The sequence below is a fragment of the Planococcus koreensis genome (genome assembly GCF_004761975.1).
GTDB lineage: Bacteria > Bacillota > Bacilli > Bacillales_A > Planococcaceae > Planococcus > Planococcus koreensis.
Window position 1 is genome coordinate 1 of sequence record NZ_RQII01000050.1, and the last position, 45,402, is coordinate 45,402.

General features: G+C 47.1%; 36 protein-coding genes and 1 pseudogene. 12 read left to right on the forward strand and 25 right to left on the reverse strand.

Translation table 11 applies throughout. From position 1 onward, the window contains the following. Window positions 1-292 (forward strand): hypothetical protein (locus EGV91_RS17270; RefSeq protein WP_206662870.1); only part of this gene is annotated, 292 nt, incomplete at its 5' end. 257 nt (window positions 293-549) lie between these two features. On the opposite strand, the gene EGV91_RS11690 is transcribed toward EGV91_RS17270, so the two are convergent. Together EGV91_RS11690 and EGV91_RS11695 are read right to left on the reverse strand one after the other, a co-directional pair. Beyond that, window positions 550-1,245, reverse strand: a complete 696-nt coding sequence (locus EGV91_RS11690; RefSeq protein ID WP_135503948.1) for a response regulator transcription factor — start codon at window positions 1,243-1,245, stop codon at window positions 550-552. A 21-nt stretch (window positions 1,246-1,266) separates the two neighbouring features. Beyond that, complete coding sequence (locus EGV91_RS11695) at window positions 1,267-4,578, reverse strand: ATP-binding protein (protein WP_135503950.1); 3,312 nt, start codon at window positions 4,576-4,578, stop codon at window positions 1,267-1,269. A gap of 339 nt (window positions 4,579-4,917) precedes the next feature. On the opposite strand from EGV91_RS11695, the gene EGV91_RS11700 reads away from it, so the two are divergent. Beyond that, entirely contained in the window at window positions 4,918-5,844 is a 927-nt protein-coding gene (locus EGV91_RS11700) for an LCP family glycopolymer transferase (RefSeq protein WP_135503952.1), read from the forward strand. Between the two features lie 46 nt (window positions 5,845-5,890). Here the strand turns inward: EGV91_RS11700 and pdxA are convergent. From pdxA to EGV91_RS11715, 3 genes and pseudogenes are all read right to left on the reverse strand, one after another. Beyond that, window positions 5,891-6,888: pseudogene (gene pdxA, locus EGV91_RS11705) on the reverse strand (4-hydroxythreonine-4-phosphate dehydrogenase PdxA). Then, window positions 6,875-8,170 (reverse strand): four-carbon acid sugar kinase family protein, encoded by a 1,296-nt coding sequence (locus EGV91_RS11710; protein WP_135503954.1) that lies wholly within the window; start codon window positions 8,168-8,170, stop codon window positions 6,875-6,877. Before EGV91_RS11710 ends, pdxA begins: the two are co-directional and overlap by 14 nt. Before the next feature lie 142 nt (window positions 8,171-8,312). Then, window positions 8,313-10,022, reverse strand: coding sequence for a PrpR N-terminal domain-containing protein (locus tag EGV91_RS11715; RefSeq protein WP_135503956.1), 1,710 nt, complete (start codon window positions 10,020-10,022; stop codon window positions 8,313-8,315). 143 nt (window positions 10,023-10,165) lie between these two features. On the opposite strand from EGV91_RS11715, the gene EGV91_RS11720 reads away from it, so the two are divergent. Further along, the gene (locus EGV91_RS11720) at window positions 10,166-10,927 is read left to right on the forward strand and encodes an NRDE family protein (RefSeq protein ID WP_135503957.1); all 762 of its coding nucleotides are present in this window, start codon (window positions 10,166-10,168) and stop codon (window positions 10,925-10,927) included. Between the two features lie 532 nt (window positions 10,928-11,459). Here the strand turns inward: EGV91_RS11720 and EGV91_RS11725 are convergent. Beyond that, window positions 11,460-11,945 (reverse strand): SRPBCC family protein, encoded by a 486-nt coding sequence (locus EGV91_RS11725; RefSeq protein ID WP_158290608.1) that lies wholly within the window; start codon window positions 11,943-11,945, stop codon window positions 11,460-11,462. 112 nt (window positions 11,946-12,057) lie between these two features. On the opposite strand from EGV91_RS11725, the gene uvsE reads away from it, so the two are divergent. Continuing rightward, window positions 12,058-12,936, forward strand: a complete 879-nt coding sequence (gene uvsE / locus EGV91_RS11730; protein WP_135503961.1) for a UV DNA damage repair endonuclease UvsE — start codon at window positions 12,058-12,060, stop codon at window positions 12,934-12,936. 58 nt (window positions 12,937-12,994) lie between these two features. On the opposite strand, the gene EGV91_RS11735 is transcribed toward uvsE, so the two are convergent. Both EGV91_RS11735 and EGV91_RS11740 read right to left on the reverse strand, forming a co-directional pair. Next, the gene (locus EGV91_RS11735; RefSeq protein ID WP_221300774.1) at window positions 12,995-14,266 is read right to left on the reverse strand and encodes an ATP-binding protein; all 1,272 of its coding nucleotides are present in this window, start codon (window positions 14,264-14,266) and stop codon (window positions 12,995-12,997) included. Window positions 14,267-14,350: 84 nt separating this feature from the next. Beyond that, window positions 14,351-14,836 (reverse strand): sigma-70 family RNA polymerase sigma factor, encoded by a 486-nt coding sequence (locus EGV91_RS11740; protein WP_135503963.1) that lies wholly within the window; start codon window positions 14,834-14,836, stop codon window positions 14,351-14,353. A 237-nt stretch (window positions 14,837-15,073) separates the two neighbouring features. Between EGV91_RS11740 and EGV91_RS11745 the strand changes: the two genes are divergently transcribed. After that, complete coding sequence (locus EGV91_RS11745; RefSeq protein WP_135503965.1) at window positions 15,074-15,544, forward strand: competence protein ComK; 471 nt, start codon at window positions 15,074-15,076, stop codon at window positions 15,542-15,544. Between the two features lie 98 nt (window positions 15,545-15,642). On the opposite strand, the gene EGV91_RS11750 is transcribed toward EGV91_RS11745, so the two are convergent. Then, window positions 15,643-16,164, reverse strand: coding sequence for a GyrI-like domain-containing protein (locus tag EGV91_RS11750; RefSeq protein ID WP_135503967.1), 522 nt, complete (start codon window positions 16,162-16,164; stop codon window positions 15,643-15,645). Between the two features lie 257 nt (window positions 16,165-16,421). Here EGV91_RS11750 and EGV91_RS11755 point away from each other — a divergent pair, with 257 nt between their 5' ends. Continuing rightward, window positions 16,422-17,240, forward strand: coding sequence for a TetR/AcrR family transcriptional regulator (locus EGV91_RS11755; protein WP_135503969.1), 819 nt, complete (start codon window positions 16,422-16,424; stop codon window positions 17,238-17,240). Window positions 17,241-17,274: 34 nt separating this feature from the next. Next, the gene (locus EGV91_RS11760; protein ID WP_135503971.1) at window positions 17,275-20,406 is read left to right on the forward strand and encodes an efflux RND transporter permease subunit; all 3,132 of its coding nucleotides are present in this window, start codon (window positions 17,275-17,277) and stop codon (window positions 20,404-20,406) included. A 198-nt stretch (window positions 20,407-20,604) separates the two neighbouring features. Here EGV91_RS11760 and EGV91_RS11765 read toward each other — a convergent pair whose 3' ends face one another. Further along, window positions 20,605-21,477: a DUF1028 domain-containing protein gene (locus EGV91_RS11765; RefSeq protein ID WP_135503973.1), complete on the reverse strand. Its 873-nt coding sequence runs from the start codon at window positions 21,475-21,477 to the stop codon at window positions 20,605-20,607. Window positions 21,478-21,805: 328 nt separating this feature from the next. Here EGV91_RS11765 and EGV91_RS11770 point away from each other — a divergent pair, with 328 nt between their 5' ends. Further along, window positions 21,806-22,951: a LysM peptidoglycan-binding domain-containing protein gene (locus EGV91_RS11770; RefSeq protein WP_135504008.1), complete on the forward strand. Its 1,146-nt coding sequence runs from the start codon at window positions 21,806-21,808 to the stop codon at window positions 22,949-22,951. 187 nt (window positions 22,952-23,138) lie between these two features. Further along, the gene (locus tag EGV91_RS11775; protein WP_135503975.1) at window positions 23,139-23,351 is read left to right on the forward strand and encodes a hypothetical protein; all 213 of its coding nucleotides are present in this window, start codon (window positions 23,139-23,141) and stop codon (window positions 23,349-23,351) included. A 36-nt stretch (window positions 23,352-23,387) separates the two neighbouring features. Here the strand turns inward: EGV91_RS11775 and EGV91_RS11780 are convergent, their stop codons facing one another. Continuing rightward, window positions 23,388-24,026, reverse strand: a complete 639-nt coding sequence (locus EGV91_RS11780; RefSeq protein WP_241666178.1) for an HD domain-containing protein — start codon at window positions 24,024-24,026, stop codon at window positions 23,388-23,390. 190 nt (window positions 24,027-24,216) lie between these two features. Here EGV91_RS11780 and EGV91_RS11785 point away from each other — a divergent pair, with 190 nt between their 5' ends. Continuing rightward, window positions 24,217-27,411, forward strand: coding sequence for a hypothetical protein (locus EGV91_RS11785; protein WP_135503977.1), 3,195 nt, complete (start codon window positions 24,217-24,219; stop codon window positions 27,409-27,411). 517 nt (window positions 27,412-27,928) lie between these two features. Here EGV91_RS11785 and EGV91_RS11790 read toward each other — a convergent pair. The 14 genes from EGV91_RS11790 to EGV91_RS11850 form a co-directional block, all read right to left on the reverse strand. Then, window positions 27,929-29,356 (reverse strand): glycosyltransferase family 2 protein, encoded by a 1,428-nt coding sequence (locus tag EGV91_RS11790; protein WP_135503979.1) that lies wholly within the window; start codon window positions 29,354-29,356, stop codon window positions 27,929-27,931. Then, window positions 29,353-30,399 carry a HEAT repeat domain-containing protein gene (locus EGV91_RS11795; protein ID WP_135503981.1) on the reverse strand — a complete coding sequence of 349 codons (1,047 nt, stop codon included), beginning with the start codon at window positions 30,397-30,399 and terminating at the stop codon, window positions 29,353-29,355. The genes EGV91_RS11790 and EGV91_RS11795 overlap by 4 nt, the downstream gene beginning before the upstream one ends. A 145-nt stretch (window positions 30,400-30,544) precedes the next feature. Further along, the gene (locus EGV91_RS11800; protein WP_175580309.1) at window positions 30,545-31,258 is read right to left on the reverse strand and encodes a GDSL-type esterase/lipase family protein; all 714 of its coding nucleotides are present in this window, start codon (window positions 31,256-31,258) and stop codon (window positions 30,545-30,547) included. A gap of 190 nt (window positions 31,259-31,448) precedes the next feature. After that, window positions 31,449-31,718: a YciI family protein gene (locus EGV91_RS11805; RefSeq protein ID WP_135503984.1), complete on the reverse strand. Its 270-nt coding sequence runs from the start codon at window positions 31,716-31,718 to the stop codon at window positions 31,449-31,451. 92 nt (window positions 31,719-31,810) lie between these two features. After that, a complete protein-coding gene (locus EGV91_RS11810) occupies window positions 31,811-32,989 on the reverse strand; it encodes a glycosyltransferase family 4 protein (protein WP_135503986.1) in 1,179 nt (392 codons plus the stop codon). A gap of 39 nt (window positions 32,990-33,028) precedes the next feature. Beyond that, window positions 33,029-34,093 carry a hypothetical protein gene (locus tag EGV91_RS11815; protein ID WP_135503988.1) on the reverse strand — a complete coding sequence of 355 codons (1,065 nt, stop codon included), beginning with the start codon at window positions 34,091-34,093 and terminating at the stop codon, window positions 33,029-33,031. Window positions 34,094-34,130: 37 nt separating this feature from the next. Further along, window positions 34,131-35,309: a glycosyltransferase family 4 protein gene (locus EGV91_RS11820; protein ID WP_135503990.1), complete on the reverse strand. Its 1,179-nt coding sequence runs from the start codon at window positions 35,307-35,309 to the stop codon at window positions 34,131-34,133. Window positions 35,310-35,347: 38 nt separating this feature from the next. Next, window positions 35,348-36,016, reverse strand: a complete 669-nt coding sequence (locus EGV91_RS11825; protein ID WP_135503992.1) for a sugar transferase — start codon at window positions 36,014-36,016, stop codon at window positions 35,348-35,350. A gap of 12 nt (window positions 36,017-36,028) precedes the next feature. Further along, window positions 36,029-36,577 (reverse strand): UDP binding domain-containing protein, encoded by a 549-nt coding sequence (locus tag EGV91_RS17505; protein WP_338325049.1) that lies wholly within the window; start codon window positions 36,575-36,577, stop codon window positions 36,029-36,031. After that, entirely contained in the window at window positions 36,574-37,317 is a 744-nt protein-coding gene (locus EGV91_RS17510) for a nucleotide sugar dehydrogenase (RefSeq protein WP_338325050.1), read from the reverse strand. Before EGV91_RS17510 ends, EGV91_RS17505 begins: the two co-directional genes overlap by 4 nt. After that, a complete protein-coding gene (locus tag EGV91_RS11835) occupies window positions 37,314-38,594 on the reverse strand; it encodes a hypothetical protein (RefSeq protein WP_135503994.1) in 1,281 nt (426 codons plus the stop codon). The genes EGV91_RS17510 and EGV91_RS11835 overlap by 4 nt, the downstream gene beginning before the upstream one ends. Before the next feature lie 51 nt (window positions 38,595-38,645). Continuing rightward, window positions 38,646-40,160, reverse strand: coding sequence for a murein biosynthesis integral membrane protein MurJ (gene murJ, locus EGV91_RS11840; protein ID WP_158290609.1), 1,515 nt, complete (start codon window positions 40,158-40,160; stop codon window positions 38,646-38,648). 492 nt (window positions 40,161-40,652) lie between these two features. After that, window positions 40,653-41,660 carry a lipid II:glycine glycyltransferase FemX gene (locus EGV91_RS11845; protein ID WP_135503998.1) on the reverse strand — a complete coding sequence of 336 codons (1,008 nt, stop codon included), beginning with the start codon at window positions 41,658-41,660 and terminating at the stop codon, window positions 40,653-40,655. 307 nt (window positions 41,661-41,967) lie between these two features. After that, window positions 41,968-42,975, reverse strand: a complete 1,008-nt coding sequence (locus tag EGV91_RS11850; RefSeq protein ID WP_135504000.1) for a lipid II:glycine glycyltransferase FemX — start codon at window positions 42,973-42,975, stop codon at window positions 41,968-41,970. 305 nt (window positions 42,976-43,280) lie between these two features. On the opposite strand from EGV91_RS11850, the gene EGV91_RS11855 reads away from it, so the two are divergent. Together EGV91_RS11855 and EGV91_RS11860 are read left to right on the forward strand one after the other, a co-directional pair. After that, window positions 43,281-44,501 carry a processed acidic surface protein gene (locus tag EGV91_RS11855; RefSeq protein WP_135504002.1) on the forward strand — a complete coding sequence of 407 codons (1,221 nt, stop codon included), beginning with the start codon at window positions 43,281-43,283 and terminating at the stop codon, window positions 44,499-44,501. A 3-nt stretch (window positions 44,502-44,504) separates the two neighbouring features. Beyond that, window positions 44,505-45,161, forward strand: a complete 657-nt coding sequence (locus EGV91_RS11860; RefSeq protein WP_135504004.1) for a class D sortase — start codon at window positions 44,505-44,507, stop codon at window positions 45,159-45,161. Window positions 45,162-45,402 lie beyond the last annotated feature (241 nt).

Consider the following 45,402-nt stretch of genomic DNA (forward strand, 5'->3'; position numbering starts at 1 on the left):
AAAAGAGCTGCTCCTGCATCGCTGCGCTAGCTTCGTCGCAAACGAGGTTCTTCAAACCTCGCTTCCTGCGGGGCCTTCAGCTCAGGCTTTGCCCGCTGGAGTCGCCGCCTTCCGCTTCATTCAAAGATATTTCTTATTTGAGAGTTATTTCTTTTACAGAAGAACACCAAAGATACACTTTCTGCAGTTTCTTTTGGGTTCTCCAGATATGGAGCAAAACAGCGGAGAAAACCGTACTGCTCCTGCAGCGCTTTGCGCTTCGTCGCAAAGTCTTGCCTGCGGGGCAGCGTAGCGACGAGTCAGCCGAGACCCCGCAAGGAGCGAAGCGACTGAGGAGGCTTGGCGCTCGCCCGCGGCAAAAAACATGTGCTCCTGCAGCACTACGTGCTTCGTCGCAAAGGCATAGCCCCAATGCTTGGGTCCATGCCTTCGCAGCTGTTTTGCGGAATATCGTTTACCATATTAGCTCAAAAAGCAGAAATTTAATGAATAACTTCAGTTAAATTAAAAACAGCCCCGCCGGGATGGCGGGGCTGTCTCTGATTGACTTTATTCTGTTGTAAACTTGTAGCCGAAGCCTCTGACGGTCCGGATATGCACCGGATTGGCTGGATCTTTCTCCACTTTCCGCCGCAAGTTGCTGATATGGACTTTGACCGTTTGGATATCCCCTTCGGAATAATAGCCCCAGATGCGGTCGTATAATTGTTCTGCCGTCCACACGCGGTTTGGGTTTTGGGCCAGCAGGAGAAGCAATTGGAATTCCTTGTGGTAAAGCCGGACCTGCTTGTCGTTGACGTAAAGTTCCCGTGCATCGATATGGATTTTCATATCACCGAATTCCAGAATGGCCAATTTATCTTCGTCGCCGTTTTTCCAGCCGTTCCTCCGGAGGATGGCACGGATGCGGGCTTCAAGTTCATTGAAGTCGAAAGGTTTGGTTATATAATCATCCCCTCCCGCTTCAAGGCCATTGATCTTATAGGACAGCTCTTTGCGGTAGCTGACAAATAAAATCGGCATTTTCGTCTGCAGACGGATTTGTTCACAGACTTCCAGGCCATTCATCCCCGGCATTTCGATGTCGAGCAAAATGATGTCCGGGTTTTCCTTCGCTAATTTATCCATCGCTTCATAGCCATCTTCAGCGTCTATGACGCGGTAGCCTTTTTTAATCAGGAACAACCGCATGAGTTCGCGGATTCCTTCTTCGTCTTCGACGACCATTACAGTTGCTTCGCTCATGGCGCACACCTCCTATCGTTTTTAAAAACTCAGCGGCAAAGCGATATAGAACACGCTTCCCTTGCCCGGTTCACTTTCAGCCCAGATCTCCCCTTTATGGGAAAGAATGATTTCTTTTGCGATGGCGAGGCCCAAGCCGCTTCCTTTGTAATGTTCCGATTTCTCCATTTTAAAGAATCGGTCAAAAATATGCGGCAATACTTCCTGGTCAATTCCGCTTCCGGTGTCCGCCACTTTTATGATGACTTCGCCCTCAAACTCCTCCAGGTCAAGCACTGCCCCTTCCGTGCCGCTTGCGTAAACTTCAGTTGAAATGGTGATTTTCCCATCTTCAGAGGATGTATGCTTTACTGCATTCCACAGGACATTGGAAAACACTTGATCGATTCTGTCGACGTCAATTGACAGGATAAACTGATCTTCGAGCGGATTGCGTCCTCTTAGGCTGTGTTCGAATTTCCGGCCGCTTTGGGTGACATCGGATTCCATGCCGGTGGTTAGGCGGTTCAGCCACTGGCTCAGCTTCACTTCTTCAAAGCGCAATGTCATATTGCCCGATTTGTATTTGGACAGCTCAGTTAAATCTTCTGTCAGGCGTTCCAGCAGCAACAATTTGTTGTGGATCATGTCCAGGTATCTTGGGTTTTTCTCGTCGATGAGACTTTCTTTGACCGCTTGGATATAGCTGTGGATCAGCGTAATCGGCGTCCCCAGTTCATGTGAGATCGTCGACAGCATTTCGTTTCTGGATTTCTCGATTTCCTGGATTTCATCGTTGACCGTCACCAAGTTCATATTGGTGATTTCCAGCGCCATCGTGCGTTCTTTGATATTGCGCTCCAGGAAATAATTGACGTTCGTGATTTCCTGCGTCAGGCTTCTCAAATTCGCCAGCGTCTCGACGCGCAGCAGAAACTCTTCCTTGTCGCACGGCTTCACCAAATAATCATTGGCGCCTGCCGTGAAAGCGTTCGTCTTATGGCGCATCCCTTCTTCTTCCGACATCATCAGAATCGGCAGTTCCGTTAACGTGAATTCTTTTCGGATGCTGCGGCATAATTCGTCTCCGGTCATATCAGCCAGCGCCCATTCAAGGATAACCAGGTCAATCGGCTGCTCACCAAGAAGTTTCAGCGCTTCTTTCCCTTCGGAAACCCCGGTCACTTCAAACCCTTCCCTCATTAGATGGTAAGTGACCATCTGTCGATTGACATCGATATGGTCGACAACCAGGATGCGGATTTGTTTTTGTTCCCGTCTGCGCTGGCTAAGCGATTGTGTCAGCTCCGCAGCGGACAATTCTTCGATTTCGACTTTCTCGGCTTCCTGCGGTTCGGCCAACTCTTCTTTCATATAGATTGGCAGTGTAAAACTGAACGTCGAACCTTTCCCAGCTTTCGATTCCACTTCCATCCAGCCGCCTTGCAATTCGACGAGCCGTTTGGAGATGTTCAATCCGATGCCGATACCTGTGCCATGGATTCCGTCAACGTCTGATTCCAGCTTCAATGGAAACGGTTCGAATAAAGTCGGAATCTCTTCTTCTTTAATGCCGATACCGGTATCCCGTACGGAAATTTGAATCTGTTTGCCGATTTGATTAGCGGTAATGACAATTTCGCCCGAAACTGTGTATTTGATGGAGTTGTCCAGCAGGTTGAAAAGAACCTGCTGCACCCTGTCCGGATCAGCAATAACTTCCGGAAGGTCATCCGGAATCGTGTGGTACAAGGAAACGTCTTTGTCTTTGAGCAATGGCCGGCATACCGTTAGCACTGTTTCAGCCAAATCAAGCAGTTTTACCGGTTCGACATGGACATCGAGCGCATTCTGTTTGAGCTTGGAAAAATCCAGAATATCGTTGATCATATGCGCCAATTTCTTCCCGCTTGTAACGATGGTTCCAAGCTGCTGGTTCGCATTTTGAGGAATGCGGCCATAGGTCATTTCCTGCAGCGACTCGGCAATGCCGATCATGCCGTATAAGGGCGTTCTTAAATTATGGGATGTGATGGCAAGCAGCTCATCTTTGCGCTCATTGGCATGCTTCAACGACTCCATTGCCAAGCGCTGCCGTTCAACAGCCTTCCGTTCTAATTCCTGTTTCTCCAGTCGTTTTACTGCAGCTTTATCATTCAGTGCGAGGGCGGCCATCAGAATTCCCAGGCCTACTGCCAGATAACCGCCATGCCGCGTTCTCAGCGTGAAAGGCATATAGCCATTCATCACCAGGAACGAAACTGCAATGCCGAACATCAACAGGAATGTGCCGACTGTGTAATACCTGGCGTAGAGGATATGTTTTTCCAGGCATATCACCGAGATGATGAAAACTGCGATTGAACTGGCAACAAGCATCAGCGGCAAAATGAGGCGGATGGCTTCTAAGTTCATCAGCAGAACGAGCAGCATGATTAAATCTGCCGCAATAAGTCCCTTGAACACTTTTTCAAGCCATGGCAAATGCCGCCGGATATCCAGAAAACTTTCCGTAAACAACAGCAGGAAGATGGTGCTCAAGCCAATGAAAAATAGGATCGAGCGTTCATTCCACCAAATCATATCCGGCCAGATAAATGCCAGCGTCAAACCTGTGAGCGAAGAAATCGCGAATAAAATCGACATGGATAGGAGGGCGAAATACAAAAAACTCAATTGTCTGAGACGCATGAATTGAAACAGATGATAGGCTGTGATGACGATGGCGATACCTGTCCCTAAACCGATCAATGCTGTCGTCGATCTCGTTTCCGCTTCAAATGCCTTTTCTTCCCAAATTGCTACCGGAATTTGCATTGGCCCTCCAGATTTTACATGCAGATAAAAGGTCCCTGCTGCACCTTCTTCCATATCAAGGTTGAAAACGAGATTCCGGTGGTAGTATTCGCGCTCGCCGACTGGCACCGACCGGCCGCTTTCCTTCGCTTCGAATCCACCCCCGGGTGCCGGCATATACAATGTGACATCGTCCAATGTTGAAGAAGCGACTTCCAACAGCCACTTCTTGTCAGCCGTCGTATTTTGCAGATCGAAACGGATCCAGTAAGCACTTTCTGTATATCCTTCATTCAATGTTCCTTCTATATTCGGCATGAACTGCATGCCCAGAATCGGCTGCGAAACCTCTTCCATCGTCAGGCTGCCTGAAATATCTTCTAAAATGGACATTTCGCTATCCAAATGGATTTTATCCATCGAATCGGTCAAAATCAGCGTCTCGCCGCTTTCTTCTAATCCGCCTTCGGGGCTTTTGGCAGTTATAAAGAACAGCATGATAAAAAGGATAAATACTATTTTCACGGCTATAGAAACGTTCCGGTAAAGTCGGGACATAATCAAGCACCTCTGTTTTTCTAGAATTCATTTTAGGTCATTATCCAATCAAAAAAACAGCATCAGCCATAAATTCTTATTTAAATTCTAACTTGTATAATTTATTTTGAATATTTAAATTATTTAGATTCGCTATTTATGAACCATAAGTATCATTACCAATTGATAGAATAATACCATTATACTTGGAAAAAGAAAACATTTTTTTATCTGAAAATTCAAATAAAACTATTGACCCAGAACGTTCTTGCGATTACTCTATAAAAAAGGACATTCCAGGTTCATTCGTCGCATGAAATTTGAATCGGGCTTTTCAAGGCCCCAGAAGAGGTGATAGCGATGTTCCAGAAGAAATCTTCAAGCCTTCCGAAAAAGAAGAAGAATTGGTTTGGTATTTTTGTAAAGATTTCCATTGTAATAGGTGCACTATACTTGTTGGTGCTGTTTCCGAAAGCCACCAGTACATTAGATGAAATCCATGAACCGCTCGTCAGGGAAGCATCCCCTAAACGGCAGGAGAAAGTCGTTTTGGAAGATAAGGATCCGATTTCAGTCCTGCTGCTCGGTGTTGATGAGCGTGCAGGTGATAGAGGCCGCTCGGATACGATGGTCGTTGTCGCCATTAACCCGGAAAAAGAATCCACCAAGATGATCAGCATTCCCCGTGACACTTATACGGAGATTGTCGGGCTCAATATGTCCGATAAGATTAATCACGCCTATGCTTTTGGAGGCATTGAAATGTCGATGGATTCCGCTGAAAATCTTTTGGACATTCCCATCGACTACGTCGTCCAGCTGAATATGGAGGGGTTTGAAGACATCGTCGACGCATTGGACGGCGTCAAGGTCGAAAACTCTTTTGCTTTTGATGACTTTGCAGCAGGCGAACTAACTTTGAACGGCAAGCAAGCACTGGATTACGTAAGGATGCGCTACAACGATCCGGATGGGGATTTCGGCCGCCAGAATCGCCAAAAGCAAGTGATTCAGAGCATCATGACGAAGGCCGTTTCCGCTAAAACACTTTTCAATTACCCGAAAATTTTCAATGCATTAGGCAATAACGTAAAAACCAATATGGGCTTCAATGAAATGATCGATGTCCAGAATAATTACCGCGATGCCACAAATGACTTGGAACAGCTTTATTTCGAAAAGGGATACGGTGAAACAATCGGCGGCATCTGGTATTACATGATGGATAAAGAAGAACTTGCTGAGGTGCAGACGGTTTTTAAAGAGCAATTGGAAATCAACCCATAATAAAAATCCAGCCGCATCTTACATGCGGCTGGATTTTTTGGGTTCATTATTTTTTGGGTGCGAGTTCAACAGCTTGGCGCAATGCTTCCACTAAGCTTTTTTCATCTGCTTTGCCTGTGCCCGCAATATCAAAAGCGGTGCCGTGGTCTACGCTTGTCCGGATGATGGGCAGCCCGACCGTAATGTTGACCCCTGACTCCAAGCCCAACACCTTGACCGGACCGTGGCCCTGGTCGTGGTACATGGCAACAACGATATCGAAGTCGCCGCGCACCGTGCGGAAAAACAATGTATCCGCAGGCAGCGGCCCTTGCACATCGATTCCTTCAGCCTGCGCTTTCTCTACTGCAGGCACGATTTTCTCCGCCTCCTCGCCGTAACCGAACAATCCATTTTCCCCAGCATGTGGGTTGATTCCGCATACTGCTATCTTTGGAGAAGCAATGCCAGCCTTGGTCAAGGTCTCGTGCGCCAAGTGAATGACGTGCAGCACACGTTCAGGCGTAATCATATTGATGGCATCAATGATGCCTACATGCGTAGTGACATGGATCACTTTTAAATTCGGAGCGGAAAGCATCATTGAGTAGTCGGTAGTACCGGTCAGTTCAGCCAGTATTTCTGTATGCCCAGGATAAAGATGACCCCCTTTTTGCAAAGCCTCTTTATTCAATGGAGCGGTGCAGATAGCGTCAATTTCTTTATCATTGCCAAAGCAATCGCTTTAGCTAAATATTGGAATGCCGCATTGCCGGCTTCCGCAGACACTTCGCCGATTGGCAGCGTATCCGGAAGCAGCGCAAGATCCAAACAATCGATTACAGCCGGATCGAATTGTGCTTCTCGCGGATGTTTGATGCGGCGAATCGCTTTTGTGCTGCCCGTGAATTTTTTTGCGCGTTCCAGAATCGACGCATCACCGATTACAAAAGAACGGCTTGTTTCATGCACAACCTTATGTTCGAAGCTTTTTAAAATGATTTCCGGACCGACGCCTGCCGCGTCCCCCATTGTAATTCCAATTATCGGTTTATAAGTTTGCATGTAATCCCGCTCCTCTCAGATAATCGACGGCATCCACCAGCGAATGGCTAGTGCCAAAGCCGCCCGCTTTTGTAATAGCCGCCATTTTTTTGTTTTTCCAGTCCACGATTCCAAGCGGCAATCCCGGCTCTACTTCAACCTTCAATTCCATGTCCTGAATGCCCAGTTTACTGCAGATTGCTTTTGCGGTGTCACCGCCCGTCATGATGATCGCGTCGAAAGCGAATTGTTCCAGCGCTGCTTCAGCGAGCAAACCCAGGCCTTCTGCAATCCCTTTTCCACAAGCAGCTGCTGACAATCCATTGCCGGCTGCCCATTGCTTGACCCGTTCGCGGTTTTCTTCCGAACCATCCACATAAATTACCGCAGCGTCCCATCCATCCTCAGCCAAATGCTGCCGCATGGCGGAAATTGCACGAGCCGGATGTTCCAAAAGTTCCAGCGGATCCGCTTCCGCCATTACCGTCCCTTCTCTTTTCTGCAACGCCGCTAATTGGCCGCTGGTCTGGCCGGATAAACTGCCGGCAGCCACAAGGACTTTTTCTGCCCCGATTTGTTGCCGGCCGCTGTTTTCACTTGTGCTTAATTCTGTATACAGATGGTTGATCATGCCGGCGGATCCAGCCCAGCCGATTGCCAACTCCGTTGCTTTAGCCAAAACTGCCAGTTCAGCGAAATCCGCTTCACCGACCGCGTCGCACACCAGCCATTCCACGCCTCGCTCGAACTGCTCCTGCACCCATCTTGGAGCCTCTTCGCTAAAAAGAACTTCCCGCGTAAGAACTGCAGCCTTGGCGGTTCCCGCTCCCAATAAATCCGGAATAAAGCTTTTCAGGACCGGCGTTTTAGGGTCTTTTGCAAACTCGGTGTCCGTGATTTCTACGCCGTTTACATAGAGAACACCGTGTTCAACGGTTCTGCCCATTACCGGAAAAGCGGGAACGATCCAAATCATGTCCATCCCACCGGCATCTTTCATCGCCTGCAATTCAGCTGCCACTGGTCCTCGCAACGTTGAATCCACTTTTTTATAAAAATCGGTGATGCCGCTCGTTTTCAATCGCATGATTTCCCGGTGGACAATTTGGTAGGCATCCCCTGCAGCCATTGCCCGGCTATCGGTATCAACAATCCAAACGTCGATCCGTTCATCGCCAAAATTTGAAGCGTTCGCTGAATCCGTCAGCAGCACTTTTGTCCGAAGCCCCTTCTGCGCTAGCCGCACACCCGTGTCATTGGCCCCGGTAAAATCATCTGCAATGATGCCAATCCCTTTCGCCACATCCTTCAACCCCTTTGCCGCAAGCAGCTTGTGCCGCTAGCCTTTCTTTCACTATAAATTGAATATTAAATATTGCAACAAACAGAAGACTATTTCCCTCTATAATTAGAATAACGTTTAAAAATGCAACGAAATTGCAAACTCACGATTTGAGTTTGCGCCATAATGTTGCCCGATTGATTCCCAGGCGATGGGCCGCTTTGGTCTGGTTCAGCTTTTCTTCTTTCAAAACATGATTGATGATTTTCTGCTCAATTTCTTTCAGTGTCTCGTTGTCATCGATGCTGATCATCCCATGGGCAGAGTCGCCTATCGGCATGAAGGCTGTTTTCTGCAAAGTAGGGCTTCCAATCACGTACGTTTTTTCAATCAGCGCCAGGTTTTTCACATAAGCTTTCAAAGATGCAGAATTGCTGTCTTTTACTGAATGCACGATGGTTTCCAATGCAGCATTTTCCACTTTGACTGGCTGCGTTCCCAGCGTTTGGTGAAACCCCTCTAGATAAGTTTGGACTAAAGCAGGAATGTCCGCCTGGCGATTCACCAATGTCGGAACCGAAAGCAGGATCGCTTGCTCAAAACCGGTGTGTTCTGCTAATTCCGTCGTCAAAGCAGGAATGGAAATTATCAGCTGGATATTTTTCGCGGCCGCCAGTTGCGCAATTACCGTTAAATAAGCCGTCTTTTTTTCATCCGGAATGGCAGTCAATTCAATAAACAAGGTCGAAATGGAGTCTGGCAGGCTGCTAATCTCTATGTCTTGAAGATTTTGTGCGCTGGCTTCTGCGAAAAATCCGGTTTTGCCGTGAAACACGTGCAGATAACGTGCCAGCTCCTGCTTAGCCAGACCGTCTTTTCCAACCAGCAGCAAAAGAGAAGAAGCACATGCCGGGGCTTCCGCTGCCAATAGCAGGTTTTTCATCGCTGCACTATCAGCTGCCAGCAGCGGGAGATGGTTGATTTGTTCAAGCTGCAATGCTTCCGCCTCCTGTGCATCGAGCCGTTCAAAAAAGAAATAAATGAGCGTGCCATCCCGATCGGCAATGCGTTCTGCCCGCACTGTGAAACGAACCTTACCGTTATGTGCTGTAGACAATACAGGAATTTCGCTGCTTAGCAATTTTATCCGCATCGTTTCCAATTCTTCGTTTGAAATCGGTTGCCCGTCGAACAACGTCCACTGGGCTTCGACTGTCCGTCCATCTTCTCCAAGCGTTATGAAATCGATTTTTTGCCTGGCAAGAACCGTGCTGAGGATGCGTTGCTTGCGCCCGCTTTTTTCCATTGTTGAAATCAAGCGCCGTGCTTCTTCAATCGCCTCCATAACGGACTCACGTCCTGATTGGATCAACAAGCCTTCCATGCCCAGCCGCTCTGCTGCTTCCACTGTCACGACATCACCGAGAACTCGGCTGATCCCTTCTTTTTTCAGTTCCTCCAATACCTGTCCGATTTCTTCCGCCTTTTGTATCGTTGCCACTTTAATATCCATATCCAGCAAGCCCGCTATCGAACCTGCCCCCATCGTGACAGAAGGAAAACCCGCCAATGCGCTGTTTGCTTGGCGAGGTGCCCCCATCAGCGTGATGGCACGCAACAGATCGTAGCCTGAAATCCGGATTTCGATGACCGGCAAATCGATTGCGTTGCGGATCATTTGTGCCGTTCCGCCTCTGCTGATGATTAAATCTGCGCCCTCGCGCTCCATGCGTTCAGCCGCCAACACGCCCGCTTCCAGATTACCCGCTTCAATCAGAAGCTCGACCGTTGGAAACGCATCTTTTAAATCTTCTATCAGCTGCGCCATTGCTTCGTATGGCGGGATGATCCCAATTGTAATATTTCTTGCCACAACCCTTCCTCCTCTTTTTTCTAGTTGTTGCTATTATAGCAATGCACCAACCCATGCGCCGCAATGCCAATGTATTATTCTGTCAACTTCTTGGCCACCCGTTTATAATAGCTGTAACAATAGACTGTAAAGGGGCTGTCTTCATGTGTTTGATTAATTTCCAATTGAACGATCATCCAAAATACAAATTAGTGCTGGCTGCAAACCGCGATGAATTTTACTTGCGCCCGACAGAATCGGCCCATTTCTGGAAAGACGAACCCCAATTATTGGCCGGCCGCGACCTGATGCAGATGGGGACTTGGCTGGGCGTCACCAAAACTGGCCGTGTTGCTGCGTTGACGAATTTCAGGGATCCCTCAGCGCCTGAAGCCGATAAGATTTCACGCGGTTCGATTGTACGGCATTTTCTGTCCACCGACATGGATGCGCGGCTTTTTCTGGAAAACTTGATCCCGGAAGACTATGCAGGCTTTAATATTTTAGCCGGTGATGGCAGCCAATTTTTTTATTACAATAACCTTGAAGCGAAAGCCACGGAAGTGGAGCCAGGAATTCATGGCCTCAGCAACCACTTCCTCGATACGCCTTGGCCGAAAGTCGTAAAAGGCAGTATGCATCTCGAACGCTACCTTTCGGATAACGAGGACGTGCACATCGATGACTTGTTCGACATTCTGCAGGACGCCGAAGAAGCGATAGACGGCGATTTGCCGGACACCGGAATCGGCTCTGAGCTCGAGCGCAAGCTGTCGCCGATGTTCATAAAAACGCCGGATTACGGCACCCGCTCCTCCACCGTCTTGCTCATCGGCCATGACGGCCACGTCGTTTTTGCAGAACGTGTTTACACTAGCGGCAATTTGCAGGAAGACAACCGCTTTGAGTTCGATATTGAACAATGAAGCACGGATTTTGAGCTAGTTCATGTTAAGGTCTCGCTAGGTCATGTTGATTCTCTCACATATCATGTTAACGTGTTGCTAAATCATGCTAACGCCGGTTTAGTTCATGTTAACGCGAGAACCTTTTTCTTCAAACCATAGATGGATGCATTTCGCCTCTGCGAAATGCGCAATTGCTTGAAAGGAGCTGTCCGCAGAAGCGGGCAGCTTTTCCATTTATGCGCTTGAACTTGGATCGTGAAGAGATTTTCACTTTTCCGCTCTCTTCTTAAAGGGGCTTTCCTATGCTAGTTCATGTTAAATGCTAAACAGTTCATGTTGACTGCTGGCTAGATCATGTTGATTGTCCCGCACATCATGTTAAGTTCCCGCTGGTTCATGTTAACGCCAATTTAGTTCATGTTAACGCGAGAACCTTCTCCGTATTTACGCCGAGAAGCTCTTTCACATTGGCAAGATGCGCATTTTCGTCAAGAAGAGCCCTTCGCAGATTCGCGAAGGGCTCTTTTTGAACTTTTATCTTTCCTTGCCGTTATGCAAAGTCGATGGTCATGCTGTCGAGCAGCCTTTTGTACTCGGTGTATTCTTTCTCCCATTCGGCGTTCCGATCGATTTCTTCCCCTTTCAGCAAAGACTCGATGACATCCAGGCAGACATGCCAGCCGGCAAGATCCTTTGCCGTTTGGGGTGTGATGTTACGAATAGACTCAACTAGCTTTAATTTCGTCCCCTGATTCACAGGCGATACTTCAAAACGGACTTCGTCGTCCCACCAATTGAACGCCAGAACTTTGCCTTCCTCAAAATCAACAATCTCCAAGCTGTCAGAATTGCCGTTTCCCATATCGAAAGCCAACGATCCGCCTTTTCGCAAATCGGTAATCTCCAGCTCTGAAAACCATTGATTGAGCTTTTCATTGTCCGCCAGCATTGCCCATACTTGTTCACTCTCAAACGGCAATGTCCGTTCGAATCTTGCCTCATACCCTTGCTCTTTTTGTGTGATTTCTGCCCGCATGCCTGTTCCTCCTAATCTAATAGTCGTGATTCCATTATACACGAACACAAGGCGCTGTTTTGATGGGTGCATCATGCTAGAATCGGGTATAGGAACTTAAGGAGTTGAAGATATGAGATTAGGCTATGCTTGTATGAACACTGAACTGAAAACCGTCTTCCGCACGGTGCGCGTTGCGACTGTGGAAATGGAAGGATCGGCTAAAATAAAGGAATTGACGCTGCAGAATATGCAGACCACTTTGGAAATTTTGAAATGGAATGTGGAGAATGGCATTTATTTTTACCGTGCATCCAGCTCCATTATCCCTTTATCGACGCATCCGATTAACGACTGGACATGGTGGGAAGATCCGGATTTCCTTGAAATTGCTGCACAGATCCGAGAGCTTGTGGAAAAGTATAAAATGCGCATTTCCATGCATCCCGGCCAATATACCGTCCTAAATTCACCAAAAGAATCGGTCGTCGAGAAATCAGTCCAGGACTTGGAGTACCATGACCGGCTGATTCAATTGCTCGGGGGCAACGACTTGATCCTCCATACGGGAGGCGCATATGGCGATAAAGAACAAGCCAAGCAAAGGTTTGCTGAGAATTACGCGCTTCTTCTCTCGCCTTCCATCAAGCAGCGGCTGCGCCTGGAAAATGACGATAAGACGTTTACCATACGCGATGTACTTGACGTCAGCAAAATTGCAGGCGTTCCAGTGTGCTTCGACATCCACCACCATAATTGCAATAACGATGGGCAACCGGTCGACTTTTCGGAAATCCTGGCAACGTGGGAAGGGTTCGGGACGCCGAAAATCCACATCAGCACAGGCAAAGAAGGGTTCACCGATTTGCGCCACCATGACCTTATTGCCGAAGAAGATTTTAATGAACTGCTCTTGCTGCTAGGCGGCACTGATGCAGACATCATGTTCGAAGCGAAGCTGAAAGAGCAATCCGTGCTGCCATTCGTACGCAAACTTCAAAGCGTGCAATGACTCCACCATGAAATCAATTGAAAAGCAAAAGGAGGCCGAAATTAATTCGGCCTCCTTTCTATTGGGCTGTAGGGAATTCCAATGTAAATACGGTGCCCCTGCCTTTTTCAGACTGGACATTTATTTCGCCGCTCAATTGGTGCGCAATGCTATACGATACCATCATTCCGAGACCGGTGCCTTTGCTTTTCGTAGAGAAATAAGGTTCCCCTAAGCGTTGAAGCTCTTCCTTGGTCATGCCGCATCCTTCATCTTTAATGAGAATCAGCACAGAAGGCGCTTTTTCCTTGATGCGGATCGTCAATATCCCGCCGTCTGGCATGGCATCGATTCCATTGCGGATGATGTTGATGAGCATTTGATGGAACTTTTGGCGGTCCCCCATGATTTTCGCCTGGCAGCCACCATCAATTAAATTGATAGTGACTTTTTCCCAATTAGCGTACGGTGTAAGCACCTTCAGCACTTGCTGAATTTCCATTTTCACTTGGAGGAGCTCAAGCTTGCCGCTCACTGGTTTCGCAAAAACCAAGTAATCTTCGATCAACTGGTCCGCTGCTGTGATTTCGTGAAGCATCGTATCGTAGAATTCAATTTGCTTGTCGCGGCTATACTCATGATCTTTCATTAATTGGACGAATCCCTGAATGCTCTGGATCGGATTGCGGAGTTCATGAGATACCGAAGCCGCAAAATGGCTGACGGTCTCAAGCTTTTCATGCTTCATCAATGAATTCAATAAATATTCCTGGCGCTGGATATGCTCGATCAATAATGCGGCGATTGCCGTGACAGCTCCTTGGCTCAGCATAAGAATGGCCCAAAGGCTGAAGATATTGCCGATCGGGTTGCCGAAAAGCCAATTTCCCAATAGCATATTGAAAACCAAAGAAACGATGGCAATGCCAAAGACCAGCACCACTTTCCATAAGCGGTTGATGCGCATATAAAGAGGGCGCAGAAGCGGGACACTAACAGCAACTGCAAAAATGGTCAATACGCCCATGTACATGCCATCCCCGCCAATGGCGATGCGTCCGATTGCCGCAACCAGGAAAAGAATCGCACTGACAGCCGGTCCGCCGTAAAGTGCTCCGACAATGAGCGGCACTTGCCTGAGATCAAAGATGTATTCTTCCCCCAAAACTTGATAGGGAAAGACCATGCATAAAATGATGGATAGCGAGAACAGCGCAGTCAATATTGCCCGGTGGCTTTTAAAGAAATTGCGTTTGCCCGCAGTCGCAAACATCTGATACATCAGGATGGGGAAAATGATGAAAAAGATATTATTGATCATTCCTGTCATCATTTCAAAAATCTCGTCCATCCCCTCGCTGAATTAGTTTGAAATTCATTATACAACTTGGGCAGTAGGACAATCCACACATTTCAGCCATATCGCCCAGCTCTTTTATGGATAAACGTCATCCGGCATGGCATTCCTGATTTTTTCCAGCGCACGCCCCTTCCTCTTTTTCAAGCCTGAAACGGACAGGCCTTGCTGCTCAGCGAGTTTCCGAATACTCTCGCCGTTGATAAAAAGATCTTCAAGAAGTGATTTTTCCTGCGCCGACAAACGGATGGATTCCAACCATTCTGGCAGTTTATTCTCAAGAAGAGGGTTTGCCGGCTCTTCCGCCCCCGGATTCTCCATTAGCGTAAAACGGATGGAAAACCGATTTTCCCGATTCAATTCATCCAGCATCGCTCCATGGATCGAGCGGTAAGCGAACGGAGTAAAATCTCCTTTTGTTTCGTCAAACCGCAGCCACGCTTGCCATAAGGCCACTTCGCCAATTTGGCGGTATGTTTCAAAATCGCGGTAAATATGCAATTTTCGGATGAGCGCCGAAATCATTGGTGTATATTGCTGCAATACTTCTTCTATTGTATCCACTTCTAATCCTTCTGGACGTCCTTGTTATTCCCGGGTAAGGCTAGCTTAGCCAACCCAGGAGAACTGCACAAAAGCATTATTAACACGTCTAATCTATCATCTAATATTTTTGTATACTCAATACATGACGTTTGTCGTATTAAATTGTCATAAAATATCCTATTTTCTGATTATAGTATTGATTCTCCAAAAACCGAATGGTAAGATTCTCTAGTACGCAGAAAGGGGATCAACTGCTTGGGAAAGTATGATGAGAATTTTATTGACCGTTCCACATTATTTCTGTTGTCTTCATATGAAACAGAGCGCAAGTCGAAAGTGGTGACGAAGCACGGGGAGTATTATTCACGGCTCTCAGCCCTGCAGCTGATAGACAGGGCATGCATGCTTTACGCTTCGACTTACGAAGGCCGGGTCAAGGCAACGAGGCATAACCTTAATCAGCACAAAAAAACACCCATTCTCATCTCAAGTGACGGCGTTGCAGCATTTCCAACAAAATCCCCTTCCCATCCGGAATGCGTTTGGATTTTCAACCATGATTATCGGACCGAATTCGTATCGGTCGGAAAAACTAAAATCATTTACGAACAATATGGCATTTCAGTGGTGCTTGACGTTTCCATCCATACCTTGGAAAAGCAGCGCACGCGTATGTATGAAATGCTGTATTATTATTTGAAAGTTCGCGACAGATACGATATATAATCAGCATATTGCTATTTCGAACCTCCTTTCTTAGAAGCAAAAGACACCTCACTGTGCATTGGACGAGCCATCCAATTCAGAGAGAGGTGTCTTTTTCGTTATGCCGCTTCATAGCGGACCAATAAAAGCAGAATTTCTATTTCCCATTTCTCAGGATCCGGCTCGATTTCCGGATCCGTCAAGAAAATTTCAAATCGTCCGTTCCAAATTTCGTATTCCTCTTCCCAGCGCTTGTCGAATTCCAATCCCTCCGCTTGCGCCCATTGCACCAGCGCTTCATGCGACTCCGGCAAATTATCAGGATGCCCCCGGTGGATCGCCTTCAAATAAGATCCTCCGGGAATCGTGCTGACCACGACCCGCTCATCCCCCGCTGCCATCCGGTCCACTGGCACACCGATTTCCAGCGTAAACGCTTCATCGCCGCCGCTTGAACACCAATACCTGTAAAGCGGCATTCCTTCAGCCTTCAATTTCCTTTTTTGAAGCCACTCAACGATTTCGGGAATCAACGCAGCCGCTTCCTCCCATTCCACATCCACCGTTTCGAACGCGATTGCTGCATACGGCTTTTCCATCTGGTATTCCACTATCGGTTCACTTATATAACGTCGGGCCATCTCAACCCTTCCTTTCAATTATGCTAGAAGTCTTTCCCTTGCAGGTGTCAGAAGCGCCATTATATACGTTGTTTTCTTGGTCCAGCTTATATAGTAATAATTCGATAACTGCAGTGAAATTCCTGCATGCTGAACCGACATTAAATGTACATATCTTGAGTGCTTCAGGAAATTGATTTCCTGTGCCTTAAGCCTTATTGTTAAGCTATGACCACACGGTTACTTTTTATGACTCAATGGTTACAAGGAGGGATTAAATGGATAAACGACAGGAATTAATGAAGCAAGCTACACGCTTTTTTTCTTCCAAAGGATTTCATCAGACTTCCGTTCAGGAAATAGCGCATGGAGCCGGAATTTCCAAAGGAGCGTTCTATAAACATTTCGATTCAAAAGAGAGCCTATTCGTCGAATTGCTGAAACGGTACCAGCTCGATTTGAACGCTGCGATGGCCGCTCCCCGCTTTACAAATGCTGCCGACAGCAAACAGGCGTTCATTGACAAATTAATTTTTGAAATCGAAAAGACCATTTCCGACAAGGAATTCTTCCTGATGATTTTCAAGGATTTTCCGAAAGACGACAGCGGACAGATGCAGGCTTTGTTCCAGGAATTGCGGACATCGCAGCTGGACATCACCAAAAACATGCTGCTTGAAGTTTACGGGGATGTCGCCAAACCATTTATCGCCGATTTGGCAGCGCTGTTCGACGGCATGAAGCGCGAGTTTTTCATTTACCTCATTTTTGAAAATGAGCGCCTGGATGTGAACAAGCTGGCGCAATTCATTGTTGCCAGTATGGATGCCATCGTCCGCAATCTGGAGCATATGGAACCGGTCCTGTCCGCCATCCCTCACGCGCTGAGCCCATTGGACGAAACTTTTGCAGCATTAGAAGAAAAAATCCGCCACACCGCAGCGGACAATGAAAAGCGTTTGTCTTCGCTGCGCCTGTTAAAAGAAGAAGTCCGCAAGCCGGAACGCCAGGATTTCCTGATCGAAGCGCTGATCGCTTATTTGGCGCAAGAACCGGAACTTGAGCCAGAACTTTCCCGGCTCCAGAAGTTGATATAACACCGAACCCATTTTTTATACGAGGAGATTATGCATGAAAAAGATCATTGATTTTTCCCTGAACAATAAATTCGCGCTGTGGATCTTGACGATCATGGTGGTTGTTGCCGGTTTATTCGCCGGATTGACGATGAAACAGGAATCGATCCCGAATATTACGGTCCCTGCACTGACAGTCATTACGCCGTACCCAGGCGCTGCGCCTGACGAAGTGATGAACGAATTGACGGTGCCGATCGAACAGCGCATCCAGAATTTGAATGGCGTCGAATTGCTGACGTCGTCGTCACTCGCAAACGCGTCATCGATCCAAGTCCAATTCGATTTCGATACGGACATGGACGAAGCGCTGCGTGAAGTCGAAAGTGCCGTGTCCGAATTGACCTTTCCGGACGGCGCGAGCGAACCTCAGATTTCCCGCATCAGCATTGATGCATTCCCTGTCCTGACACTTAGCATCAGCGACGAAGCGCAGTCTCTTGAAGAACTGACAAAAACAGTGGAAGACACGGTAATGCCTGAAATTGAAGGCGTTGCCGGTTTGTCGGACGCCCAAATTTCCGGCCAGCGTTTGGAGAAAGTCACCATGGCTTTTGACGAAGAAGCAATGGCCCGCTATGGATTGACGCAAGATGCCGTGCAGCAATTGATCCAAGCATCGAACCTGACTTTCCCTCTCGGCCTGACGGAATTTGGCGGCGAGATTAAAAACTTGGTCATTGACGGCAATGTGGCAACAGTCGATGATTTGAAAGAATTGCAAATTCCAGCGGTTCCGCAAACAGCACCAACTGGAGAACCGGCTCAAGCCCCTTCAGGCATGGAAACCCCACCTGATGCAGCAACTGCAGTTCCCGCACAGGTTCCGACGGTCGCTTTGAGCGAACTTGCCGAAATCGAAGTCGTCAGTGAAGCCGAATCGATTTCGCGCACAAATGGCGAAGAATCGATCGGCATCCAGATTGTCAAAGCGCCTGACGCCAACACGGTGGAAGTGGTCAATGCGGTGAAAGACATTGCAGCCGATTTGGAAGAGGAATATGGCCTGACGATCACGACAACGTTTGACCAAGGCGAACCGATTGAGCAGTCTGTTGAGACGATGCTCAGCAAAGCGCTGTTCGGCATCCTGTTTGCCGTTGTCATCATTTTATTGTTCCTGCGCAGCTTCAAAACGACGATCATCTCGATCATTTCGATTCCGTTGTCGCTTTTGATGGCGATTTTCCTTTTGAACCAGCTGGACATCACCTTGAACATCATGACACTCGGCGCATTGACCGTGGCAATCGGCCGCGTCATTGACGACTCAATCGTCGTTATCGAAAACATCTACCGCCGCATGGCTCTGCCCGGCGAACCGCTGCGCGGCAAAGCGTTGATCCGCGAAGCGACGCGTGAGATGTTCGTGCCGATTTTCTCATCGACAATCGTCACGATTGCGGTATTCCTTCCCTTGGCACTTGTCAGCGGGCAGATCGGCGAATTGTTCCTGCCGTTCGCTTTGGCCGTCGTATTCGCATTGACGGCTTCCTTAGTCGTCGCAGTAACAATCGTCCCGATGCTGGCGCATTCCATGTATGCCAAGCAATTGAACGGCAAGCTTGCCAATAAAACCAGCCATCACGACGAAAAGCCAGGCAAATTGGCGGGCATGTACAAGCGCGTCCTGGAATGGTCGCTGAACCATAAAATCATCACGTTCGGCGCAGCTACTGTCTTGCTTGTGGCCAGCTTGTTCCTGGTGCCGGTCATCGGCGTCAGCTTCCTGCCGGAAGAAGAACAAAAAATGGTCATGGCAACGTATTCGCCGGAACCTGGCCAGACGCGCAGCGATGTCGAACAAATCGCCACTGACGCAGAAGGTTTGATCAGCGAGCGTGAAGGCGTTACCACTTACCAATACTCGCTCGGCGGAGAAAATCCAATGGCCGCCATGTCCGGCGGCGGCAATAATTCCGCGCTGTTCTTTATTGAATACGACAGCGAGTTTGAGAACTTCAGCGAAGAAGGCGGCAAACTCATCGAGGAGCTGAACAGCAGCACCGACGCTGGGGAATGGAAGACGATGGACTTCGCTGCTGTCGGCGGAAGCGGCCTTGAGCTTTTCGTCTACGGCGATAATACGGAAGACATCCAGTCCGCCATCGACCAGATCCAGCCGCTTATGGAAGACAATAGCGGCCTGGAAAATGTAGAATCGAGCCTGACGGAAGCGTATGAGCAATATACGCTCGTTGCGGACCAGGAAACGATGAGCCAATACGGCCTGACTTCTGCACAAGTCGGCATGGCGCTGCGCGGTACTGGCCAAGCGCCGGTGTTGACGACCGTGCAGCAAGACGGCAAAGATTTGGATGTCTATATTGAAATGCCGGAAACCGAATATGCAGACATCAATGATGTCACGGAGATTGAAGTGCCGACTTCGCTTGGCACAACGGTCGCAATCGGCGACATCATGGAAGTCGAAGAAGGCCGTTCGCCGGATACGATCAACCGCCGCGACGGCCAGATGTACGCTTCGCTGACAGCGGACGTGCTTGGCAACAATGCATCTGAAATCGCGGCTTCACTTGATGAAAGTGTCAACGGCCTGGAATTGCCGAGCGGCGTTTCAGTCGACCAGGGCGGTGTTGCGGAACAGATCAACGAATCGTTCACGCAGCTCGGACTGGCGATGCTCGCAGCCATCGCGATCGTCTATTTCGTCCTTGTCGTGACATTCGGCGGCGCTTTGGCACCATTCGCCATCCTCTTCTCCCTGCCGTTCACAGTGATTGGCGTGTTAGTGGCGTTATGGATGACAGGCGAACCGTTGAGCGTCAACGCTTTGATCGGCGTCTTGATGCTGATCGGCATCGTGGTCACCAACGCAATCGTGCTGGTTGACCGCGTTATCCACAAAGAGAAAGAAGGCTACACAACACGCGCCGCTTTACTTGAAGCTGGCACGACGCGCCTTCGCCCGATCCTGATGACGGCCCTTGCGACTATCGGCGCCCTCATTCCGCTTGCCATTGGCGCGGAAGGCGGCGGCTTGATTTCGAAAGGCCTCGGCATCACGGTAATCGGCGGTTTGACGAGCTCGACATTGCTGACATTGGTCATTGTGCCGATCGTTTACGAAGTCGTATCGAAATTCCATAAGAAACAAGTGAATTAAAAGCCAAAAGCGGGCACACTCGATGAGGAGTGTGCCCGCTTTTTCGTGTTTTATTGAAATACGCTCTATTGTCGTCGGAATACGCTCTATAAGGCTTTAAATACGCTCCATTGCGAATGAAATACGCCCCATTGCAGCCGAAATACGCTTCTGCCGCCGAATCCACCACACTGACGAAACATCAGCGGGCCTTTCCCATTATTTAGCCAGCAAAAATTCGTAGACTTGCTCATCGATTTGATTGTCCTCTGTCCAGCGGTCGTCGAAGTTCTCGCTCAGAGCGAACGTCTTCAGCGCATCTTTTACTGGCCCTTCATAAGCAGGATATTCCGTGTGATCGAGCAACGCCAACTCAGCGAGCTTGCGCTTCACCTCTTCGAACACATCGCCTTCTAAAGCCAAAAAATTCTCCGACGGTGAATTGAATAATTGATGGAGCTTGTAGAGCCGCTGCAATTCGTCGATTGGCTCCGGATGGTCGTCGACACGCAAGTCCACTTTGACATCGTTGTAGCCGCCGTAGCCCGCGCTTTCCTGCTGCACATAAACCGCTGCCGATTGCTTGCCGCGGCTGTCGCCCCCTGCCTGCTGGGCGGCGGCAAGCGCTTCAATCAAGCGTTCGGCAAGCGTTCCAGCTGCGCGTTCGAATGTTTCGCTCATCGCAGTTACCGTCTCTTCGCTGACGAGGATATTGCCTTGCGCTGAATGATGGCGGCCGATCTTGTGGCCCGCCCAGTCGTAGCATTCCGCACCCGTGAATGCAGCCGCTTCGCCATTCGCGCTGACAATCGCAACTTGCCGCAGGCTTTTGCCTTCGTCAGAACCAACAAGTTCTTCAATCACTTCTTCCGGCGATAAACCTTGCTCCAGCAGCGTCAACCCTCTTGGCCCATAAGATGTGTTCGCCCATGATTGCGTAGCGACAGCGCCGACATTCGCTTTGACCCAGGGCACCACCGAACCTACTGCCAGAAATTTGGATTGCACCGCCACCCCGACTTCCCCTGTTGCAGGATCTGCCGCTGCTATCGAAAAAGTCGCTACTAGTTTATGTTTGCTGACTTGCTTCATTTATAAATTCCCCCATCCGTCTATTTATCAGAATAATTAAATCTTACCTTCCCCTGAAATCCATGTAAACTTTTTTGCGGTTGGCTAGATTCAACAATAGCAACAGCAAATACCCATAAAACAAATTTTTATCACAAATACAACCCAACTATTAATTTTCAAAATTATCTGATATAATAGAGTCATATAAAATCTGAATTTTCAAATTAAAAACACATACATAGTAAAATCGCCTCACCTTATTTCTATACATAGCCGGGAAGAGCCCGGAAAAACAAAAGGGGTGAGAACCGTGGGAAGTAAACTAGTTAAAGTTATTGCTGCGCTGATGCTCATATTGTTCACGACATTGTCGTTCTCTCTAAATGCGGAAGCGGCCGCTTCGACCTACGTCACAAAAGGAAGCACAACAAAAAAAGTGGTGGCATTGACGTTTGATGACGGCGCGGACGGCGCGAACATCAACAAGATTCTTGGCATTCTGTCGACCAATAAAATCAAAGCCACATTCTTTTTGACGGGATCTGGCGCCGCCAACCATCCAACGTCGATCAAAAACATCACCACGCAGGGCCATGCCATTGGAAACCATTCCTACTCGCATCCGGATTTCACTAAATTGACAGCTGCCCAGATGAAAGCGGAACTCGATAAAGCGGAAGCCACAATCAAAAACATTACCGGCAAAACATCGAAACCGTTATTCCGCGCGCCTTTCGGGGCAGTGAATTCAGCTGTGCTATCAGGAGTCGGCGCTGCGGGCTACACACATACCATCCAATGGAATATTGACACAGTCGACTGGAAAGGTGTTTCATCGACTGCCATTACTGATAAAGTGGTCAATAATATCGTCCCGGGCTCTATCGTCCTAATGCACACTGGAGCTGGGGCATCCGGTACGCCAGGCGCATTGCCGGGCATGATTTCAAAACTGAAAGCGAAAGGCTATTCATTCGTGACAGTCCAACAGCTATTGAATATGCCAACAGCTGGTGGAACGTATTACACAGTCAAAGCCGGGGATACCTTGTACAGCATTGCGCTTAAATACAAAGTCACCGTCGCTGCTTTGGCCAAAGCCAATAACATCACCAATTACAACTTAATCCGGGTCGGACAAGTGCTGCTCATTCCAGGGACCACCACTCCGCCTCCGGCAACAACTGTCAAATATACCGTTAAAGCAGGCGACACGCTTTACAGCATTGCCACAAAATACAAAGTCACCGTCGCAGCTCTGGCTAAAGCCAATAACATCACCAATTACAACCTGATTCAAGTTGGCCAGGTATTGATCATTCCGGTAGCCGCACCGCCAGTGGCAACAGTCAAGTACACCGTCAAAGCGGGCGATACGCTTTATAGCATTGCCCGGACGTATAATACGACCGTCGCTGCCATTGCCACTGCCAACAAAATTGCCAGTCCGTACATCATCCAAGTCGGACAAGTGCTGATCATTCCAAAATGACGGTGAGCTATCCGCTCCAACGCATTGCTTCATTACAAAAGGATGCGCTAAATTCAGCGCATCCTTTTCGCCATGGCGATTCTGCTCTTTCAATCGTCCGTTTGGATATAGTCATTTCTCGCTAATCGTATTATAATAAAAGCCGGAATAAGTACAGCAATGATTTAGATTTTGGAGATGAGACCGTTTGGAGTTAATCCTGATCGTTAAATTCAGTTTACTGGCGATAAGCGTTATTTTTGCCTTGATCGCCTTGTCCATTCATTTGAAAGCTTATAGCGCCCATAAGAAAACAGGTGCTGAGCGAATCAGCCGCTATGCATACCACCAAAAAACGAAAAAAGCATTCGCCTTTTATGCCGCTTTTGCTGTCACGGCCATTATTGCTTTATTTTTATAGCACACAAAAACGCTTGGAAAACTCCAAGCGTTTTTTTCATGCATTTGAAAAAACCAAATCCACTTCTTTTTGCAAGTCGGCAATCAGCGGCACTTGACCATTCCGCTCCCACACTGCATTGACAATCCCCTGGTAATACCAGGCCTGCTGCTCTTTGCCTCTGTTGAAGCGGCTCCATACTTTTTCGCCATGGCGATCGATATCGAGCCGAATGGAACGCAGGTTGTGCAATTTATCGGCGATGATGACAGCCAGCTCATCATCCGAGCGCTGCGCAAGAGATGACATTGTATGGCGTTTGCGGTCTTCCCAAGGCAGCGATTTGTCAGGCTCAGACGCTGCTTCAACAAGTTTCAGAACCACCGCTCCGAAAAGTGTTAAAATTTCTTCTGCGGTTGCTGATGTATCTTCGAGTGTATCGTGCAATATACCGGCGGCCACCACTTCAGCTCCATGCCCAGCTTCCTGCAGCAGCATCGCTACAGCGAACGGATGGCTGATGTATGGAACGGCTGTGGATTTGCGCATTTGCCCTGCATGTTTGACAGCGGCGAATTGAATCGCCTGATCGATAATCCCTTCCATCTCCTCACACCTTTCTTCCCACAGTATAGCGCGCTTGTCCAACAAAAGCCGGATTGCGGTATTCACACTCACTTTATCTACAGATGTCATTCATCCTTTTTAAAAGATAAGCGGAAAATTTTTGAAACTTTCTACACCCTTCGCATTACCTTTTGCGCCTTTCAGGGTATAATCAATCTATAAAAAGGGCCTTAAAAGCTGGCTGTTCTCTCTAACGCTGTTAGTTCAAGAAAAGAAGTCCAGTTTTGATTATAGTGACCATTAGAAATGAGGAACATAGTTGAAAAAGATAATTTTTACGGTATTTACGCTTCTGTTTTTATTGGCCTTGCCGATGTTGGTATGGCATTTCCAAGAAACCGAGCCGCTTGCAGTTGCAATCATCGATAAAACGGTGCCTACAGAGAACTACCGCGAACATCATGGCTTGACGTGGCTGCTGAATTACAGCGGCTATACAAAAGATGGCGGCAGTGCTTACAAAGAAGATTCGGATTTCTACGGATTTTTGCCGAATGAAGAAGAAAAGGATTACTCGATCCGACAAGTGCCGGATACGCTCGAAGGTTCGGATTTGATTTATGTAGCGGATACCTATGGTGTGTACGAAGAAGATCTCAGCTGGAACTCCAGCACCGGCGATGCTCCCTCCCTCATATACGGCGGCATGGACATGGCCGAATGGGAAACCGTCAAAAGGCAGGTTACTAACGGCGGCTCCGATTTGGTCGTCGAATTCAATTCCTTTTCTTCGCCCACCGATAGCCCAGTCCGCGAAGACATGACGGAATTTCTTGGCGTTTCTTGGACAGGCTGGAGCGGCCGTTATTTCAAAGAACTGGCCGGTTCCGATGAAGAAGTGCCGGCGTGGGTCATTTCACGCTACGAAGATGATAACAGTACATGGGATTTTCAAGGAAGCGGTTTTGTTCTCGTGAACGACAAAGAGGAGAGGATTGTTGTGCTGTCGGAACAAAGAAATGAGGTCGGACCCGATGGCATCCGCATGCAATTCAGCGGACAAGGGGCGGAACGTTTCGGGCTTAGCAGCTCCCCTGCTTTCCAGTATTGGTTCGACATCAGTGAAGCGAAGGCAGACGAATCCGTCATAGCGGGCTACGACTGGGATCTGACTAGCGCCGGTTCGAAGATTTTACAGGATAACGGCATTCCTGAAGCGTTCCCAGCCATCGTCCGCCAACAAAAAGACAATGCGGATGCGTATTATTTTGCAGGTGACTTTGTGGATATCAGCAAGGTGCCTAGTTTTTATCAATATGCGGGCTACAGCAAAATCATGTCCTGGCTGTCCCTCGCCCAGCCTGAATCAGAGACGAGTTTTTATTGGCAGACTTACGCCCCTTTGATGGATAAAATCTTGGGTGATGCAAAAAATCAGCCGCAGCAACTTGCCCATGAAACCATCCAAGCAGAGCAAGACGGCATCAATTATCCATCCCGTATCAACGGCCAGGAGTTTGAAGTCTTCCAAGACGGCGAATGGCGGCCGATGACCATCAAAGGCGTCAATATGGGCATGGCAAAACCGGGCACTTTCCCTGGTGAAGCCGCCATCTCGCAAAGCGAATACGAACGCTGGTTCAAGCAGATTGCCGATATGAACGCCAATGTGCTGCGCATTTATACGCTTCATCCTCCCGGCTTTTACGAAGCCTTAAAGCGCCACAACGAAACGGCAGAAGAACCGCTTTACCTGCTGCAGGGCGTATGGATTGATGAAGAGCCATTAGCCGAAAAACTGGATGCTTTCGACCCAGAAATAACTGAGCGCTTTCAGGGAGAAATCCGCATGCTTGCAGATGTGATCCATGGCAAAGCAGAAGTCGGACCGGAGCCGGGGCATGCATCCGGTAATTATACAGCAGACATTTCGCCCTACGTGATTGGCTGGGTCATCGGCATTGAATGGGATCCCGTAATGGTGGAGGAAATGGACCGGCTCTACCCGGATCTCGGTGACTTTTCCGGCACCCACATTTACACGGAAAACGCCAACCCGATGGAACATTGGCTTGCCCAGCAGCTTGATGGACTTGCTAAATACGAAATGGAAACATACCAAAGCATGCGCCCGCTGAGCTTCACGAACTGGGTGACGACCGATAATCTTGAGCACCCGGCTGACGTTGGAGATATTGAAGATATCGCTACAGTGGATCCAAACCACATCAAAGCCAAAGAAAACCTATCGGAAACAGGAATGTTCGCTTCCTACCACGTGTATCCCTATTATCCGGACTTTTTGAATCTCGAGGAAAAATACACCGAATTTATTGACCACCGCGGGGAACGCAATAATTATGCGGGTTATTTAAAGGACTTGAAAGATTCACATGAACTGCCGATCCTCATCGCAGAATTCGGCGTTCCCGCTTCCCGCGGCAAGACCCACGATAACCCGTTCGGCTGGAACCAAGGATTCATCTCGGAAAAACAGCATGGCGATATCGCACAACACCTGTATGAAGATATTATAGAAACAAATATGCTGGGCGGCATCGTTTTCACTTGGCAGGACGAATGGTTCAAGCGGACCTGGAATACGATGGATTACGACAATGCCGACCGGCGTCCGTTTTGGTCGAACGCCCAGACAAATGAACAGCAATTCGGGCTGCTGGCGTTTGACCGCCATAAAGTGAAAGTGGACGGAGAAGATGACTGGGATTCCGGAACTGCACTGTATAAAGATGATAAAGGCAAGATAAAATCGTTGGCTGCAGACCATGACGAACGCTATCTTTACATCAAAACAACATTCAATGAAGACGCGAAGGAGTGGCTGGGCAAAGACACCTTCAATCTATATTTCAGCATCCGGGAAGATGGTGGAATTTCCTTCAATCCGGCGCCTGGTGAAACCGCGAAAGCCGATTTTCAGTTGGCGATCAAAAGTAAAGAGTCCGCTCGCTTGTTGGTAGCGGGCGATTACGATACCTTTTATTATGATTATGCAGTAAAACAAAAATTCATCCCCCAATCCAAGAAAGACATTACAGAAGAATTCCACCCTATCCGCCTAGCGCTGAACAAAGAAATCACCCGGCCCGATACTGGCGAAGTGATTCCGTTCAGCTCTTATGAAACAGGCGTCCTGCAATACGGCATCGCAAATCCGGATATGGCGCAATACGATTCGCTGAATGACTGGTTTTACTCGGAAGACACCGGCGTTCTTGAAATCCGCATTCCATGGATGCTGCTGAATGCCAAAGACCCGAGCAACAAGGAATTTATCGGTGATCTTCAGAAAGATGGAATCGAAGCATCGATGAAGATTGACGGCATCGGCATTTCCGCTGTGCTGGCGGACAGCGAAAACACCATCATCGATTCTACGGGTCTTGGCAAACAATCCTTCTACACGTGGGAAAACTGGGCATTGCCCGAATCCGAAGAACGCCTCAAGCAGTCGTATTTCATTCTCCAGGACTATTTTGGCGGAATTAAATAAAGGAATCGCAGCAAGCGTTCCTGTTATAAAAGCAAAGAGGTATCGGATTTTGTCCGATACCTCTTTCCGACTGTAGACAAAATCTAATCAACATGAATAACTGTGTATACCCCAACCATTCTGGCCACTTCGCTTTCCGTGGGCTCAGCTTCAGCCTCCTCGTCACTGACGTTCCTGCGGGGTCTTCAGCCTTCGCTGTCCCACAGGAGTCTTCGTGGCCAGACCGGTTGTTAGCATGTAGCTCTCATTAAAGAGAGTAACCAACTCCTCCACTTTTCGTAAGCAATCTCTCAAGGATTCGGAGCGCAATGCGGCGACTCCTGCGGAAGAACGGAGTGATGAGACCCCGCAGGAGCTTGCGACGAGGAGGCTCAGCGCTTCGTCCGCGGAAAGCGTCCGCATGGAGCGCAGAATCCTGTATACGTAAGATGCAATGACTTTTTATTCTTTAACTAACATAAATATTTATTTTTCTACTACCGGAAAGAGGTATCGGATTTTGTCCGATACCTCTTTTTTACGGGCTATCTTCTTTCGAAAAAACGCCCTGTCTTTCCATATTGCCCCAAGCTGCATTTTTCTTGAACGCCAATACGAGGCCTTCCACGCGCCAAGCGTTCATGACGATGCGATACCAGAACGACTCCGTTAATGCGAAAAAGTACAGGATGAGGATACTTTTGACATCCGGGTATTTGTGATAGGTCCATTCTTCCAGCAGCACAGCGAGTGCTGACAAGAGAGAACCGTATAAAATCATCACCAGCAGCATGATTAGCACGATGTCGGCATCAACGAGTGAAAACAGCAGTGAAGCGACGATAAACGCATAGCCGAGCACTTCAAACACCGCACTCAATAACTCGATGAGCAGGAAATAAGGCATTGAGAACATGCCGATGCCGCGGTATTTCGGGTTCAAAATCATTTTCCGGTGGATCCAGATGGTTTCAGCCAGCCCCCGCTGCCAGCGGATCCGCTGGGCGCGCAGTGAAGCGACAGTGCTTGGGGCTTCTGTCCAACAGACGGGGTCCTGGATGTATTCGATGCGCTGCTTTGATTTTTCGTCTTTGATCGAGCGGTGGATCCGGACGATCAATTCCATGTCTTCCCCGACTGTTTCCCGGTTATAGCCTCCAACTTTCACGACGCGGCTTTTTTCAAAAACGCCGAATGCACCCGAGACGATCAAAAGGATATTGGCGCGGCTGAAGCCAAGTCGGCCGATGAGAAACGAACGGAAATATTCGATGATCTGCATGATTTCAAGAGGGCTTTTTGGCAAACGCACTTGTTGGACAGAACCGTTGACAATGCGGCAGCCATTGGCGATGCGTACAGTGCCGCCGGTCGCCGTAACCAGTCCATCCGAATCGATGATTGGCTTGATCGTTTTCAGCAATGCGTCTTTTTCAAGGATCGAGTCGCCGTCTATCGCCGCAAAATATGGATAATGGGAGAAGTTTATTCCGGCGTTCAATGCATCCGCCTTGCCGCCATTATTTTTTTCGATTAAAAAAAGATGCGGATGAAGCTTTGACTGAAAAGCCCGAACCATCAATTCTGTTTTAAAATAACTGCGGGCTGCAAGATCGATCGGCTCCATCTCAAAACGGTCTATAAGCTTCGCACTGGTGCTGTCCGTCGAACCGTCATTGATGACGACCACTTCAAATTGCGGATAGTTCAAAGCGAGCAATGATTGCACCGTGCTGGCGATTCCTGTTTCTTCATTGAACGCGGGAACAAGAACAGAAACAGGATATGTGTCTTTATTAATCGACATGCCTTCGATCTGTTCGAGGCGATTCAATTTTTTCTCACGGTTGATTTTGGGTCCAGCAATCGTAAACAAGCCCAAATAAATTAAATTCGCCGTCAGCATATAAATGATGATTGCCCAGCCGAGCCCTTCCAATACCATTTTCAACATATCGTCGTTCATGAGGCCACCCTGCCTTTCCTGGTCAACATATGCTTCGCGATATCACGCGCGTATGCATCGTTGCTCGTTGCAGCAATGTCCTTCAATAAATTCGAACCGCCCTCTAAGCCGTAAATATTGTCTGCCGCTGCAAAGCGAACCCACCAAACGGGATCTGTAAACAGCAGCGCCATCGGCTTTTTGTATTCATCAAGTTTGCATGCGCCCGCCAATTTGGCCGCATACATCCGCTCTTCCCAGAAAACGGATTTGAAAAATCCGGCCAGCATAGACGGATTCGATATTTTCTCATAGTCGCACAAGCTTTTCATCGCTTTGATGCGCACTTCTTTTCGTTCGTCATGAATCATTTGCTCGACAAAAGGAAAGAAGGCTTCATTTTTCTGTTCGCCATTAAAGGTGATAAAAGCGAAGAGCAGATTCTGCGGCACTTCTTTGCGGGATTCGATGTGTCCAGCCAAATCCGACAATAGCTCCGCGTCCATCCTCACGAGCAGTTCTTTGATGAACCCGACGGATAAAGGCGGCTCGGTAAATAAGGCTTCGCTGATGCGGCCTTCTCCTAATACTGCAGCTGCACGCAAACATTGCCGGTACTCTTCGTCGCGCTTGTGCAAGCCTTTATAATGCATGTATAGTTCTTCCCGCAACTCCACCATTTTGAAATCTTCAATGAAATAAAGGCAATTGATCCGCTCCGCCCATGTACCTTTTTTCAGTACAACTTTGTATCTTTCGGATAAGTGGAGCTGGGCCAACTCTGTAATTCTTTTTCCGTTTAATGCATTTGCATCGGCATGGACCATATTTTCAAGCAAGCGTTCTACCGCAGCTGTTTGAAAACGATTTGCTGCCGGAGCATCCGGCTGCGAGAGCAGACTTCCGGAAACATAGTCCTTATACTGGGGCTGCAGCCTGGTAATTTCTGCATTAATCGTATTTTCATTGCGGATCATAACCGTTTTCCAGCCCGCCAATCCTATTAATAATATAAATTGCACCATCAGTAAAATACCGATTAACCAAACAAAAAAGCTAGCCATATTCTCACCCCTATCCCAGTAAACTTTAATTATTATGTTAAATATCAGTTATTATTGTAAATATAAAACAGTTAATATTCCAATATTACTACATGCAAAGAAAGAAAACTATAAAAAAAGCACTTCCTGTGTGGAAGTGCCTTGGCTAGTTTTCTGGCAGCTGCTCTCCAAGCTGCTCAATCCATCTATCATACCCTTCACCCATGAGATGAAGGCCGTCAATCGTGATTTCTTTTTGCAGCTGTCCGTTGCCATCTTCGAAATGCGGATGCAGATTTACATATTCGCTATTATTGTCTGCTGCCACTTTTTCAAGAATCGCATTGAAGTCATCAACTCGGCTGTTCGGCAAATCGTTATTGAAGCTGTCGTTATTGACCGGCAGCAGCGATTGCAACACCACACGAGTTTTTTCTTGGTCAAATGACTGAACAATCTTTTCCATGTTTTTCGCGTACGTTTCTTTTTTCACGCCCGCTGCAATGTCATTGACGCCAATCATGATATACACTTCTTCCGGGTTCCGCGACACGACTTCATCTATGCGGTTAAGCACGCCTTTGGTCGTATCTTCAGCGATTCCGCGGTTCAGGACTTTTTCATCCGGAAAATATTCCTGGAAATCCCCATGGTCGGTGATGCTGTCACCGAGAAAAATCTTGTCGGCACTTTCACCTTCAAGCGCTTCAAAAATATCTTTTTTCTGGCGATAATACTCCGGGAACTCCTCTTTCGATTTCATCGCTTGGTATTGTTCTTCTATAAAGCCCATACCACCTTGTTTATTGACAATGACCCCTGCCGCTCCGATCAGCAGTACATTTACTGCGAGCGACGCAATCAATAATGTTTTCTTCATTTTCACCTTAAGCCACTTCCTATTTCTCTGAGATGTAAGGGCATGCGCCCAATACATTTTATTGCCTTCTTCCGGCATTCTTAAACTTGACCGCCAATTCCCATTTTTCGGTGAGCTTCTCTTTCGCCAAAAAAGAGCCGCTCCGAAACCCGGTTACCACCGGCTTCAGAACAGCTCAAGTTCAATTACCCTAATCCTCGTTCCACACTGCTTCCCATTCGATAATTTCGTAATCTCTTGCCCCTTCCACGATAAAAGGGTCTTGTTTAACAAACTCCTCGCATTGTTCATAGGAATCTGCCCGGTAAATTACCAGTCCGCCAGATCCGTCCGTGAATTTGCCATTGACGCGGACATGCCCTTCATCCCTCATCTTCTCAAGAAACGCCAAGTGATCCGGACGGTACAGCGCGCTTTTTTCTTTATCAGCCATCGGCAGCAGCACAGCAAAATACTTCATGGAATCCTCCTTTCAATTAAACAGTTCAGCTCATTTATCATACAATTTTCCCCTTGGAAAATGCCATCGCAGCGCTTTAAATCCATCCCCAATTAAATTATCCGCTGTAAGGCTCCCGTTTGCTGGAGCAGCAACTCGTGGTAGAAGTGTTCCAATTCCATCCAAATCGCTTCATTGCTGTAATTGGCTTCAGCATGGACTTTGCCGTTCGCGCCAAGCCGCTGACGCAAAGCTTTGTCATTGATGAGAAGTTCCAGCCTATTGATAACTTCTGCACCATTTTGGGGATTCACCAATAAACCCGTTTCCCAATCACTGACTGTGTCTCGCGCTCCTGTCACATCACTCACAATGACCGGTTTTCCGGCAAGCGAAGCTTCAATCGAAACATTGCCGAACCCTTCTCTTTTCGTCAGGAATAAAAATATATCCATCATATGGAAATAAGGAATCGGATCTTTCTGGTAGGGAACAAGAATGATGGATTGATTATCGAGGATTTCCTGTTTCGTTTTTTCATCCACCGGATCACCCTCTTCAAAATCTCCCACCACCAGCAGCCGGAGCTGCGGATATCTGCGGCTCAAGCCCAGAAAGGCCGCAACGGTTTCCGCAACTCCTTTGTCTCTTGTGATGCGGCCCATGAAGCCAACTACGAGATGATCCTTTGACAAGCCAAGTTCTTTTTTGAGGGAATCGGTTTCCATTCGCCGCTCATCATCCAATTCAAAATCTGCCAGGTTAAAGCCGTTGAGGCTGCCATTCCCTAAAACCTTGATCTTTTCTGGCGCAGCAATGCCATAGGAGACCAATTGCTCTGAGAGGCTTGGCGAGACGGATAAAATATGCGTCGCGGCTGTCGCTGTAATTTTCTCAGCCGTCAGCAATATCAATCTTTTCAGCCCTGTAGTCGTTTCCAGCCTTAACCCAAGCACATTATAAATCCGGATTGGCACTCCGGTTATAAAAGCTGCGAGCATGGCGATCAATGCTGCTTTTGGAGTGCCAGCATTGACGATATCCGGCTTTTCTTTATAGAACAGCTTCACACACGCTATCAATGAGGATAAATCTTTCAAAAGGGAGATTTCCCTTTCCATTTCCACATTCAGTACTTTGACACCTTCCGCCTGTTCATAATCTTTGATGTAATCCCCTTTGGAACTTAACGCTTTTGTCTCATACCCCTTGTCTTCTAAATAAGCCAGCTGCCCCTTCATCAACTTCAAGGTCTGCGCTACAGTTACAGCATGGATCACCTTGCCCGCCATATTCCCCCCGCCTCTCCAAATGTAATCAATCTCTTTTTTTCAGATGTTTCCCAATTTCAGTGCAGGCGCCTGAATCTGTTCGACTAAGATGTGGGCATAATCTGTGGGGTTTTCCGCCTTCAATGAGAACACTTTCTCACTATTGCTGATCAGTTCTGTCAAGACCGCTTTCTCCTGGGCTGCTGCATGCTCGATATCCAGCTCCGGGTTAAAAAACTCATACGCAGTTAAAAATGGCGATTTTAAATAATGAAAAGCATTGCGGTTCAAATTCAGCATTTTCCGCACCGCCTCTGCATCATCTTGGATGGCGACCTCATCGACACCTCTCTCCAAGATGGCGACATGAGTGACAATTTCTTCATCAAGGATAGAACCTGTATCCACGTAATCCGTTACAGGCTTCGCCTTGGAGAAAGAGACATATTCAAGAGGCGGCAATATTTTAACTGCCTTATTTTTCATTTTCGATGCAGTGCTTTGCTCCATATTGGAATAGAACCTGAACGTACTCGTCCAAGGCACTGAATAGATTTTTGTGCCGTCGGTGATGGCCAGGTCTTCTGCGATAAACTGAGCGCCATGGTCCATGCACGCCATCATGCTGCTCAAGGTTTTTCCAGTGCTTGGCGGCGCGAATACGGCCACAGCCGCATCACCTTTTTTAAATGCCGAACAATGAATTGGCGCGTAACCTTTTTTCAATAACAGCAATGTGGCTAAATCGGTCAGGATATAGCCGACCGAATGGAGATTCATGATTCGGTGTGTGATGAATTTATAGTAATTCGGATTAAACGTGATTTTCGGTTCTTCTGACAATAGATTTTCAGCTTTGATCCTGAGTTTCATCCGCATAGCAAAATTGCGGGTATAGTAAATTACCCCAGCCCCGGGATCGCCATTGAAATAATGGTATTTCCCCAGTTTTTCCAAACCTTCGTCTTCATTAAAATCTTCGATTGCCAGATGCAGCTTGACTTCACATTGTTCGTAATCCTCTTGGGACGCTTCCGGCATATTGTGGCCGAACGACCATTTAAAGTCTTTGGCATTGGTTTTGATGGCCAGCAGCCCTTTTGCTGCAATATAATAATGCATCACTCAAACTCCCCCTCTTATCCGCATAAAGTCTACTTTTTCACAATATTTGCCTTGCCGGGCGCATGCGTTCCGCGAGGCATTGTTGATAAAATCCATCCAGCTCATTCCAAATCGTGGCATTGCTGAAATTCTCCGCTGCCCAGCGCTGCCCAAATTCCCCCATTCGTGCACGCATCTCTGGAGCCAAAATAAGCAGTTCCAATTTCTCGGCAATATCTTGCTGATTTTCACAATCCACTAAAAATCCGTTTCGCCCATCGACAATGGTGTCTTTTGCCCCCGTGACATCGGAAACAATCACGGGTACCCCGCAAAGCGCCGCTTCAATCGACACATTGCCGAATCCTTCCCGTTTCGTCAGGAAAACGAAGACGTCCATAATATGGAAAAAAGGCACTGGGTCTTTTTGAAAGCCCGTAAATGTGATACCCGGATGGCCTTCGATTTTCGATTTGGTTTCTTCATCAACAGGATCCGTAGATTCATAATTCCCTATGATCAACAGCTTCAGGTTTTCATATTTACTTGCCAATTGCTCAAAAACAGCAACAAGTTCCGTGATTCCTTTATCGTTTGTCAAACGACCGGCAAACCCGAGCACCAAATCGTCCGGACCGAAACCATATGCCGCTTTCAACTCAGCGATGTGCTGTTGTTTTTCGTTGTCCAGCCGGAAGCGTCCGACATCAAAGCCATCCCCGCTCCCTTTGCCGAGCACTGAAATTTTACGGCTGTCAGCGATTCTGAAATCGATGACTTGGTCTCGGAGGCTGTTTGAAACAGCCAGGCAATGGGTCGCTGCCCCTGCAGAAACTTTTTCAGCCGCAAGCAAAATTTTGCGCTTCAGGCCGCTGGTGGTTTCCAGCCTTAGCCCCCGCATATTGTAGACCCGAATCGGCACGCCGCATATCAAAGCTGCAAGCGTAACAACCAGACCTGCTTTGGGAGTGCTGGCATTGACGATATCCGGCTTTTCGCTGCGCAGGATCCGGATGCATCGGATCAATGCCCGGAAATCTTTAGCCAGCGAAATTTCCCGCTCCATGTCCAGCAGCAAAACCTGCGTTTCTTCAGTGAATTCGAATTCTTGGGCGTATTTTCCTTTCGAACTCAAGGCTTTGGCTTCGTAGCCACGGCTATTCAAATATTTCAATTGCCCTTGAAGAAAAACTAAGCTTTCCGGAATTGTCACCGCATGTATCACTTTTACCGCCATATGGAATCTCTCCCTTATTTCTGCCCCAGTTCCATCCGTCAGTTGTCACGGGCATCCTGATTTTTCTTTTTCACTTCTGTTTGTTTGCTTTCATCCCTGAACACGCCTTCTGAGTTAAATACTTTCTGCACTGTCTGCAACAAGATATAAAAATCGAATCGCAGGCTCTGCCGTTCGATATACTCGAGATCCAGCTCGATTTTTTCATTCCAGCTCAGTGAATTCCGGCCTCTTACCTGCGCCCAGCCAGTCACTCCCGGTTTTACAAGAAGCCTTTGCATTTGATAAGGCGTGTAGCTATCCGTCTGGGAAGTGAGAGTGGGCCTTGGACCGACGAAAGACATGTCGCCTTTGACGATATTGATCAATTGCGGCAATTCATCCAAGCTCATTTTGCGGAGGTAATAACCCACTTTCGTGATGCGGCTATCTGTTTCCAAAACGTGGATTGTGTCATCGCGCAGCGAATCATCGTCCGCCATTGTCCGGAACTTGTAAATCAGAAAATGGACATTGTCCTTGCCTCCGCGCATTTGTGTGAAAAAGACGGGGCCTTTCGATTCTGATTTGACAAGAATTGCAATTACCAGAAATAATGGCGACAGCATCACCAGCATCAGCAGTGCAGCGATAAATTCAAAAGCCCGCTTGATAGAGCCCGTCACTTTGTTTTTCCTCTTTACCGGATCTACCGTTCCAAGAGTCATGTAAATTCCTCCCTATAATCTCCATAATTCAACGTTCTCAGGTTTGCCTTGCTGCTCCAAAACGCCTTTGACATCAAAAACCATGCCGCCTTGCTTGTCCAGCAGCGGCTGGATCAGCTTCCAGCCTGCTTCTTTGTATTGTTTATGAGGCATGGCCAATATAACGGCAGATGCCGGCAGCAGTTCATGTTCCGGCGTCAGCATGACGCCATATTTCCGGTCTGCGTCTTGGGGATCCGCACAGCAATCGGACGTCTGGACTTCAAAACCGTAATCGTGCAATTCTTCAATAACATCAATGATCTTTGAATTCCGCAGGTCTTGGACATCTTCCTTATAGGTGATTCCGAGAACAGTGACGCGCGTGCCGCGGGAAGGCAGATTGCGCTGGATCAACCGTTTGGCTACGGTCCGGGCGATATAATGCCCCATCCCGTCGTTCACTTTTCGGCCGGCAAGAATGATTTCCGGCTCATAGCCCGCTGCACGGGCTTTATGGGCCAAATAATGCGAATCAATTCCGAGCCTCGGCCCGCCCGCGAGCCCTGGCGTAAATTTCAAAAGCTTTTTTTGGTGCCAGCCGTTTCCAACACAGCGCCTGTATCGATTCCCAGATGATTGAATATCAAGGAAAATTCATTGATCAAGGCGATATTGACGTCTTGCTGGGTGTTTTCAATGACTTTCGCAGTCTCAGCCACACGGATTGACTTTGCTTTGAAAATACCGGCATCCATAACGCTGCCGTAGATTTCTGCAACGTAATCGAGGACCGCTTCGTTTTGGCCGGCTACCACTTTCTTGATCTTGGTGATGGGAAGCTTCCGTTCTCCAGGGTTAAAGCGTTCAGGGGAATAGCCGACAAAAAACTCAACGCCGCTTTCCAGGCTGGAATACTCCTCCAGCTTGGGGATGCATTCTTCTTCAGTGGCTCCTGGGTAAACTGTCGATTCAAAGACGATGACAGCCCCTTTTTTCATGTATCTTCCAACAATGCTGCAAGCTTCAAGCAATTGGCTTAAGTCTGGTTGGTCCGCTGAGTCGATCGGCGTAGCGACAGCGATCATGATAAAGCCGGCGGCAGTCAAAGAGGATGGGTCAGAAGTGAAATCAATGCCGGACTCCGCAAGCTGCTGCGCGTTAACTTGACCCGTTTTGTCCTTTCCTTCAAGCAGCTGGTTGATGCGGATTCTATTGCTGTCGTAGCCGATCACACTGTATTTCTTGGCGAAAGCCATTGCCAAGGGCAATCCAACATGCCCGAGGCCCACAACTGCAATAGTCAATTTATCGTTCATCATGCCGCTTTCTCCCCTTCAGACTTCCGGAAACGGCTGCCGGCTATTTTCAGCAATTGTTTGCTGTTGGCAATAGCAAAGGTGATCAGCAGCAATGGAATGATTTTATTGCGATGGCGCATGGCCGTTCCCGCACTCTGGGTCCCGTATGAATAAACCAGAACGGTGATGCCGAGGAACAGCAGGATGAATATTTTATTGCGCAGCGGCATATCGCTTTTGAATAGACCGTAAATCGTTGCTCCCACCAGGAAAACGTAAATCGATGAATCGAACATGAAGCTCGCTATATCGCCAAAGCCCCGCCAATCCAGCGGAATCGGTGAGAACATGAAGTAAAACATTTTAAGCGGCGCTACCAGCAAAGCCACGATGCCCGTCAAGCCGTTCAAACTGGACAAGTACATCGATCCTCCACGCCCTGAAATTTCCAGAGCAGAAACTGCTGTTCCTTCAGGCCCCATGAATTTACTGAGGAAAAGTTCCGAATTCTGGATCATGATCGCGGCCATGACGACCAGCAGCATGAGGAAGAGTGCATTTTGCGTAACCTTTTTCGATCCGCTCGTGCTAAGGAACATGAATGCCAGAACGTAGGCGATAACAAAACCGATCATGCCGGAATGGAACATCATCGATCCTAGTGCCAACAAAACCGCCATGATGAAGTTCGGGAATGTACCATCGGCGAACCAGCGTACGAAATGATAAAGCGAAACTGTGATCAGGAAAATGATGATGGACTCACGCAGCAGGATGCTGGACATGAATATGCTGTTCGGCATAACTGTGAAAATCAGCAGCGCGATGAAAATCAATTTTTTGTCGATTTCAAGATGGATCAAAGCTTTCATCAAGTAGACAGCCGCGAAGACCCAAAATGCCACGTTGAGGAATTGAGCAAAGGGCCTTTGGTCACCGACCATGTAATAGATGGCTGATAAGAAAGGAACGTAATTGGTTGCACCGTCTTCCAGCGGGAACATGCCATTCGCGATCAGCAACGAGATTTCATGGAAATATTCCGTGTCAGTTCCACTGGAGAAGATTTGGATTGAAGGTACATATAAATCGATGAACAGCACCAGCACCCTGATGACAAAACCTGCAAAGATCAGCATCAGCCATTCTTTTTCAAGCGTCCGGTACAAATACAGCGAAATCGCCGCGATGCTGGCAAACAGCATCATCATGCCGTAGCCAGGACCAAGAACGATATAGTCTTTGAGCAAAAAAGTGATTAACACTTCTAAAATGAAAAAAGCTAACACGAAGAGCATGATTCAAGCACCCCCTGGAATATTCTTGCCTATTTTTGTTTTAATAAATCCCTAACGCTTCGCTAACGCCGCTAACCTCGCTTTGTAATAGGCGAGATCACTGAGCTGAAGCAGCCAAAGCATCAGCCCGTAGACCAAAGCACCGGAAATGATGCCTCCCGCTAGCGCCAGCAGTTCTGTCTGCGGACTATCGAGATACGTGAACACGCTTTTTGCAGCGACTCCCATGACCGCTGCTGCGAAAACGGCTTTCGATATGTCCAACAAGATTTTCTTCGTATTCATCGAGCCGACTTTCCGAACCAATGAAATGTACAGAACGGCGGTTGTCGCCAATGCCGAAATGCTGGTCGCGAGCGCCAAGCCATTGATGCCCATGAACCGCGACAACACAATGTTCAATACGACATTCATGAACATCGCTCCGACCGCACTGATCATCGGTGTCTTGGAATCTTCCAGTGAGTAAAAGACTTTCGCCAGTACTTCCCTCAGGCCGAAGCCCAACATGCCGATCGTGTAGAAGAAGAGCGCGCCGGATGTCATCACAACTGCATCGTCTGTAAATGCGCCGCGTCCGAACAACATCTCCGTCACTTGTTCGGAGAAAATCATCAATCCCACAGTCGCTGGAATGACGAGCAGCGCGACCGTTGTAACGATTTTTCCGACAATATCTTTTAAATGAGCGATATTGTTATTTACTGCCAATTTGGAAATCTTAGGGAACATTACAGTGACAATCGCCGTCACAAAAATTGCTTGTATGAAGAAAACAATCCGGTGGGAATAAGTCAGTGCAGAAATGCCCCCTTCGGAAATCTGAGAAGCCAATGTCTTATCTACTAAAACATTGATCTGATCCGCAGAAACTCCGACAATCACCGGAATAGCCAGCAGCAGCATCTTTTGGATATTCTTCTCCATTGGAGCCGCTGTCAGTTTGTGCCGGTATCCTGTTTTACGGATTGACGGCAAGAGGAAGAGGAGTTGCACCACTACCGCGACCACTGATCCGATCGACAGCAGATAGAAGTTCACTTCAAAGCTGAGGTAGATGAAGAAGATGATCAGCAGATTCAATGGCAGCCCGCTGAGCACAGTTGCCAGAAAGCGTCTGTTCACTTCCAAGTAACTATTGAAGATATAAACGAGTGCGGTAAAATAAATGCTGAAAGCGGAAATTCTCGTGAAATCCGAAGCGATCTTAAGCGTTTCCCCTTCAAAGCCGCTGGCAAAGATTTTCACGATTTGTACTGGAAAGAGCTGCATCGCAATCACCAGAACGGTGGACAGCAAAAGGACGATATTCGTTAAGTTGGCTGTGAAGCGCTGTGCGTATTCCGGCCCCTCATTTTCGTTGATCTTAGTGAAAATAGGTATGAAGCTTGCTGCTATCCCCATGCCGACAAAGGAAAAAAGAACGGAAGGTATGGTCTGGGATATCAAGTAAGCATCAGTCAGCCCGTCTGCACCATAAAAATACGAAAGGGAAATGTCCCTTGAAAAGCCAAGCACTTTCGTCGCTATGATTACAGCCATTAGTGCAATGACGGTTTTCTCCATGATTTTCTCCCTCGCTTGCTTGTGTATTCTGTCATGCTTACTATCCATCTGTATCTGCGGCGTAACATATGACTATCTCCCCTCTTCCGCCACTATTATTGAGCTTTATACTAAAGCGCTTAGGTTAAAAGTAGGTTAAACTGATTTAATATTTAAAATACTTGGAAATTATTGAGTGATTAGCGCTAGATTTTATATGGAGCGGCGAGTTCACCATGAATGCCGCAATAGAAAACTTGCATTTAGATGCCGTTCGGACCGCTCTGTGCAAGGCATTGGCAATGTACCGAAAAGTAACAGCTGTCTCTTAGCTTTGCCTTGCTTCTTGCCGCGGCAGCCCTCAGAAATGAATAATTTTTTCAACCATCTTAAAATCAAATGATCGAGTGTAGTTCCTTCTTGATGTTTTTGGTCACACAAAAAAGCAGCCCCCAAAACGCTATGCTTACTGGCGTTTTGGGGGCTGCCCCTATTGTTTTTGTATGATTCAATTCAGACGTTCTCTGTTTCTTTCAACGGCCTTGCCCTGTAAGCTGGGAAATATTCCAGATCCGCCTCCACATCCACAGCTTCGCATAATTCTTTGTATATTTCTGGATGCCATATTTTTTTGCCGATATAAAATTTAAAGCCCGTATTCTTCCCGAATTGTTTTTTGAAGAGATAAAGCTTGTCATCCAGGCTATTGGTCCGTCCCCCGCCGTCATGGATCAGATCGACACCGTTTTCTTTGCCCCAAACAACCAGTGCGTATTGGAGAATGTATGCCGGGGACAAGTGGCGAAAATCATTGAGTGTTCCAGAAAGATGGGTATGGATCATGTTGTCGTAGACAAAATTCAAGCCCATTCCGATAGTCTGCCCTTCATATACAGCTTCCACCAACAGCATATTTTCGCCAAAATAATCAATGAGCCTTTCGAAATAGACATCATCGAAATAATAATACGTGTCCGCTTGATTGCGGGCCATTGTTTCATGGTAAATATCTTTGAACTCTTTGAAATCATCCGGACCCATAATTACATTGAACTCCACTCCGGCTTCCAGGGCTTTCCTGATATTCTTGCGCGTTGATTTGGAAAATTCCTTTTGCACCGGATCGTCATATTCTTTCAAATTGGTGCCTACAGTATTGCGGATATAAACCACATCGTAGCAAGTTTCGAAATCTTGCGCGTTGTTGTTGACCGGCTGGAAACGGATGAATTCGCTGACAATATCATGCTCTTCACAATATTGCTGAAAAGCTTCCCTGAATTCCTCCACCAATATTTTCTTATCGTCCTGGCTGCATTCCTCAATCAACGGACCGCCATAGCCATAAGGCGTTACAATATCATAATAAGTCCTGCCGTTCAGTTTTATAGGGATCTCACGTTTAATGAACATGTGCCGTATAGTTCCGAGTGGATGATGGAACTGGTATACTTCGCATGTTCCGTTTTCAATCTCCTCGTACAACCGCCCATAATTTTCATCAAAGTATAAATCTCTCAAATTCTCAACTCCATTCATGTAATAAATTCGCTTGAATATTTGCCTGATTTGCTGACTCTTCAGAAACTTGTTGGATAATTCACTATAAAATACAATATATGTATTATTAGAATTATCAGATTATATACAAATCAATTATACATCGCTTGCGACAAAAGTTCTAGGGATAATCGAGAAAACGTGGGATTTTATTAAATTTGTGTCTGAAAAATTCCAGTTGCCCATTAATGTTTAAATTTTCCTCTCCAAAAAAGTCCGGGTTATAGAAAAGCCCGCACAGCATAATTCCACTGTGCGGGCTTTTTCGTTAGACATTTTCAGTTTGCTTCACTTGTTTCGCCCGATAAGCCGGGAAAAAATGGACTTCATCAACAGTTCCTGAAGCTTCGCATAAAGCTTTATAAACTAAGGGGTTCCAGATTTTTTTTCCAATGTAAAAATGGCAGTCACTTTCTTTGCCGAATTGCTTTTTGAATAAGTACAATTTATCGTCGGGGTTATTTGTACGCCCTCCTCCAGCATGAACCACATCCACGCCGTTTTCTTTGCCCCATTCCGCTAAAGCATGATAAATGACAGAAGCCGGAGAAAGATGGTTGTATTCCGACAAGGTGCCGGACAGATGGGTATGGGCCAAGTTGCCATAAACAAAATTCAAACCTGCGCCAATTACTTTGCCTTCGAATCTTGCTTCGACCAAAAGCAGATTTTCTCCGAAAAGTTCCATCAATTTTTTAAAATAAGCATCCTCGAAATAGTAGAATGAATCAGCATGGTTCCTTTCCATCGTTTCGTTGTAGATTTCTTTGAATGTGTCCAGGCTAGCGGGATTCAACGTCACCTTGTATTCCACTCCTGCTTTTAATGCTTGGCGAATGTTTTTGCGCGCTGACCTTGAAAATTCACCATCAAACGGTGCATCCCTTTCTTTTAAATTGGTGCAAACCGTTTCCCGCATATACATCACTTCGAATGCTTCTTCAAAGTCGGCGGCGTTGCCAGCAAGCGGATGGAAACGGATAAATTCTGAAACGATTTTATGGGAAAGGCAGTAATCTTTGAAAGCTTTTTCGAACTCAGCTGCCAGTTCAAGCCTGGAATCCTTGCTGCCTTCAACAATCAAAGGCCCCCCATAGCCGTAAGGCGTGACCAAGTCGTAATAATGTTCACCGTTCAAGGCAATCGGTATTTGCCGTTTGATGAATAGGTGCTGGACTCTGCCAAGTGGATGCTCAAAGTTGAACATTCCCGCTTCCCCGTTCTCCATCTCTTCGAATAGCTTTCCATAACGATCATCAAAATAAATATCTTTCATGATTCTCTCTCTTCTTTCTCTAATGGAATGCGGTACCGGAAAAATGAAATGTCTGAAATATTAATTTTTTCATTAGTATATTCCTTCCAGACAAAAAGTGCTACATTTTATTTTTTATTTCATATATAAATACATCGATTCGGTGGTAAAAATAGGTTGAAAAGATACGATATTGCATTGAAGAAACTTTATTCTTCAAAAAATACTTAAAATGAAATCTTAATAGTTAATAATACCTATTTTATAAGCCTCTACTTATGCTTATACTATTCTAGATATTACAATATTTACCTAGGAGGTAAGGGATGAAACGCTTGTTTTTACTGATTCTATCAGCTGCATTAATGTTTGGATTTTTGCCTGCATCCGCTTTCGCAATGGAAGCAAACGACAAAGGTTTTGATGAATTTCTAAAGGAAATCCAGTGGGAAAAATCGGCCTACATAGATTATTTGGAAAGCAAAGGCTATTCTTTGGAAGATTTTGAGTCTGCAGAGGAATTGGGGCTGCCAATCACTGAAGAAACGCTTCAATCCGTTCTTACGGATTTCGAAATGAGCCGCAGCGAATTGAATGCACTATTGATCGAAAATGGAGACATTGAAGAAGGACAGGATGTCCTGGTTACGGAATGGTATTTGTTCATTGAAGAGCTTTCAGATGGCATCAATTTCTATGTGAATGGCGGCACTGCGATTACAGATGATAATCTGCAGGAGCTCCTTGAATACTACGAATTTGAATCCAAAGAAGAACTGGAAAGCTTCTTAAATGAGCAAGGCGATTCAATTGAAAACTACGAATTCATCGAAGACCTCGAGTACGCTTTAGATGATTACATTTATGGCTATGGTGATGAATACGACATTGAAGTTGATATCGAAGGAATGTTTACAGAACTAGGATTGACTTTAGAAGAATTGGAAAGATTAGAAGCTCACTTAGAAACTCTTGATTTTGAAGATCCTGCTTTCCAAGAAAGAGCTGAAGCACTTGCTGACCGCATGATGATGATCGAGGAATTCGAATCAGCAAATGAATTGACGGCGGCTCAGATCTCAGAATTGATCGCAATTTACACAGATGCGCTTAATTTGATGAACTTGGATGCTAAATATTACTTGGTAAAAGGCTCAGAAAAGTTGCCAGTCACATTGGGCACATTAATAACGCTTGAAACAGTTGAAGGCTATGACCTCTTAGTTGAAATTTACAACACACAAGGTACATTCCTAGCTGACTTCATTTTGACAAACGACTCGTTCGGGTCTGACATCATCCAAGAAACGGGCGAAGACATTAAAGTAGTTGAAGAAGAAGTTAAAGAAGAAACTAAAGTTGTAGCTGCTCCGCCTGCAGTTAAAACTCCAGGCAAAAAATCGGAGAAAGCACCTGTGAAGAAAACTGTCAAAGGTGGAAAACTTCCGAAAACAGCTTCTGATTACCTTCCAAATGCTTTGATCGGATTGGTTATCGCGCTCGCAGGAGTTGCATTGTTCCGCCGTTCGAAAGCTATGGGACTATAATCGATGAAAAAAAGGTCGAAAGAAGAAAGAAGAATCGGGCGCGGCAAGCGCCTGATTCTTCTTTCCCTGTCAACCGCATTAATTGTTTTTGGGCTTTGGTTCAGCACGACAAATGCTTCAACATTCCTAAAAGGCTACCTTCTATATAAAGCCGATTCTGCCATCGACTCCGCACAAGCGGAACCAGCCGTTGAAGAGCCGGAAGCTAAAAGTACCGGGAAAACGCTGAAACCGAAGGCGCTTTATCAAGAAAAGCCTGTGGAAGGCGACAATATCGGTGATTTGTACATTCCTAAACTCGAAGCCACGCTGCCGATCATCCACGGAACTGACGAAGAAGAATTGGAAAAAGGCGTCGGCCATTTCGCTGGCAGCGTCCTTCCTGGCGAAGACGATAACAGTGTTCTGTCTGGCCACCGCGACACTGTGTTCCGTGAACTCGGTGAAGTCGGCAAAGGCGATTTGCTCGTTGTCACGACTGAAGCTGGAAAATTCACCTACAAAGTCCGCCAAGTCCGGATCGTCGATGAAGATGACCGCACCGTCATCGTCCCGAAACCCAGAGCCACACTCACAGTATCGACGTGCTACCCGTTCGATTTTGTCGGCTACGCACCCGACCGCTATATTTTAGTCGCTGACCTCATTTCTTCGGAATGATGCAGGCATTTTAAAGACCACAAGCAAGCTCAAGAAATTCGAGCTGCTTGTGGTCTTTTTATTTTATAGAATTGATGAAATATCTTCTTCCCGCCCACACAATAAATTATGTCAAAGAAATTCCGCAAACACTCAATGCAATTTTAACAGCTGATATGGAGCCAAACAGCGAGAGAAAACCTTACTGCTCCTGTCTCTGTCTCTGTCTCTGTCTCTGCATCGATGCGCTAGCTTCGAGACA

Excerpts from the sequence above, each read along its gene's own strand:
- EGV91_RS11690 (WP_135503948.1), bottom strand. The coding sequence starts at position 1,245 with ATGAGCGAAGCAACTGTAATGGTCGTCGAAGACGAAGAAGGAATCCGC.
- EGV91_RS11695 (WP_135503950.1), bottom strand. The coding sequence starts at position 4,578 with ATGTCCCGACTTTACCGGAACGTTTCTATAGCCGTGAAAATAGTATTT.
- EGV91_RS11700 (WP_135503952.1), top strand. The coding sequence starts at position 4,918 with ATGTTCCAGAAGAAATCTTCAAGCCTTCCGAAAAAGAAGAAGAATTGG.
- EGV91_RS11720 (WP_135503957.1), top strand. The coding sequence starts at position 10,166 with ATGTGTTTGATTAATTTCCAATTGAACGATCATCCAAAATACAAATTA.
- EGV91_RS11725 (WP_158290608.1), bottom strand. The coding sequence starts at position 11,945 with ATGCGGGCAGAAATCACACAAAAAGAGCAAGGGTATGAGGCAAGATTC.
- uvsE (WP_135503961.1), top strand. The coding sequence starts at position 12,058 with ATGAGATTAGGCTATGCTTGTATGAACACTGAACTGAAAACCGTCTTC.
- EGV91_RS11735 (WP_221300774.1), bottom strand. The coding sequence starts at position 14,266 with ATGGACGAGATTTTTGAAATGATGACAGGAATGATCAATAATATCTTT.
- EGV91_RS11750 (WP_135503967.1), bottom strand. The coding sequence starts at position 16,164 with ATGGCCCGACGTTATATAAGTGAACCGATAGTGGAATACCAGATGGAA.
- EGV91_RS11755 (WP_135503969.1), top strand. The coding sequence starts at position 16,422 with ATGGATAAACGACAGGAATTAATGAAGCAAGCTACACGCTTTTTTTCT.
- EGV91_RS11760 (WP_135503971.1), top strand. The coding sequence starts at position 17,275 with ATGAAAAAGATCATTGATTTTTCCCTGAACAATAAATTCGCGCTGTGG.
- EGV91_RS11765 (WP_135503973.1), bottom strand. The coding sequence starts at position 21,477 with ATGAAGCAAGTCAGCAAACATAAACTAGTAGCGACTTTTTCGATAGCA.
- EGV91_RS11770 (WP_135504008.1), top strand. The coding sequence starts at position 21,806 with ATGCTCATATTGTTCACGACATTGTCGTTCTCTCTAAATGCGGAAGCG.
- EGV91_RS11780 (WP_241666178.1), bottom strand. The coding sequence starts at position 24,026 with ATGACATCTGTAGATAAAGTGAGTGTGAATACCGCAATCCGGCTTTTG.
- EGV91_RS11790 (WP_135503979.1), bottom strand. The coding sequence starts at position 29,356 with ATGAACGACGATATGTTGAAAATGGTATTGGAAGGGCTCGGCTGGGCA.
- EGV91_RS11795 (WP_135503981.1), bottom strand. The coding sequence starts at position 30,399 with ATGGCTAGCTTTTTTGTTTGGTTAATCGGTATTTTACTGATGGTGCAA.
- EGV91_RS11800 (WP_175580309.1), bottom strand. The coding sequence starts at position 31,258 with ATGAAGAAAACATTATTGATTGCGTCGCTCGCAGTAAATGTACTGCTG.
- EGV91_RS11805 (WP_135503984.1), bottom strand. The coding sequence starts at position 31,718 with ATGAAGTATTTTGCTGTGCTGCTGCCGATGGCTGATAAAGAAAAAAGC.
- EGV91_RS11810 (WP_135503986.1), bottom strand. The coding sequence starts at position 32,989 with ATGGCGGGCAAGGTGATCCATGCTGTAACTGTAGCGCAGACCTTGAAG.
- EGV91_RS11820 (WP_135503990.1), bottom strand. The coding sequence starts at position 35,309 with ATGGCGGTAAAAGTGATACATGCGGTGACAATTCCGGAAAGCTTAGTT.
- EGV91_RS11825 (WP_135503992.1), bottom strand. The coding sequence starts at position 36,016 with ATGACTCTTGGAACGGTAGATCCGGTAAAGAGGAAAAACAAAGTGACG.
- EGV91_RS17510 (WP_338325050.1), bottom strand. The coding sequence starts at position 37,317 with ATGATGAACGATAAATTGACTATTGCAGTTGTGGGCCTCGGGCATGTT.
- EGV91_RS11835 (WP_135503994.1), bottom strand. The coding sequence starts at position 38,594 with ATGCTCTTCGTGTTAGCTTTTTTCATTTTAGAAGTGTTAATCACTTTT.
- murJ (WP_158290609.1), bottom strand. The coding sequence starts at position 40,160 with ATGGAGAAAACCGTCATTGCACTAATGGCTGTAATCATAGCGACGAAA.
- EGV91_RS11850 (WP_135504000.1), bottom strand. The coding sequence starts at position 42,975 with ATGAAAGATATTTATTTTGATGATCGTTATGGAAAGCTATTCGAAGAG.
- EGV91_RS11855 (WP_135504002.1), top strand. The coding sequence starts at position 43,281 with ATGAAACGCTTGTTTTTACTGATTCTATCAGCTGCATTAATGTTTGGA.
- EGV91_RS11860 (WP_135504004.1), top strand. The coding sequence starts at position 44,505 with ATGAAAAAAAGGTCGAAAGAAGAAAGAAGAATCGGGCGCGGCAAGCGC.